General features: G+C 71.2%; 51 protein-coding genes and 1 pseudogene (1 of these 52 only partly in view). 24 read left to right on the top strand and 28 right to left on the bottom strand.

Going from position 1 to position 57,198, the window contains the following annotated elements; all coding sequences use genetic code 11:
• The 13 genes from UW392_RS40280 to UW392_RS40220 form a co-directional block, all read right to left on the bottom strand.
• A protein-coding gene (locus UW392_RS40280) for a type I restriction endonuclease subunit R (RefSeq protein WP_320780217.1) crosses the window boundary here: on the bottom strand, window positions 1-1,376 show its beginning. Its footprint begins 1,768 nt before the window's first position; only the first 1,376 of its 3,144 coding nucleotides appear in the window; its start codon is at window positions 1,374-1,376; its stop codon lies off the left edge, out of view.
• Window positions 1,376-2,404, bottom strand: a complete 1,029-nt coding sequence (locus UW392_RS40275; RefSeq protein ID WP_320780251.1) for a restriction endonuclease subunit S — start codon at window positions 2,402-2,404, stop codon at window positions 1,376-1,378. The genes UW392_RS40280 and UW392_RS40275 overlap by 1 nt, the downstream gene beginning before the upstream one ends.
• 161 nt (window positions 2,405-2,565) lie before the next feature.
• Window positions 2,566-4,311 (bottom strand): class I SAM-dependent DNA methyltransferase, encoded by a 1,746-nt coding sequence (locus tag UW392_RS40270; protein WP_320780216.1) that lies wholly within the window; start codon window positions 4,309-4,311, stop codon window positions 2,566-2,568.
• A gap of 465 nt (window positions 4,312-4,776) precedes the next feature.
• A complete protein-coding gene (locus tag UW392_RS40265; RefSeq protein WP_320780215.1) occupies window positions 4,777-5,100 on the bottom strand; it encodes a helix-turn-helix transcriptional regulator in 324 nt (107 codons plus the stop codon).
• A complete protein-coding gene (locus UW392_RS40260) occupies window positions 5,100-5,468 on the bottom strand; it encodes a type II toxin-antitoxin system RelE/ParE family toxin (protein WP_320780214.1) in 369 nt (122 codons plus the stop codon). Before UW392_RS40260 ends, UW392_RS40265 begins: the two co-directional genes overlap by 1 nt.
• 294 nt (window positions 5,469-5,762) lie before the next feature.
• A complete protein-coding gene (locus tag UW392_RS40255) occupies window positions 5,763-6,086 on the bottom strand; it encodes a helix-turn-helix transcriptional regulator (protein ID WP_320780213.1) in 324 nt (107 codons plus the stop codon).
• 311 nt (window positions 6,087-6,397) lie between these two features.
• Window positions 6,398-7,591, bottom strand: coding sequence for a hypothetical protein (locus UW392_RS40250; protein ID WP_320780212.1), 1,194 nt, complete (start codon window positions 7,589-7,591; stop codon window positions 6,398-6,400).
• An 89-nt stretch (window positions 7,592-7,680) separates the two neighbouring features.
• Entirely contained in the window at window positions 7,681-9,762 is a 2,082-nt protein-coding gene (gene fxlM, locus UW392_RS40245; RefSeq protein ID WP_320780211.1) for a methyltransferase, FxLD system, read from the bottom strand.
• A gap of 21 nt (window positions 9,763-9,783) precedes the next feature.
• The gene (locus tag UW392_RS40240; RefSeq protein WP_320780210.1) at window positions 9,784-11,058 is read right to left on the bottom strand and encodes a lanthionine synthetase C family protein; all 1,275 of its coding nucleotides are present in this window, start codon (window positions 11,056-11,058) and stop codon (window positions 9,784-9,786) included.
• A complete protein-coding gene (locus UW392_RS40235; RefSeq protein ID WP_320780250.1) occupies window positions 11,055-14,009 on the bottom strand; it encodes a lantibiotic dehydratase in 2,955 nt (984 codons plus the stop codon). The genes UW392_RS40240 and UW392_RS40235 overlap by 4 nt, the downstream gene beginning before the upstream one ends.
• Window positions 14,010-14,225: 216 nt before the next feature.
• Window positions 14,226-14,405: an FxLD family lanthipeptide gene (locus UW392_RS40230; RefSeq protein WP_320780209.1), complete on the bottom strand. Its 180-nt coding sequence runs from the start codon at window positions 14,403-14,405 to the stop codon at window positions 14,226-14,228.
• Window positions 14,406-14,591: 186 nt separating this feature from the next.
• Window positions 14,592-14,780, bottom strand: a complete 189-nt coding sequence (locus tag UW392_RS40225; protein ID WP_320780208.1) for a hypothetical protein — start codon at window positions 14,778-14,780, stop codon at window positions 14,592-14,594.
• 227 nt (window positions 14,781-15,007) lie between these two features.
• A complete protein-coding gene (locus tag UW392_RS40220; RefSeq protein WP_320780207.1) occupies window positions 15,008-15,454 on the bottom strand; it encodes an ATP-binding protein in 447 nt (148 codons plus the stop codon).
• Between the two features lie 241 nt (window positions 15,455-15,695).
• Here UW392_RS40220 and UW392_RS40215 point away from each other — a divergent pair, with 241 nt between their 5' ends.
• A complete protein-coding gene (locus tag UW392_RS40215) occupies window positions 15,696-16,979 on the top strand; it encodes an XRE family transcriptional regulator (protein ID WP_320780206.1) in 1,284 nt (427 codons plus the stop codon).
• Window positions 16,976-17,515, top strand: a complete 540-nt coding sequence (locus UW392_RS40210; protein ID WP_320780205.1) for a GNAT family N-acetyltransferase — start codon at window positions 16,976-16,978, stop codon at window positions 17,513-17,515. The genes UW392_RS40215 and UW392_RS40210 overlap by 4 nt, the downstream gene beginning before the upstream one ends.
• A gap of 456 nt (window positions 17,516-17,971) precedes the next feature.
• Here UW392_RS40210 and UW392_RS40205 read toward each other — a convergent pair whose 3' ends face one another.
• The gene (locus UW392_RS40205) at window positions 17,972-18,235 is read right to left on the bottom strand and encodes a winged helix-turn-helix domain-containing protein (protein WP_320780204.1); all 264 of its coding nucleotides are present in this window, start codon (window positions 18,233-18,235) and stop codon (window positions 17,972-17,974) included.
• 148 nt (window positions 18,236-18,383) lie between these two features.
• Here UW392_RS40205 and UW392_RS40200 point away from each other — a divergent pair, with 148 nt between their 5' ends.
• From UW392_RS40200 to UW392_RS40185, 4 genes and pseudogenes are all read left to right on the top strand, one after another.
• Window positions 18,384-18,692, top strand: coding sequence for a hypothetical protein (locus tag UW392_RS40200; RefSeq protein WP_320780203.1), 309 nt, complete (start codon window positions 18,384-18,386; stop codon window positions 18,690-18,692).
• Window positions 18,689-18,952: a hypothetical protein gene (locus UW392_RS40195; protein WP_320780202.1), complete on the top strand. Its 264-nt coding sequence runs from the start codon at window positions 18,689-18,691 to the stop codon at window positions 18,950-18,952. The genes UW392_RS40200 and UW392_RS40195 overlap by 4 nt, the downstream gene beginning before the upstream one ends.
• A 179-nt stretch (window positions 18,953-19,131) precedes the next feature.
• Window positions 19,132-19,260, top strand: a pseudogene (locus UW392_RS40190) (deoxyxylulose-5-phosphate synthase); the annotation flags it as partial.
• Between the two features lie 440 nt (window positions 19,261-19,700).
• Complete coding sequence (locus UW392_RS40185) at window positions 19,701-20,309, top strand: hypothetical protein (protein ID WP_320780201.1); 609 nt, start codon at window positions 19,701-19,703, stop codon at window positions 20,307-20,309.
• A gap of 182 nt (window positions 20,310-20,491) precedes the next feature.
• Here the strand turns inward: UW392_RS40185 and UW392_RS40180 are convergent, their stop codons facing one another.
• Window positions 20,492-21,070, bottom strand: coding sequence for a hypothetical protein (locus tag UW392_RS40180; protein ID WP_320780249.1), 579 nt, complete (start codon window positions 21,068-21,070; stop codon window positions 20,492-20,494).
• A gap of 151 nt (window positions 21,071-21,221) precedes the next feature.
• Here UW392_RS40180 and UW392_RS40175 point away from each other — a divergent pair, with 151 nt between their 5' ends.
• The 6 genes from UW392_RS40175 (at window position 21,222) to UW392_RS40150 (ending at window position 27,655) form a co-directional block, all read left to right on the top strand.
• Window positions 21,222-21,830: a TetR/AcrR family transcriptional regulator gene (locus tag UW392_RS40175; protein ID WP_320780200.1), complete on the top strand. Its 609-nt coding sequence runs from the start codon at window positions 21,222-21,224 to the stop codon at window positions 21,828-21,830.
• A gap of 276 nt (window positions 21,831-22,106) precedes the next feature.
• The gene (locus UW392_RS40170; RefSeq protein ID WP_414497076.1) at window positions 22,107-23,114 is read left to right on the top strand and encodes a glycoside hydrolase family 11 protein; all 1,008 of its coding nucleotides are present in this window, start codon (window positions 22,107-22,109) and stop codon (window positions 23,112-23,114) included.
• Between the two features lie 15 nt (window positions 23,115-23,129).
• Complete coding sequence (locus UW392_RS40165; RefSeq protein ID WP_320780199.1) at window positions 23,130-24,116, top strand: polysaccharide deacetylase family protein; 987 nt, start codon at window positions 23,130-23,132, stop codon at window positions 24,114-24,116.
• Between the two features lie 168 nt (window positions 24,117-24,284).
• Window positions 24,285-25,118, top strand: a complete 834-nt coding sequence (locus UW392_RS40160; protein ID WP_320780198.1) for an SAM-dependent methyltransferase — start codon at window positions 24,285-24,287, stop codon at window positions 25,116-25,118.
• Window positions 25,119-25,248: 130 nt separating this feature from the next.
• On the top strand, window positions 25,249-27,162 hold the full coding sequence (locus UW392_RS40155; RefSeq protein ID WP_320780197.1) for a helix-turn-helix domain-containing protein: 1,914 nt from the start codon (window positions 25,249-25,251) through the stop codon (window positions 27,160-27,162).
• Window positions 27,152-27,655 (top strand): glutathione peroxidase, encoded by a 504-nt coding sequence (locus UW392_RS40150; RefSeq protein WP_320780196.1) that lies wholly within the window; start codon window positions 27,152-27,154, stop codon window positions 27,653-27,655. The genes UW392_RS40155 and UW392_RS40150 overlap by 11 nt, the downstream gene beginning before the upstream one ends.
• 112 nt (window positions 27,656-27,767) lie before the next feature.
• On the opposite strand, the gene UW392_RS40145 is transcribed toward UW392_RS40150, so the two are convergent.
• From UW392_RS40145 to UW392_RS40135, 3 genes are all read right to left on the bottom strand, one after another.
• Window positions 27,768-27,959, bottom strand: a complete 192-nt coding sequence (locus UW392_RS40145) for a DUF397 domain-containing protein (protein ID WP_320780195.1) — start codon at window positions 27,957-27,959, stop codon at window positions 27,768-27,770.
• Window positions 27,960-28,200: 241 nt separating this feature from the next.
• Window positions 28,201-29,058: a helix-turn-helix transcriptional regulator gene (locus UW392_RS40140; protein ID WP_320780194.1), complete on the bottom strand. Its 858-nt coding sequence runs from the start codon at window positions 29,056-29,058 to the stop codon at window positions 28,201-28,203.
• 388 nt (window positions 29,059-29,446) lie between these two features.
• The gene (locus UW392_RS40135) at window positions 29,447-30,199 is read right to left on the bottom strand and encodes a GOLPH3/VPS74 family protein (protein ID WP_320780193.1); all 753 of its coding nucleotides are present in this window, start codon (window positions 30,197-30,199) and stop codon (window positions 29,447-29,449) included.
• Window positions 30,200-30,424: 225 nt separating this feature from the next.
• Here UW392_RS40135 and UW392_RS40130 point away from each other — a divergent pair, with 225 nt between their 5' ends.
• From UW392_RS40130 to UW392_RS40115, 3 genes are all read left to right on the top strand, one after another.
• Window positions 30,425-32,959 carry a D-alanyl-D-alanine carboxypeptidase gene (locus UW392_RS40130; protein ID WP_320780192.1) on the top strand — a complete coding sequence of 845 codons (2,535 nt, stop codon included), beginning with the start codon at window positions 30,425-30,427 and terminating at the stop codon, window positions 32,957-32,959.
• A gap of 209 nt (window positions 32,960-33,168) precedes the next feature.
• Window positions 33,169-35,112 (top strand): MFS transporter, encoded by a 1,944-nt coding sequence (locus UW392_RS40120; RefSeq protein ID WP_414497072.1) that lies wholly within the window; start codon window positions 33,169-33,171, stop codon window positions 35,110-35,112.
• 189 nt (window positions 35,113-35,301) lie between these two features.
• The gene (locus UW392_RS40115) at window positions 35,302-36,879 is read left to right on the top strand and encodes a sodium:solute symporter family protein (protein WP_320780191.1); all 1,578 of its coding nucleotides are present in this window, start codon (window positions 35,302-35,304) and stop codon (window positions 36,877-36,879) included.
• Between the two features lie 104 nt (window positions 36,880-36,983).
• On the opposite strand, the gene UW392_RS40110 is transcribed toward UW392_RS40115, so the two are convergent.
• From UW392_RS40110 to UW392_RS40095, 4 genes are all read right to left on the bottom strand, one after another.
• Entirely contained in the window at window positions 36,984-37,247 is a 264-nt protein-coding gene (locus UW392_RS40110) for a TM2 domain-containing protein (protein WP_320780190.1), read from the bottom strand.
• 305 nt (window positions 37,248-37,552) lie between these two features.
• Window positions 37,553-37,912, bottom strand: a complete 360-nt coding sequence (locus UW392_RS40105; RefSeq protein ID WP_320780246.1) for a DUF2752 domain-containing protein — start codon at window positions 37,910-37,912, stop codon at window positions 37,553-37,555.
• A 76-nt stretch (window positions 37,913-37,988) separates the two neighbouring features.
• Window positions 37,989-38,483 carry a TM2 domain-containing protein gene (locus UW392_RS40100; protein ID WP_320780189.1) on the bottom strand — a complete coding sequence of 165 codons (495 nt, stop codon included), beginning with the start codon at window positions 38,481-38,483 and terminating at the stop codon, window positions 37,989-37,991.
• Window positions 38,484-38,596: 113 nt separating this feature from the next.
• Window positions 38,597-39,712, bottom strand: a complete 1,116-nt coding sequence (locus UW392_RS40095; RefSeq protein ID WP_320780188.1) for an ADP-ribosylglycohydrolase family protein — start codon at window positions 39,710-39,712, stop codon at window positions 38,597-38,599.
• Between the two features lie 225 nt (window positions 39,713-39,937).
• Between UW392_RS40095 and UW392_RS40090 the strand changes: the two genes are divergently transcribed.
• The 3 genes from UW392_RS40090 (at window position 39,938) to UW392_RS40080 (ending at window position 42,607) form a co-directional block, all read left to right on the top strand.
• Window positions 39,938-40,621: an ANTAR domain-containing protein gene (locus tag UW392_RS40090; RefSeq protein WP_320780187.1), complete on the top strand. Its 684-nt coding sequence runs from the start codon at window positions 39,938-39,940 to the stop codon at window positions 40,619-40,621.
• Between the two features lie 53 nt (window positions 40,622-40,674).
• On the top strand, window positions 40,675-41,415 hold the full coding sequence (locus UW392_RS40085; protein WP_320780186.1) for an ANTAR domain-containing protein: 741 nt from the start codon (window positions 40,675-40,677) through the stop codon (window positions 41,413-41,415).
• 97 nt (window positions 41,416-41,512) lie between these two features.
• Window positions 41,513-42,607, top strand: coding sequence for a tyrosine-protein phosphatase (locus UW392_RS40080; protein ID WP_320780185.1), 1,095 nt, complete (start codon window positions 41,513-41,515; stop codon window positions 42,605-42,607).
• A 41-nt stretch (window positions 42,608-42,648) separates the two neighbouring features.
• Here the strand turns inward: UW392_RS40080 and UW392_RS40075 are convergent, their stop codons facing one another.
• Both UW392_RS40075 and UW392_RS40070 read right to left on the bottom strand, forming a co-directional pair.
• Window positions 42,649-43,215 carry a hypothetical protein gene (locus UW392_RS40075; protein WP_320780184.1) on the bottom strand — a complete coding sequence of 189 codons (567 nt, stop codon included), beginning with the start codon at window positions 43,213-43,215 and terminating at the stop codon, window positions 42,649-42,651.
• Window positions 43,216-43,312: 97 nt separating this feature from the next.
• Window positions 43,313-44,041 carry a GAF domain-containing protein gene (locus UW392_RS40070; RefSeq protein ID WP_320780183.1) on the bottom strand — a complete coding sequence of 243 codons (729 nt, stop codon included), beginning with the start codon at window positions 44,039-44,041 and terminating at the stop codon, window positions 43,313-43,315.
• 364 nt (window positions 44,042-44,405) lie between these two features.
• Between UW392_RS40070 and UW392_RS40065 the strand changes: the two genes are divergently transcribed.
• From UW392_RS40065 to UW392_RS40055, 3 genes are read left to right on the top strand one after another with little or no spacing between them, the layout of a single operon-like run.
• A complete protein-coding gene (locus UW392_RS40065) occupies window positions 44,406-45,137 on the top strand; it encodes an ANTAR domain-containing protein (RefSeq protein WP_320780182.1) in 732 nt (243 codons plus the stop codon).
• Between the two features lie 5 nt (window positions 45,138-45,142).
• The gene (locus UW392_RS40060) at window positions 45,143-45,874 is read left to right on the top strand and encodes a GAF and ANTAR domain-containing protein (protein ID WP_320780181.1); all 732 of its coding nucleotides are present in this window, start codon (window positions 45,143-45,145) and stop codon (window positions 45,872-45,874) included.
• A gap of 17 nt (window positions 45,875-45,891) precedes the next feature.
• Window positions 45,892-46,581 (top strand): GAF domain-containing protein, encoded by a 690-nt coding sequence (locus UW392_RS40055; RefSeq protein ID WP_320780180.1) that lies wholly within the window; start codon window positions 45,892-45,894, stop codon window positions 46,579-46,581.
• Window positions 46,582-46,612: 31 nt separating this feature from the next.
• Here UW392_RS40055 and UW392_RS40050 read toward each other — a convergent pair whose 3' ends face one another.
• Window positions 46,613-49,198, bottom strand: coding sequence for a bifunctional FO biosynthesis protein CofGH (locus tag UW392_RS40050; RefSeq protein WP_320780179.1), 2,586 nt, complete (start codon window positions 49,196-49,198; stop codon window positions 46,613-46,615).
• Between the two features lie 121 nt (window positions 49,199-49,319).
• On the opposite strand from UW392_RS40050, the gene UW392_RS40045 reads away from it, so the two are divergent.
• Window positions 49,320-50,831: a CehA/McbA family metallohydrolase gene (locus tag UW392_RS40045; protein WP_320780178.1), complete on the top strand. Its 1,512-nt coding sequence runs from the start codon at window positions 49,320-49,322 to the stop codon at window positions 50,829-50,831.
• A gap of 4 nt (window positions 50,832-50,835) precedes the next feature.
• Here the strand turns inward: UW392_RS40045 and UW392_RS40040 are convergent, their stop codons facing one another.
• Window positions 50,836-51,624 (bottom strand): endonuclease/exonuclease/phosphatase family protein, encoded by a 789-nt coding sequence (locus tag UW392_RS40040; RefSeq protein WP_320780177.1) that lies wholly within the window; start codon window positions 51,622-51,624, stop codon window positions 50,836-50,838.
• 209 nt (window positions 51,625-51,833) lie between these two features.
• On the opposite strand from UW392_RS40040, the gene UW392_RS40035 reads away from it, so the two are divergent.
• Complete coding sequence (locus tag UW392_RS40035) at window positions 51,834-54,797, top strand: AfsR/SARP family transcriptional regulator (protein ID WP_320780176.1); 2,964 nt, start codon at window positions 51,834-51,836, stop codon at window positions 54,795-54,797.
• A 227-nt stretch (window positions 54,798-55,024) separates the two neighbouring features.
• Window positions 55,025-55,213 carry a hypothetical protein gene (locus UW392_RS40030; protein WP_320780175.1) on the top strand — a complete coding sequence of 63 codons (189 nt, stop codon included), beginning with the start codon at window positions 55,025-55,027 and terminating at the stop codon, window positions 55,211-55,213.
• A gap of 99 nt (window positions 55,214-55,312) precedes the next feature.
• Here UW392_RS40030 and UW392_RS40025 read toward each other — a convergent pair whose 3' ends face one another.
• Together UW392_RS40025 and UW392_RS40020 are read right to left on the bottom strand one after the other, a co-directional pair.
• The gene (locus UW392_RS40025) at window positions 55,313-55,849 is read right to left on the bottom strand and encodes a hypothetical protein (protein ID WP_320780174.1); all 537 of its coding nucleotides are present in this window, start codon (window positions 55,847-55,849) and stop codon (window positions 55,313-55,315) included.
• A gap of 65 nt (window positions 55,850-55,914) precedes the next feature.
• A partial coding sequence (locus tag UW392_RS40020; protein WP_320780173.1) for a PQQ-binding-like beta-propeller repeat protein occupies window positions 55,915-57,198 on the bottom strand: 1,284 nt, incomplete at its 5' end.

Below are 57,198 nucleotides of genomic sequence, written 5' to 3'. Positions count from 1 at the left end.
ATCTCCTCAGCAGTCAGCACCTGCTTCAGCTTCGAGGAGATCTGACCCGACTGGGAGGAGTGCGCCTCATCGGCGATGACGGCGAACCGCTTGCCCTTCAGGCCAGCGTCGGACCGGATCTCGTCCAGCGCATGCGGGAAGGTCTGCACCGTCACCGCGATGATTAGCTCACCGTTCTTCAACGCTTGCGCCAGCAGACCCGACTTCGACTTCACGCCGGCCTTGCGGACGTCCTCGGGGCTGATAGTCGCGACGATCTTGCCGGTGCCGTCGATCTGCCGGATCGCATCCTGCAGCTGGGAGTCGAGCACGGTGCGGTCCACGACCACAATGACCGAGTCGAAGACCTTCCGATCATCGACGTGCAACCTCGCCAGTCGGTGGGCCGTCCAGGCGATGGTGTTCGTCTTCCCCGACCCGGCCGAATGCTCAATCAGGTACCGCTGCCCGACACCCTCCTCTTTCACCGCCTCGACGATGCTCGTGACGGCCTCCCACTGGTGGAACCGCGGGAAGAGCATGCTCGTACGCCGCACCGACGTGCCGGTGGTGACGTCCCACTCTTCCTTGGTCTGCACGATCATCAGCCGCCCGATGATGTCCAGCCAGGCGTGTTTCTCCCAGACGCGTTCCCACAGGTACGCCGTCGACGACCGTCCGTCCGCGCCGGGCGGGTTGCCAGCACCGCTGTCGAAGCCGATGTTGAACGGCAGGAAGTGGGTCGTCTCCCCTTCCAGTCTGGTGGTCATCGCCGCCAGGTCGTTCGAGACCGCGAAGTGGACCACAGCGCGGTGTCCGAAGGTCAGCAGCGGCTCGGGCCGCCCCTTAGTCAGTGGGTTGCGGTCCTGCTTGTACTGGTTGATCGCCTCATCCAGCGACTCGGTGAAGTCGGTCTTCAACTCCACCGTGGCCACCGGAAGACCGTTGACGAAGAAGACCAGATCGAGGAGGCGCTGGTCGGCGGTCGAGAAGTGCACCTGTCGCACCACCCGCACCCGCATCGCCTCGTAGTGAGCCGTGGTGGTCGCATTGAACGAGGTCTCGGGGCGGAACTGCGCCATCTTCAACCGGCCGCCACCGATGTACTGCACCCCGTTGCGCAGGATATTCAGCGTGCCCCCGCCGTGCTCCAGCGGCTTGTCCAGCGCCGCAGTCAGCACGTCGAGGAACTTCGCCTGCGAGCCCGCCGCCTTCAACGCCTTCTCGTACGCCGGCTTCTGTGTCTTCTCCAGCCACGCGTACAGGTCGCTCGGGAACAGTGCTCGCTCCCTGTCGTACTCCCCGCCATCACGGTCGTTCTCCGAGTACAGCCAACCGTGAGCCTCTAGGTACTCGCAGATCTCCGTCTCGAAGACCACCTCGTTGTGATCAGCCATCACACCCCCTCGCGTACGTCAATCTGCCCCGTCACCGCCGCTGTGATAAGCGCTGCACGTCGCTCCTGAGCAATCTCGACGAACCGCTCTGACTCGGCGATCAGCGTGTCAGTCTTCGCGTCCTGGTCGTCGAGGTAGGCAGCAATGCGACGCTGCTCTTCGACCGGCGGCAGAGCAAGAGGCAATCGACCAAACATTGCCCAGTTTCGGAAGTCGACGCTGCGTTCACGCACGTTCGGAGCCTGCGTGGCGAGAAATCCGTTACGCCCTAGATATCGCAGCAAGCGAGCGACGTATGCCAGGTCGTCTCCAGCGGTTGCTTCGCACACGTGGTAAACCGGCGTAGCGTTCCCGTGGCTATCGGACACTCCCACAGCGCCCGCAAAGCCGTCGAGGGCATGAAACACCAGGTCTCCTGGACGGATCTCTTGATACCCATGCTCGGTGTTCGAGAAGGTATAACCGTCCTCCCGGCGTTTACTTCGAAGGGTTACGACGCCGTCGCGAAAAGCAGTAACAACACCAAGACCTGCGACTGCGGGGCGCGAGAGAGGTCGGAGTACCCGCTTGACCGTGGTATTACGAGCCCGAGTCGGCGCCCCCAAGAGGACATCGGCTTCTGCATCGCGCCGCTCGCGGAGCATCTCGATCAGTTGCTTCTGCTCCTCGATGAGCGTGTCGATGCGCGCGGTCTCGCGGTCAAGAAAGCCAGCGATGGCACGCTGTTCTGGCAGCTCTGGGAGTGGGATCTGAACTCGTCCAAGCCGTTTCCGCGGGATCCGCTGGCGTGTGGCCCCATCCTGAAGGCTTTCCATGAAACTGCGGCTCGGCGCAGCGTTGATCGCATAGGTGACATAGCGTCTGTCTGCTTTGGTGTCGTCGCAGCGGAGAACGGCGACATCGACGACGGTCACAGCGCGCCCGATCCCTTGGGGAACAATGCAGGCACGTCCCAACGGATCGGGCATCCTCGCGATAAGGACGTCGCCAGCCCGTACAGGCGAGCAGTTGAGTCGCCCGAAAGTCACTTCGTTGATACGCCGGTCTGACCGGTCACGAAAGAAACCGTCTCCGACATCCGCCAATTGAAGGAGTCGAATCTCGCCGTCTGGATCTTGATCCTTACTCTCTACCCAGTCACCATCATGAAATCCGCCAGAAACAGCGAGCGAAGCAAGAGATACCTGCCTCACTTCTCCACCTCCCTCAGCAGGTCGAGGATCTTGGCAACCTGTTTCTCAAGGTCGGCATCGATCTCGGCGAGAGGGCGGGGCGGGACGTACTTGTAGAAGTGCCGAGCGAAGGGGATCTCATAGCCCGTCTTGGTCTTCGCCCAGTCGATCCAGGCGTCGGGGACGTGAGGCTTCACCTCGACATCGAAGTACCGCTGGATAACCTCACGTTCCCCCGCCGCACCGACGAGGGAACCGCCGTAGGTGAAGGGAATGTTCTCGGTGTCGCGCTTCTTCGAGTCAGGCTTCGGGTTGCCCTTGCGGTCGACAACCGGGTTGTCATTCTCGTCGAGCAGGGGTCGCTCCACTGTGACGGTCCAGTAGCCGAACTCATCGTTGTGCAGGACCTTAGAGAGTTCGGGGTCAGCGTCCTCGAAGTCGGCGTACAAATGCACGATCTTGGCGCGGTCAGCATCGCTGATTTCGCGCCCCTTGGCTCCGAGACCCTTGCGCATCTTGGTCCAGAACGATGTGCCGTTGATGAGCTGGACCTTGCCCTTGCGGTCAGGATGCTTCGTGTTGTCGAGGATCCAGATATAGGTTGCGATGCCGGTGTTGAAGAACATGTTGGTCGGCAGCGCGACGATCGCCTCGACCAGGTCATTTTCCAGTAGCCACCTGCGGATTTCGGAGGGGCCGGATTCGGCGCCGCCGTTAAAGAGCGGCGAGCCGTTCATAATGATGCCGACGCGGCCACCGCCGTCCTCGGGGGCGCGCATCTTGTGGGCCAAGTGGAGCAGGAAGAGCATCTGCCCGTCCGAGGTCGCGGGGAGCCCCGGCGCGAAGCGACCGAAGGGACCGGCGGAGTCGCGCTCCTCCTTGATCGCCTTGGCGTACTGCTTCCAGTCCACCCCGTAGGGCGGGTTGGACATGCAGAAATCAAACTGGCGGCCCTTGAACGCGTCGTCGGTGAGGGTGTTGCCGAAGGCGATGTTGGTCGCGTAGTGGCCCTTGGCGAGCAGGTCGGACTTGCAGATGGCGTACGACTGCGGGTTGTACTCCTGGCCGTACAGGCTCAGCTTCGCCCCGGAGTTCTGAGCGAGCAGGTGCTCCTCCGCCAAGGAGAGCATGCCGCCGGTGCCGGCGGTTGGGTCGTACAGCGACCGGATGATGTCGCCCTCGGAGAGGTCGACATCCTTCTCCGCGAAGAGTAGGTCGACCAGCAGCCGGATCGCGTCGCGCGGCGTGTAATGGTCTCCGGAGGTCTCGTTCGCGGCCTCGTTGAATTTGCGGATGATGTACTCAAACGCATCCCCCATGTCTGCGTTGGACACCACGTCGGGATGCAGGTCGACCGCGCCGAAGGACTTGACGATCTCGCGCAGGAGTCCGGCCTTCTCCAGGGCCAGGATCTCCTTCTTGAAGTCAAAATACTCGAACACGTCCACATCAGCCGAGAACCGGTCAATGTAGTCAGCGAGGTTGTCCGCCAGCCCGTCCGCATCGGTCAGCAGGTTCGCGAACTCGTAGTGGGAGGTGTTGTAGAATGTCCGCCCCGTGACCTTCTTGACCTCGACCTTGAGCCGGTTCGGGTTCTCGTACCTCACAGCCAGCTCTCGTACCGCCGCACGGTCCGGCTCAAGTACACAGTCGAGCCGTCTCAGGATCGTGAACGGAAGAATCACAGTCCCGTACTGGTTGGGGCGATAGGGCCCCCGAAGCTGGTCAGCGATCGACCAGATGAAGCTACCGAGCGTACTCACAAGGTTCCTCACGAGAATCGTCTAGCAGTGACGACACTTTGCCAAAGGGAGCAGCCAGCATCCCATGGTTCAGGTAACGGGACCCCCTCGACGTGGTCTTGCCGATCATCCGAGTGCTTGCACGTGTTGCCGGAGCGGCAACTCCGCAAGGCGTTGGAGATGGCGCGAACGAACCGGGCGCGGCAGACTCCACTACACGAGATGGAGATGCGCCGGCACGACACCGAGGTACCTCAGGTGCGTGAGCGATGCGTGAGCGGACTGCCCGATACAGGGCGGCATGAGCCGGATCAAGTGGCTCGCCGTACGGTCCTGACCAGGGGAAACAGCACGGCGCGGCAGCGCCAGGCACCCCCCGGCAAGGATTCGATCCCACTTCTAAAGCGGATGCCGCAGGTTCGAATCCTGCCGGGGGCACCAGTCCAGAAGGGCACCTACGGATATTCGTAGGTGCCCTTCGCCGACTCAGGCGGCGTGCGGCGTGAACGTGACGTGCGAGTCACCCTCGTCGATGGTCAGGTGCAGCGTGCCGTCCAGCGCCTTGGCCAAGCGCCGCAGCAGCGGGAGCGTCGGCACGGTGTCGCCGCCCTCCATCCGGGAGACCTGGGGCTGGGTCATCCCGGCCCGCTCCGCAAGCTGCGTCTGGGAAAGGCCCAGCTCGGTCCGACGGTCGTAGACCGCCTGGCCGAGGTCGCCGGCCAGGCGGGCGTCGAGGTACTCCTGGTCGTACTCCACCGCCTCACCCGCAAGCTGCCGAGTCCGGCGCGTCCTCCATGTGCTGTGGTTCATCAGCTCTCCTTGCGCCGCTCGTAAGTGTGCTGGGCGTGAACGTGTTCGGCCTCGCAGAGCTTCTGGGCCTGGTGCGCACGCTCTACTTCCGCCGCTTCGCGCATCCTCGTCTTGCGGAAGACCGTCAGCAGCACGATCCGTTGTCCGGGCGCGAGCCAGTACGGGATGCGTACGGCCTCACCGTCCAACTCGAAGCGGGGCTCACGCAGCTTGCCGCCCAGGTGGCGCGAGTACGGCTCACCGAGGGTCGTCGGCTCGTCCAGCAGCCGGTCCGTCTTGTCCTCGACCTGCCGGTACAGGCGGAACGGAAGCAGCTCCAGCCAGTCCCGCACCTCGGGCTCGATCTCGATCTGCCACTCCTCGGCCATGCAAACAACGGTATATACCGCTGAATGCATGGCGCAAGCCACAGCAGCACTCCAGCCCGCGCCACCACTGGCCCAGCCAGCACGGATACGGCACACATGAGGACGGGAAGCCCTGCGAAGACGTGAGAACTACCGAGGACAGTTCTCCAGGTCAGACAGCTACCAGCGCGCGTTCCCGCAGGTCACCGACTCGCCCGAGAAGATCTCCTAAAGCGGGTGTCGCAGGTTCGAATCCTGCCGGGGGCACCAGTCCAGAAGGGCACCTACGGATTTTCGTAGGTGCCCTTCGGCGGCTCAGGCGGCGTGCGGCGTGAACGTGACGTGCGAGTCACCCTCGTCGATGGTCAGGTGCAGCGTGCCCTCCAGCGCCTTGGCCAAGCGCCGCAGCAGCGGGAGCGTCGGCACGGTGTCGCCGCCCTCCATCCGGGAGACCTGCGGCTGGGTCATCCCGGCCCGCTCCGCAAGCTGCGTCTGGGAAAGGCCCAGCTCGGTCCGACGGTCGTAGACCGCCTGGCCGAGGTCGCCTGCCAGGCGGGCGTCGACGTACTCCTGGTCGTACTCCACCGCCTCCCCCGCGATCTGGCGGCTCCGGCGCGTCCTCCATCTGCTGTGATTCATCAGCTCTCCTTGCGCCGCTCGTCGGTGTGCCGGGGGTGACCGTGCTCCGCCTCACAGACCTTCTGGGCCTGGTGCGCACGCTCTACCCCCGCTGCTTCACACATCCGCGATCCGTTGTTCCGGCGCGAGCCAGTACGGGATGCGCACCGCTTCACCGTCCAAGTCGGAGCGGAACTCTACGCAGCTTGCCACCCAGGTGCCGCGAGTACGGCTCGCCGAGGATTGTCGGCTCGTCCAGCAGTCGGTCCGTCTTGTCCTCGACCCGCCGGTACTTACGAAACGGATACGGCACACATGCCCAGGGACGCGCTCTACTCGGCTTCGGACTCCTCGGCCGGGGTTCCTTGCGTAAGCGGTGCGACCAACGGAACAGCAACATCCGACACTGGCTCCAGGCCTGGTTCGGAGGAACGCAGGACGCTTTCCCGGATCACGCTATCGCTGGCGCGCAGAGCCGCCGTCAGTTCTCCTCGCAGCTCGTCCGGGAGGATCCCGGTACCGAGGGCGCAGGCGCGCACCAGCGCGCGACAGTCCTGCACTTGCCGGTCCGTGGCGATCTCGGTGAACAGAGGGTGAGCCAAGTTCTCGCGGGCAGCGTAGCCGTCCTGGGCGTCCGTCGTCCTGCGGTGGAGGTCCTCGACGATGCGGCGAGCGGCGAGCGCCCCGGCGGAACCGGTCGCGTCGAGGACTGTAAGGCCAAGCCGGGTATCGAAGACGGTCATCCCGGGTTCGGTCTTCCGTCCGAGGTAGGCAGTCACCAGGTCCGCCAGGTGGCCGTCGATCGGCTGCCCGGCGTCGCGGCGACATAAAACGGTCAGGCATGCCGTGACGGCTTGCTCCCACGCATCGCCGGGCATCGTGTCGACAAGGAGGGCAGCTGCCCACGCCGTGTCACCCGCAGCGAGGGCGGCGAGTACGGCGACCTGTCTACCGTCGAGCATCCGCTTTCCGATGCCATGGTGGGCCTCGATGTGCGCCAGCGCCTCGGCCCATCGCCCCGCGGTGGTGAGGGTGCGCGAGCCGTCGGCGAGCAGGACGCGCCACAGCCACGCGCGAACCTCCTGGCGGTCTTCACCGGTCGCGGTCAGGTTCGCGGGTACGTTGACGCCCTCGAAGCGGGCAGCTGTGCCCGCCTCTACGGCCCTGTACAGGTTGAGGAGTCGCTGACGGCCCTCATCGGCGTGGCCGGCGCGGATCTGGAGGCGAGCAAGATTGACGACCGGTTCCAGCCCTCGGATCGCGCTCATGCCAGGGAGGGGGCAGGCGTGGAGGTAGGCGGCGGAGTGCTGGTGGCACATCGCGCGGGCGAGGTCGGGAAGGTCGAGGTCGGAGGCGATGAGCGCAGCCTGGTTGTAGACGGCCGATGCGAGCCCCTGGTCGGTCTCTTCCACCGCGGTGTCGGCCAGATCGACGAGTGCCCTTACGCGTGCAGGCAGGGGCAGGCAGGCGGGGCGGAATCGGGCGACGAGCGGGAAGCGCTGGGCTATGGGGCCGTACGGGTCCATGAATTTCCCGGGGTCGAGAGTGAGGACTGCTGAAGCGACGGTGCCCGCCAGCCGCGTGTTGACGGGCGCCGTGTGCTACGGGTGGGGCGTCACCGCCAGTCGACGACGATGCGGTTCAGCGGCGTGTCGAGGGCGAAGAGACCCGGGTGCCGCTCGATCTGGGGGGCGTCGAGGGGCTGGATCTCGAACGTGGCCTCACGTCCTCGGTACTCCCTGTCCCAGGTGCGGATGGCGTCGACGACCCTCGCGGCCAGCTCATCGCTGCCGGGGCCGTGGCCGATGACACCGAATTCCCAGAGCTTGTCGCCCTCGGGGGACTTCTCCTTCGAAAGGCGCCGGGCGAGGTAGGTGACGGCACCCTTGTCGACGACCGCGGTCGACGAGGGGTAGGGGTCCTCGGTGAGCAGAGTGCCCTTGGCGCTCTGGGGGAACAGCATCCGGATCAGACCGGAGGGCAGGGAGCAGGTGACGAACAGTTCCATCCACTCCGGCGACTCCATGGCGCGGACCGTCATGCCGGTCCACTCCTCGGTACGCGGCTGGTCAAGTACGCCCGCGAGGGCATCGGCGTCGATGCTGAGCCCGGCGGGGGCCTGGAGTCGTACGGCGCCGTCCGCGCTGAGAGGGATCACTTGGCGGTCATCGTCAGCGATGCCCCGCCGAAGCGGCATGAAGGTGTTCATCTCGCTGCCGAGGGACACCCACCGGCCGTCGCGCTGCTTGTAGGCGATGGAGCGGGAGACGGTGCCCTTGAGGCGCTGGGGGACGAGGAGCCGGCCGCCGGGTGCGAGCTGCTGCAGCCAGGCGTGGGGTACGCCGTGCGCGCCGACGGTGGCGATGATCCGGTCGTACGGCGCTGCTTCGGCGTAGCCGAGGGCCCCGTCGCGGGTCACGGCCTCGACATTGGTGATTCCGGCGGCGGCGAGGTGCGTGCGGGCACCCTCCACAAGGTCGTCGTCGACGTCGAGGGTGGTCACGTGTCCGTTCTCGCCGACCAGGTGGGCGAGGAGACCGGCGTTGTAGCCGGTGCCTGCGCCGAGTTCGAGGATGCGCTCCCCGGGCTGGGCTTCGAGCTGGTCCAGCATGAGGGCGACGACGCCGGGCTGGGAAGCGCAGGAGATGGACGTTCCGTCGGTGTCGTACTTGATGTGCACTGGTGCGTTGGCGTAGGCGTCTTCGAGTGACGCGTCGGGCACGAACACGTGGCGGGGCACGGTCCGCAACGCGGTCTCGACGGCGGGCGTGCGGGCGTGTCCGTCCGCGCGGAGCTGGTCGACCAGGGCGTTGCGGAGGCGCTCGGCGTCCGCCGTGGGGGTGGTGATCGTGTCGGCGTTCACCGCGCTGACGCTATCGATGTCGGCCGTTGCCTCGGTGGGCGACTCGGTGTGGTCACTCGTTCCCATGACTACCTCTCGTGCGAAGTGGGACAGGGCGCTCTGGTCGTCCCGGAGGAGACCTGCGCGGTTGGCGTGGAAGATCACGTGGTGGGCGATGACGGCTCGCAGGCCGCGGGTGAGGGCGCCGCGGGTTGCTAGGTCGGCGAGCATGGCTCCGGCCCGTTCGAAGGCGGTCACCCATTCCTCGTGAGCGTGGAGTGGACCGTCCGGGCGGCAGAGGCTGTGGGCGTCGGCGGTCATGAGCATCCGCATGGCCGGATCCAGTTCGGCGGCTCGTTCGGGTGGTGGCGGATTGGTGACCGGTCGAAGAGCTGCCACCTTCGCCCATACGTCGCCCTGTTCGAACCAGTCGAGTCCAGCACCGCGCATCATGACGCTCGCCAGCAGGACGGCGGTCTCCCGGCGTCCCAGGTGCACCGGGCTCGGCTGGTAGGTGAGCAGATGGCGGGAGTCGCTGTGGAACAGTTCGTGGGCTGCGTCCATGGCCTCGGGTCCACCGAACGTGTCGGTCTCGGGCTCGTAGATGCCGGGCAGGCACGACACGGCCACGCCGTCGCCGATGAGATCGCTCAGGAGCGACTCGATGGCTGGTGAGGGCTTGTCGGCGAGGTAGCGCAGCGGCCAGGGCTGCTTGTTCATGAACCACCAGCCGGTGAGCTGCCCGTCAGTCTCGGCCCCGATCAGGGCGGGGCCGAGGCGTTCGGCGATGGCGCGCCGGGCGTTCTCCCGGTCGGCGATGGTGATGTTGTGCTGCTGCCAGCGGTCGGGAGGCATAGAGGTCCTTCGGTCGGTGAATCAAGCGATGAGGAGGCATGCGTCCCAGGCGGACCGGGGTGGTGCCGCGGTACCGGTAGGGAGGAGGGCCAGGGCTATGCCGGCGGCGCCGTCGAGGAGGCCGGGGCCGCCCTTCTCGTCCTGAATGAGCGCCGTGGCCATGAGTTCGGGATCGGTGCCCGGTGGGATGACAGCAGCCAGGAGGGCCGAAATCACGGCACGGAGTTGGCCCGCGGTCGAGGGGTGGGCGTCGTCTGCTGTACGCGTGACAGCGTGGGCGAGGCTGGCGAAGCCGTGGCAGAGGCCACTGTCCGTCGTGGCCTTCAGCTGCTCGGGATCGGTGAGGGCGGCCACGAGCGCGTACTCCGCCTCGATCTGGCGGCTGGCATCGCCGAGGGCAAGCGCGGCAAGTTGCTGGGCGCGCGCAAGGCCAGCGGTGCCGTAGCACCAAGAAGGCCGCTGGGGCGCGGACGGAGCGAGACGCCCCCTGCGCAGCTCGCCTCGAGTGACCCAGTACGGCCAGACCGGTCCGCCGCCAGCCCTCTGCTTCCAGCGGTCCAGCCAGGTCAGGATGGTGCGCAGTGCCGCGTGGTGTTCATCGGTGACGGAGCCGTTCCGCGCGGCGAGGGCCAGGAGCGCGAGCACGCCGCCGATGCCGTGTGCCATGCCGGTGTTGGCGTGCCCGCCGGGGAATCGGCCGTCCGGGCTGCCCGAGGGCCCGGTCTCCGCCCACCAGCCCGGCAGGGTCTCGCCATGGTGGGTGATCGGTTCGGTGAGGCGCACGCAGTAGTCGAAGACGGCGCGCATCGTGGAGCTGCCGGGGTTTCGGCGCAGTAGGTAGGCGCCGTATCCGGTGAGGCCCCGGACGGCGTCGAACTCGGCGAGCTGCGGAAGGCGTCCGGCGTCGATGCGGCGGTGCGCGGCGTCGAGACGGCGTCCGACGTCGACTGCGATCTGTCCGTCCATCGCGTCGAGGGCGCGCTGGTAGGAGCCGGGAAGGTGGTCGGCGGCGCAGCTCAGGGCGTGGGCGAAGGCGGGCACTCCGTAGAACGGGTGGCTGTCCGGGCCGCTGGTGAGTGGTTGCTGTGAGGCGGTGGCGAGCCAGTTGTGGGCGCGGTGCCATGGGCCGAGGCCGTTCGCGGCCAGCTCGATGTGCAGGAGCGCGAGTCCGGGCGGGCCGTAGGCGAGGTGCTGCCGGTCCGAGGACAGCGTCCTGGAGCCGAGGGGCACGGTGTCGGGGTCGGCGAGCTGAGTGGCGATGGCGTCGACCAGGCCGAGCGCGGGGTGGGGGGTCACGACGCCGTCCTCTTGGTGCGGGCGGTCCAGGCAAGGGCAGCGGCGCGTGCCAGGTAGAGGCACACCTCTTCCTCCGGGAAGTTCACGGCGACGTGGCGCACGAAGTGAACGTGCAGCAGGGAGGTCAGGACGTCGTCGACGGTGATGCCCTGGGTGTCCGGGCCGGGCAGGTGAGGCCGGTACGCGGCGAGTGCCGCTTCCCGGTCGGCCCATCCGGACACGATGGCGTCTCCGCCCGGGACGCTACGCAGGGCTGACCAGTCGTCACTCGGGTCGGCGAGCCGTACGGCCTCGGTGAACTGCGGGCGTGGAACAGGCACGGGGGCTGTCGGCGGGACGTGGTCGATCAGCCACTTCATTCCGGCCTCGATGGTGCCTAGGAACGCGGAGGTGATGGCGACGGTGTGGGCCGCTACCAGCGTGCGCGGTCCGGGACGCTGTGGCTGCGTGAGCTGGGCCAGGATGGCGCGCGAGTCCGCCCGGAACACGTTCTCGGCTGCCTCCCATGCGGCACCGGAGCCCCAGCGGCCCATCTCCCGGTAGGAGGTGGGATAGCGCAGGTCGGCCAGCAGGCCGATGCTTCGTAGCTCGTCGGCCCAGGCGCTCACCGTTCGGGCCGTGTCGGCGAAGGCTTCCGGGTCGGGGAGGGCGATGCGTACGCGGAGATGCTGGTCCGGGTCGCGGAAGCGGATGAACCACCACGGCGGGTTCCCGAGCTGTTTGAAGAGGCCGGGCAGGTGCCGGGAGAGCAAGACGTCTTGGCGGCGGGGGTCACCGTAGAGGGCGGCCAGAAGGACTGAGGAAGAGGCAGGCGTCTGCATCTGGTCCGCAGACAGGGCACGGGCCCGGCTGGGGCCTGGCAGCGGCGGCCATGTCGACGGCCTGGTCGCTTTGAGGGGCACCACGACCTCGTGGGCTCGCCCGCCGCACCAGCCATACGCATCTGGTTCCGGGGCCTCGACAAGTACGGCCAGGTGCGTCCGGTCGAGGTGTCTGCGCAGGAGCGCACGGTGGCCGGCCTCGTCGAGGTCGAGGAAGAGGCGCCGGTCGTCCTCTATGAGATGGACGCGGCGCGGCAGCCTCCGCCGGGCACGCCAGTCGCCGAGCGCGGCGTCCCACTCGGCCCGAGGGCGAGCAGGGCCGGGCAGTTCGGACCCTTCCAGCTGCCAGCGTGCCGGGGCCAGCACGGTCCGGCCGTACCGCAGACGTGGAAGGAACGGCATCGCCACTGCGGCGCCCCAGTCGAAGACGGTGACCTGCGCGCACTGCGCGCGGGACAGCTCGGTGAGGAACCGCACCAGAGGCGGGGTGTGGGTGCGCAGGTTCAGCGCGTGCATCCCGACGGCCTCCACGCGGTGCCCGCGCTCAGGGACGGCGAGGTACATGCGGCGGCCGTCGCACCCCACAGCCAAGTCCTCGGGGGTGAGGACGGTGTCCTGCGGGGCACGGTGCTCCTGAAGGCTGATCACGGTGGGTAGCACCTGTGGGGAGCGGGTGACGTGGGCGCTCTCGGGGAGCAGGGCCGGGAAAGAGAGCTGCGCGGGCATGGTGTCGCCGTCTGCGGCTGGGAGGTCTGCAAGCTCTGTGACCAGGGCATTCCGGTCGGCAGCGGACAGCACGCTGAGGAACCGGCCCGTGGAGACGCCGACACCACGGGACACGCTCACAACCTCCAGCCGAAACCGCCCGCGCTGCAACTCCTCCAGGCTGGCCGAGTGCACCCGCACCCCGATCTCCAAGTGCGGCGGCAGCCGCGGCTCGCCGGGACCCACGTCCAGGGCCTCAATCTCTTCGTCCGTGAGGATTGCTTCGTCACGACCGTCGAGGGCGGCGGCCTGAGCCAGTCGTACGAGGGCGTCATCCCGAGCGGAGACGCGGGGCCTGCGTGCACCGGCCGGAGCGCCTGGGTAGCCGTCGGGATAGCCGGTGCCGCTGTCTGCGACCGCCTCCGCGAGCGGCACCATCGTGCCGATGCCGTACCGCTCGTAGAACCGCTGGTGGTACTCGTTCCAGACGGCGGTCCCGTACGGGCGGATGCTCAATCGGGTCAGGACGAGAGCGGCCCGCTCGATCTCTCGGGCGACCACTTCCGGCAGAACGATCCGCGCATCCAGGCGGAGATCGAGCGCGACGGGGTGGCGACGCAGGCCAGGGACGAGGTCTCGCATCCGCGCCGCGACGCTGTTCCGGCCGCCCTGCGTGGCGCACTCCTCCAGGCCCGCCCGGATGGCGTGGAGTTCGCGTACGGTCCTCGCGACCGGGGCGAGGCTTCCGGCGTCGATCGCGTCGAGTTGGCTCACCAGATACCCGAGGGCATCGGTCTCGGTGCTCGGAGCGTGCAGGCCCGTGATCAGCACCCGCCGCCGGATCAACGCCGCCAGCAGTTGACGCGCCTTCTCGGGACCGGCCTCGGGGAACTCCACCTGGAGCTTGTCCACGAGGGTGCCGAACCGGATCGGCAGTCGGGTCGCGGCAAGGACCGCGTGCACCGGTCCGGTCAGGGCCAAAGATGCTTCGACCGCGCGAGTCCGGTCGTCCTGCGCGTCGGGCTGGAACGGCACGATGAGCCGATCCCCCCGGTACGTCACGGTGTTGTTGATGACGACGGGCAGCCGTTCGAGGAGGTCCGGGCATGACTCCAACCGTGCGACCAGGGCCGCCAGCCACTCTGCCCCCGCGCGGCCGACGGCCACGTGCTCCCCGCCCCAGTCGGCCCGCGCCTGCGGGCCGAACTTCGCGGTGGCCACGCCGGCGAACAGGCCGAAGGGTGTCGCCCGATGCTGGGCCCGCAGCAGGTAGCGGGCCACGGACAGCGCAGCGCGCTGCACATCCCGGAGGGCGGGATGCTCGGCCGTACACAGGGCGTGTACCTGCGCGGCCAAGACCGAGCTGGAGTGCTGGAGTGCCTCGGCGACGTCCTTGTCCGTCCAGATCGTCCGTAGCCATGCCACACGGGCAGACGAGCCACTGGGCGAGCAGTCATCGAGGTCAGGGCAGGGAGGAAACGGCAGGGCGGGCCGGGCCACGGCGCGCACGAGAGCAGTGGAGCCGGTGCGGAACGCTGCGGGCGGAGCAACCACCAAGTACCTCCGTAGGTGGGGGCGGGCGGCTGGTGCCGCCGCGCGGAGACGCGGCGGCACCAGACCGGGGTGATCTCGGGGGCTGGGTCAGGCGACGTTGGTGGTGCAGGCGCCGCAGGTGGACCCGCAGTTGTCGTCGGTCAGGTTGACCAGGCCGGCCGGGTCGGCGATCTCGACGAGAGAGACGTCCAGGTCGAAGCCGTCCGACGCCCCCGGGATCTGCGGGCGTACTTCGGTGCGGCTGGGAACTACGTTGCTACGCGTCATGCTTCAACTCCTCGTAATCGTTGTGCTGTTGCTGGGCTGGAGCGCCCACCAGGTGCCCACGGGAGCGGTGCCGGATGGCTGCTCCTCGACGGCTCCTGGCCGCCCGGCGCGAGGGGACGTGCTCCGCGCAGGGAGTCCTCGCGGGCTGCCTGCATCACGCCGGGAAGTCGTGTGCCGGGAATCTGATCAAGCGGACGCCAGCCGCCGCTCCATGAAGTAGGTGAGCGCCTGGGCCTGGAGGCGATCGGGGCACGGCTCGCACACGTAGAAGGGTGCGTGCTGCCCGTCCCACTGCACCGGTCCGAGCCAGATCACCAGAACTCCGGTACGCCCGCAGCCGAGCCAGCAATCACCGGCGATCCACGGCCACTCCATGGAAAGACGTCCCCCTTCTCAGCTGGTGGGGATGGTCGATCTGGCGGCCTGGCAGCTGGGAGCGCAGGCCCAAAGCTGGAACGGCAGGCCCCAGTGGCGTATCTCGCCCAGTCGTCGCCCACTCGCTCCCAGCCGGCGGGCGCAGAGGCCGCAGTCCATGGCCATCTGCTGGCGGGGCCGGAGTCGGGCGAGATCCGGAAGGGGCGAGGGTGCCGTGGCCGGGATACTCACTCGCCACCCCCGATGCGGAGTTCCGCCCAGACCTCTTTACCCCAGGGGAGTCTGTCCGAGCCATGCAAGTCGTAGCCCCAGCGGTCGGCGACAGCACCGACGAGGAGCAGCCCACGCCCCGACTCGTCGTCGTCACCCGCCTGGCCGAGTATGGGCAGACGCATCGGTTCCCGGTCCACGACCCCAACACGCACTCGTGTCGCGCTCGGCCGCCCGACCGTGAGGCGGATCTCGGGACACGGAGTGTGCCGGGCGGCGTTCGCAATCAGCTCCGTGACGATCAACGCGGCACGGTCGGCGAGGCCGTCGATGTGCCACACACCGAGGACGGCTCGGACTAGGTCGCGGCCGATCTCGGCCGTGGACGCCTCGCACGGGAAGGTCTGGCTGTACGTGGGGTGGCCGACGGATGGAACCTCAACTGGTGTTCTCAGAGTCGTCATTGGGTGGAGCCTTCGTGTCGTCTCGGCGCCCGGTCCGCCCCCGCGGGGGAACCTCGGGGGGCGGGCCGGGCCGTCAACAGTCGCCCGCACAGTGGGGCGCGGCGGGCGACCAGCACCCAGACAACTCTCTGTGCCAGCAGGTTGGTTAGGACGTATAGGTGCTCATCCGACGGGCCGACCTAGGGCGTTTTGACTTCCCCTTTACCTGGCGGGCGGGGATCGTGCGGGCTACCGTGCCCGCATGGACACCACCCGCAACACCGTTCTTGAGGCGTGGATGACCGAACACGGCTACAGCTCCAACAGCCTCGCCGAGGCCGTGAACAGGACCATTGAACGGTTGACCGGGCGCCCTGGAGGACTCGACGGCTCATCGATCCGGGCATGGAAAGCGGGCCGGGTCACCTGGCCGAAGTCGGCTGCCCGTACGGCACTTGAGGACGTCACCGGACTACCCGCCGTCGCTTTAGGGTTCGTGCCACGGGGTCGGCCTTCGTCCACCCCGGCCCCACCGCAGCAGGAGGACCCCGACATGAAGCGCCGTACCCTCGTCGGCGGCATCGCGGCGGCTGCCGCAGCAGCAGCCGCACCCGGCACCGCATCGCCGCGCCGTATCGGCATGAGCGACGTCAACCGCCTCAACAAGCGCTTCGCCGAGATCGTCGCCAGCGACCACCGCCACGGCGGACAACTCGGCATCGAGCAGCGGGCCGCCGCCCTTGCCGACGAGGCGCTCAACCTCCAGAACGCAGGCAGCGCCACCCAGCGGGTACGCAGCAACCTCTACGCCTCCGCAGCCGCCTTCCGCTCCTCCGCGATGTGGGCCGCCATCGACGGTCGGCGCTACGACGTCGCCAAGGCGCACATGCGCGAGGCCCAAGCCCTCGCCGAGATGTCCGGCGACCAGACGATCAAGTTCCGTATCTGGAGCCACGCGGGCACGATGTACCGCCACATGGGCCGACCAGCGGACGCGTTCGCCGCCAACGACGTCGCCCGCAACCTGCACCTCACACGCCGGGATCCCCTGTTCGCGTCCCTCGGTCTGGCCCGCCAGGGAGCCATCCACGGCGCAGCACAGGACCGCACCGGCACCCACCGAGCCTTCGAGCAGGCACAGGACGCCATGCTGCGTGCCGACCCCGCCGACCACCGGCCGGTGTGGATGCTCGCCTTCTACGACCAGGCCGAACTGGACTCCCTGGCGCTCTCCGCGCACTTGGCGCTCGGCGACTACTCGACGGCCGAGTACCACGCCCACCGCTGCATGTCCGCGCTCCGGCCCCACATGATCCGTTCCCGGGCCATCACCACCACCCGGCTCGCCCACGCCCAGCTCGCACAGGGCGCACCCGACGCCGCCACAGCCACCGCGATGAAGGTCCCCGCCGAAGCAGCCACTCAGCACGCCCGGGTCACGCGCATGCTGCAGGAGTTCGGGGCCGCGCTGCGCGCCACCGCGCCGGGCAGCTCCACCGCACAGACCTGGACCGAGCACACCGCCGCCTGGAGGATGGCCGCATGACCACGGCTCCCGCCATCGAACTACGCACCTTCACCACCCTCGACACCGCCCGCGGCGACCTCCTCGACGTGTACGCCGACGTGCGCGCCCCGCTCCTCCACCTGCCGAACTACGCCGTCACCGCGTTCGGCGAACGCCTGGACCGGCACGGCACCGAGCCGGGGTTCACAGCCGTCCTCGCGTACGCAGACGGACATCCAGTCGGCTACGCCTACGGCAACACCATCGAGCACGGCGATCGCTACTGGCAGCGCACCAGCCCGACGCCGGACGAGAAGTACACCGAGCGCCCGGCGGTGGCCCTGAAGGAGATCGGCGTCCGGTCGGCCTGGCGGAAGACCGGCACCGCCCGCCGTATCCACGACGCCCTCCTCGCCACGCGCAACGAACCGTATGTGACGCTCATGGTCAACCCGGCCGCCGGGGACGGAAAGGTCCACGCGCTCTACAAGTCGTGGGGATACGAGGACATCGGGCGGAGTCAACCGTCACCGGCTTCGCCAATCCTCACCGTCATGATCCACGCCATCGGCTGATCTCACTGAGCCTGTTCCAGCCAGCACGGATACAGCACACATGAGGACGGGAAGCCCTGCGAAGACATGAGAACTACCGAGGACAGTTTCCCAGGCCAGACAGCTACCAGCGCGCGTTTCCGCAGGTCACAGGCCCACCCGAGAAGATCTCCTAAAGCGGGTGTCGCAGGTTCGAATCCTGCCGGGGCACCAGTCCAGAAGGGCACCTACGGATTCTCGTAGGTGCCCTTCGTCGACTCAGGCGGCGTGCGGCGTGAAGGTGACGTGGGAGTCGCCCTCGCCGATGGTCTGGTGCAGCGTGCCGTCCAGCGCCTTGGCCATGCGCCGCAGCAGAGGGATGTGCTGGGCGTGGACGTGCTCGGTCTTGTCTCGCGTAAAACCGTCAGCAGCACGATCCGTTGTCCGGGCGCGAGCCAGGAGAGGATGCGTACGGCCTTGTTGCAGACCTCCGAAGCGCTATGCGGGGAGGTCGGGAGTTTCGGGGGAGGGCGGCAGGGGGTCGGCGACGAAAGTGCCCAGCCCTACCTCGCCCCGCGTCCATCCCTGCTCCCGTACATGCCGCATCGCCTTCGCCGCTGTCGCGTTCACCACTCCGAACTCCTGGGCGATTTCCAGGGTGGAGGGCACGCGGCTTCCCGGCGGATACGTGCCGCCCTTGATGCGCTGGATGATCTCCGCTGCGATCTGGCGCCACAGGGGGCGTGTGCGGTCAAGCTCCATGACATCAGCGTGGGTGACCACAGCATTCCGTGCATCCGTGGTTATCTGCGGTTATCCACGCTATTGTAGGTTCGCAACGTAAAGCGGCCCCGACGGGAAGCGGCTACTTCCCTACCGGGGCCTCAGCCGACTGACCAGGAGTCGACCTATGCGCAGCCTACTGGCCGCGATCCTGACCCTCTTCCTACCCGCCCGCGGTACCCACCGCGCCGCAGCACCACCACCCCCCATCTCCTGTCTGACCTCTCCGGAACCCCCGCCCGGGATCACGAGTCCGCACCCCGCGGACGTGATCGTCGCCGACCGCATGCCCCTGGTCCGGCCCTACCTCGCCGCGTGGGAACGCGACCGGGACGAACGTGACCGGCGGCGCCTTCAGCGCGAGCGGCGCCGGGCGGCCGTCCTGGCGACGCTGGGGCAGGACTACGTTCCGGTTCCGTGGGAGGTCGCCGCGTGAGCACGAGTACGCCGCGTCTGCGCAGCCTCGGCTTCGATCCGGCCACCGGCAAGGAGGCCCTGGCGGTCACGCACCCCGGCGGCCTTCTTGAGGCGCTGGCCGACGCGCACGCGCTGAAGGCCGCCGCTCTCCTGGTGACGGTCGTCGGCGCGGTACTGGAGATGGGGAAGGCGCCGGACGCCGAACTCGCCGCCTTCGTGAGGCCGTTGCACGCCGCGCTCGAAGAATGCGTGGGCATCATGGCGGCGGACAGGGAGTGACGGCGTAGAGGTATCGCCTCCTGTGGCCGGTGACACCCGAAGGGTTCGCCTCGGGCGCCACCGGCCCACATCCGCCGCTGCTCCTGACCTCAGGGCCGTATCCGGTGGCCACCCCTCTCGCACGCGGGGCGCTCGGCTGCCCGCCTCAGTCCTGGACGAGTGCGATGCACCGACATCGTCACAAAGGCTGCTGCGGCGGCCCCGGATACCGTCCACGCACCTTGCGGGAAGTACGCGAGCGGATGGCCTGCGCCCGGACCGCCGGAGAACCGTTCGCCCGTGCTTTGATCCACCACAACCTGCCGTAGCCGCAATCCGAGGGCAGCGACGCCTTGGTCGATTGCACCTGAACCGGCATGCGCGTCCCGCAGCAGCCCGGCGGCCGGCTCGGGTGAAGCGGGCGCGGTAGTGCGCGGCTTTCGGTTCGTGCTCCGTCCAGAGGTCGTCGGCGGATATCCGTCGCGTTCTTCGAGGTGCACGATGAATGGGTCGACTTACCTCGTCGACGCCCCCACCCAAGGCGATATGGGTGATATCTATCTTGCGATATATTTTGACATCCAGTGCTATCCATCGCACCGAAATGCAACCGAAAGTTGAATCAGATCACGGTCGGGTGACATCCTCTTCGGTACCCTCTCACGGAGGTCTTCGGCGGTCATTTACCCGGAACTTACAAGGCAGTTGACCTCCTGGTTTCGTGGTAGCGTTGCTGTTCGGAGGGACAGTGCGAACCGAAAGGGAAATCGTGAACACGGAGAAGATCGCCGCTCGCCGCCTCTCGCTGGAAGAGGTGACGAAGCTCGGCGTGAAGGACAGGATCTTCGTTTCCGCCGGCACGGGAGAACTCAAGCTTCCCGACTGCTATGTCCCCGCTTTTCTGACCGCACCCGGTGAGTCTTTCGAGGGCGGCTCGGTCACGGCGAGAACGGTATTCCAGGAAGAGGTCTCCTTCCTTCCCGGCGACGAGAACGAACCCGGAATATACTCGGCCGACGAGAACGGCCCGGTGACCATCGAGGTCCTCCAGTCCGCCGGTGTCGTACTGGACCTGGCGCTCTTCGTTCCCGGCGGGGACAAGGGCTCCCTCTCGGCCCTCTACGCCGCGGCCCGGCAGGCGTTCGGCGCCGACCTCGTGCAGATCTGGCGCCAGGGCCTCAAGGAGGTCCCCGACGTGAAGGTCGACATCTTCGAGGAGCAGATCCCCCGGGGGCGCAAGGCGAGCGACAGCCCCAAGCGCGACCGCCGCGCGATCGACACCTACCCCACCCGTGCGGACTTCATCGAGTTCTCCGCGGGATGGAAGCCGGTCGTCGAGATCCACAAGCCGGCCGTCGACGACACCCCCACCATCTGACCCACCCACAAACTCGCTACGCCGCAGGCCCGCACACCGTCACGGTGTGCGGGCCTGCGGCGTAGGGCCGGTCCGTCGACGGGGGTGCCGGCGGGAGCAGTGGCGGGAGTACCGGCACTCAAGCGGTACTTCGTTCTGGCGGGCGTGCGTGGGCCAGTGGCCCGTCTGGCCCGTCTGGCCCGTCAGGAGTCCCCGCGCGCCGAGCCGTTCAGCCGCAGCGCCGAGACCAGGAAGAACACCCCGCCCAGGAACGCGTACCCCGCCAGATTCGACAGCGTCGGCTCCCCCGTGCCGGCCTGGGCCGCGAACGACGCGCCCGCGAGAGTGGAGATGCCGCCGCTCAGGATCATCGCCCACTGACCGCCCATCTTCCGGCGCGTGACGGCCGTGATCAGCTGGACCAGGCCCGAGGCGATCGCCCACGCTCCCCAGACGCGGAGGACGGCGGGAATGCCGGACGTGGCAGCGACCGCCAGGCCCAGGACCGCCACGGAACTGATCACGACGTTGATGTACAGCGACGCCGTGGTGGAGCCGGCCGCCTTCGCCGAGCGGATGTCGACCACCGCCGACGCCACGTCGAACAAGGGGTAGATCAGAAGCAGCGTCACGCCCAGCGGGCCCAGGTCGGTCGCCGTGGCGAACAGCAGGCCCGCCCACACTGCGGCGAACCCGAAGCGCAGGAAGTACAGCTTCCGGAGGGAGGCGGGGGCGCCCCCGGCGCGAGCGTGCGCGACGGGAGTCTGGGCGGCGGTGTGCACGGGAGATGTCACGAGAGTGCCTTTCGGTCAGCCGAGCCGTCATGAAGGAGGGAGAACGTTCGGTCTCTCTCACCACACCCCGCATTCAACGGGGCTCTCCCGCCCCTGTCAAGACCGAACGTTCTACCTCACCCTTTGCTAACCTGATCGCATGAGTCGCAGTCCACGCAGCCGCAGTACCTCCGAACCGCGAGCCCGGTTGCTCGACACAGCGACCCGGATCTTCTACGCCGAAGGCATCCACTCCGTCGGCATCGACCGGCTCGTCGCCGAGGCGCAGGTCACCCGCGCCACGCTGTACCGACACTTCACCGGCAAGGACGAACTCGTCCTCGCCTACCTCGACCAGGCCGACCAGGGCATCCGGAGCCAGGTCGCCGCCGCCGTGGCGAGCACCCCCGTAGCGGCCGACCGGGTCCGCGCCGTCGGCCGGTCCCTCGCCGACGGCATCCGCTCCCCCGGCTTCCGCGGCTGCGCGTTCCTCAACGCCGTCGCCGAATACCCCGACCCGGAGCACCCGATCCACCGGGCCGTCCTCGCCCACCGGCAGTGGTTCCTCGACACCGTCACGGAACTGCTCGCCGCCGTCGGCGACACACCCGCCGACGGTGACGGCCGGCACCTCGTCATGCTGCGCGACGGCGCCATGGCGGCCGGGTGCCTTTTCGATCCCGACCTGGTCTCCGGGACCCTGCTCCACGGCATCGAGGGCATCCTGCGAGAGCGCACCGCCGGCAGTGAGCAGTCGGACGGTAAGTAGCCAGCCGATCGACAGCGGTTCTTGGTCGTAAAGAGGTTCGAAACATTCGGCGTTGACGGGTAGCAGCCATTCGGATCATGTCGCGGAGATCATCGCGCTGGCTGAGATGCGCCCGCCATGCGGCCTACTGACGTCGGGTGACGGGCGTCTGCCCGGTCATCGGATCTCCGAATGTTTCGTAACAGGCGACGAAACTATTGACAGTTGACGCGGGCACTCCAACACTGACGCTTCCATCGGTCCTCAGTCCTCAACGGCGAGGAGGGAGCAACCCCCATGCGACCCATGCAACCGAACCCGCGAACGCACCCGACCCCCCACCCGGTCCGCAGACCGCTCCACCGCTTACGTCTCTTCCTCATCGGTGTCTGCGCCGCGCTGCTGGCCGTCGTAGCCGTGCCCGGTGCCGCGCACGCCGACACCGTCGTCACCACCAACCAGACCGGCACCGACAACGGGTACTACTACTCGTTCTGGACGGACGCCCAGGGCACCGTCTCCATGAACCTCGGTTCCGGCGGCAACTACAGCACCACCTGGAGCAACACCGGCAACTTCGTCGCCGGCAAGGGATGGGCCAACGGCGGGCGCCGGAGCGTGACCTACTCCGGGACCTTCAACCCCTCCGGCAACGCCTACCTCGCGCTCTACGGCTGGACGTCCAACCCGCTCGTCGAGTACTACATCGTCGACAACTGGGGCACCTACCGGCCCACCGGCACCTTCATGGGCACGGTCAGCAGTGACGGCGGTACGTACGACATCTACAAGACCACGCGGTACAACGCGCCGTCCGTCGAGGGAACGAAGACCTTCGACCAGTACTGGAGCGTCCGGCAGTCCAAGCGGACGGGCGGGACCATCACCACCGGCAACCACTTCGACGCGTGGGCGCGGGCCGGGATGACCCTCGGCAGCTTCAACTACTACATGATCATGGCGACCGAGGGTTACCAGAGCAGCGGCAACTCCAACATCACCGTCGGCGGGACGGACTCGGGAGGCGGCGGCAACACCGGCGGGTGCTCCGCCACGCTCTCCGCCGGGCAGTCCTGGAGCGACCGGTACAACCTCAACGTCGCCGTCTCCGGGTCCAGCGCCTGGACGGTGACCATGAACGTGCCCTCACCGGCCAAGATTCTCTCCACCTGGAACATCAACGCCAGTTACCCCAGCGCCCAGATCCTGACCGCCAAGCCCAACGGCAGCGGCAACACCTTCGGCGTCACCGTCCAGCACAACGGCAACTGGAACTGGCCCACCGTCTCCTGCACGACGAGCTGAGAGGGGAGCACACAGATGCGCCTCTCACCGCGTTCCCTCCTCTCGCGGCTGGCCGTCCTCGTCCTGGTCGCCGTCGGGTCCCTCACCGTGCCGGGCGCGACGACCGCGTCAGCCGCCGCCTGCAACGGATACGTCGGGCTCACCTTCGACGACGGTCCCTCCGGCAGCACCCCGGCCCTGCTCAACGCGTTGAAGCAGAACGGGCTGCGGGCCACCATGTTCAACCAGGGCCAGTACGCAGCGGCCATCCCCGCGCAGGTCAAGGCACAAGTCGACGCCGGGATGTGGGTCGGCAACCACAGCTACACCCACCCGCACCTCACCCAGCTCGGCCAGGCGCAGATCGACTCCGAGATCGCCCGCACCCAGCAGGCGATCGCCGCGGCGGGCGGCGGCACCCCCGTCCTGTTCCGGCCGCCGTACGGCGAGACCAACGCGACCGTGCGGTCCGTCGAGGCCAAGTACGGCCTGACGGAGGTCATCTGGGACGTCGACTCGCAGGACTGGAACGGTGCGAGCACCGACGCCATCGTGCAGGCCGCCGCGCGGCTCACCGCCGGGCAGGTCATCCTCATGCACGACTGGTCCGCCAACACGCTCGCCGCGATCCCCCGGATCGCCCAGGGCCTGGCCGCTCGCGGGCTGTGCTCCGGCATGATCTCCGCCCAGACCGGCCGGGCGGTGGCACCGTCCGACAGCGGTGGCGGAGGCGGTGGCGGTGGCGGCGGCAACACCGGTGGGTGCTCCGCCACGCTCTCAGCCGGGCAGTCCTGGAGCGACCGGTACAACCTCAACGTCACCGTCTCCGGGTCCAGCGCCTGGACCGTGACCATGAACGTGCCCTCACCGGCCAAGATTCTCTCCACCTGGAACATCAACGCCAGTTACCCCAGCGCCCAGGTCCTGACCGCCACACCCAACGGCAGCGGCAACACCTTCGGCGTCACCGTCCAGCACAACGGCAACTGGACCTGGCCCACCGTCTCCTGCGCCACGGGTTAGGAGAGAGAGGTCCTTCTCCGGAGGCCGGGCGGGTGGTCCCGTCCGGCCTCTGGCCGGAACTGCGCACTCTCCTCGTCCCCTTCACCCCGACCGCCCCCTCCGCACGCCCCGCTTCACCTACCGTTTCCCCGGTCAGCGATGACTCCCGTATCCACAGGAGGCCAGACCGTGCCGGACGCTCCGGACCACTCCGCCCGCTTCTCCGCCGGTGCCCGGACGCGGGCCCGGATCGACACGACCACGCCGCACTCCGCACGGTTCTGGAACTACTTCGTCGGCGGCAAGGACAACTACCCCGTCGACCGCGAGATCGGGGACCAGATCATGCGGATCTTCCCCGGGCTGGCCGATGTGGCGGTCACCAGCCGGCGGTTCCTCGGGCGAGCCGTCCGGTACCTCGCCGTGGAGCAGGGCATCCGCCAGTTCCTCGACGTCGGTACGGGGCTGCCGACCGCCGACAACACCCACGAGGTCGCCCAGCGGGTCGCTCCGGACGCGCGGGTCGTGTACGTCGACAACGACCCCGTCGTCCTCGCGCACGCCAACGCGCTGCTGGCCGGCACCGCGCAGGGCGCGACCGCCTACCTCGACGCCGACCTCCACGAGCCCGAGGCCGTGCTGCGGGCCGCGTCCGCCACGCTCGACCTCTCCCGGCCCGTCGCGCTGACCGTCCTCAACACCCTCGGGCACGTCGCCGAGCACGCGCGGGCACGGGACCTCGTCACCCGGTACATGGCGGGCCTCGCCCCCGGCAGCCACCTGGTGATCAGCGACAGCACCGCCACCAGCGAGGGCATGATCGCCGCCGCCGAGGCGTACCGGAGCAGTGGGGCCGTGCCGTATCACGTGCGGCCGGTGGCCGAGATCACCGCGCTCTTCGACGGCCTTGAGCTGGTGGAGCCGGGGGTCGTGCGGGTGACCGAATGGCGGCCCGAGGCCGGGGAACCGGGCGGCACCGCCGGTCCCGTGGACGCCTACGGCGGGGTGGCCCGCAAGGGCTAGGGCAGGGCTGGCGCGCAGGGCCGATGCGCAGGGCTGGGGCACAGGGCTGGGGCGCAGGGCCTCCCAGGTGTCGCGTACGGCACTGCCTTCGCCCTCCCCTCCGGTCCGCTCGCCCCTCTACGCTGCTCCGGTGGACGACACCGCCCTCACCGAAGTTTCCCCCGCCTCCGTCCCCGGCCGGCGCGGGGGCACGCCGATCGACGTCGTCGTCGGGCGGCTCGCCGACCTGCTCGACCCCCGGCTGTCCCTGCACGGCCCGGCCGCCGAGGTGCACGACGTGGTCATCGCCGAACCCGGCGAGCCGCTCGTCGACGGCTCCGGCGCCCTGGTCCTCGCCGTCGGCGCACGCGGGGCCGGGGCCCTGGCGCTGATCGCGGCGGCCGAGAAGGCGGGCGCGGCGGCCGTCGCCGTACGGACGGACCCGGCGACGGCGCCCGTGGCGGCGGACGACGTGGCGGCGAATCCCGTGGCGGCGGACGACGTGGCGGTGAACCCCGTGGTGGCGGACGGCGTTCCGGCCGCCACCGGTGACGGCCTCCTGGCCGTCGCCGAGCGGGCCGGTCTCGCGGTGGTCGGGGTGCCGGCCGGGGTGCGCTGGGACCGGGTCGCGGCCGAGGCGCAGGCGGTGCTGGCGCAGGCGCGGGGCACGGCGGCGCTCGGGGCCGAGGGCGGCGGCGATCTGTTCTCGCTGGCGGGGACCGTGGCGACGCTCACCCAGGGCGTGGTCAGCATCGAGGACGCGGCGCACCGCGTGGTGGCGTACGCCGGGAGCGGCGACGAGGCCGACGAGCTGCGGCGGCTGTCGGTACTGGGGCGCAGCTGCCCGGAGCCGTACCTCGCGCTGCTGCGGCGGCTCGGCGTGTACCGGCGGGTCCGGGAGGGCGACGAGGTGGTCACCGTCGCGGAACACCCCGAGCTGGGGGCCCGGCGGCGGCTGGTGATCGGCATCAACTCCGGGCGGCGTCCGCTGGGCACGATCTGGGTGCAGGAGGGGTCGCGGCCGTTCGCCGAGCGGGCCCCGGAGATGCTGCGCGGGGCCGCCCGGCTGGCCGCGGCCCAACTGGTCGACCACTACTTCCAGGGGGACGCGCGGGCCCGGCTGGCCTCCCGTGAGGAGCTGAGCCACGGGCTGCTGACCGGCCGTTTCGACGCCGGGGCGCTCGCCGCGCACCTGGGGATCGACCCGGCCGCCGGGGCGGACGTCCTGGCGGTGGACCTGCGGGAGGCCGCCGACGGGAGCCCGGCGGGGCGGGCCGACGCCCGGCGCGCGGAGGCCGCCGGGGTGATGTCCGTGCACGCCGCCGCGCACCGGGAGAACGCCCTCGTCGTCCAGGCCTGCGGGCAGCTCTACGCCATCCTGCCCGCGCCCGCCGTGTCCGTGACGTCCGCCGCCGCGGCCGACCGCGGCCGCAGGGCCGCGCCGTCCACCGCCGAGGTCCCGGCCCCCGGCGGGCCCGGCGACGACTCCGACGGGCCGCTCGTCCGCTGGGCCGGTGAGCTGGTCACCGCGTTGCGGCGGCTGACCGGGACCGGGGTGCAGGCGGTCGTCGCGGGGCGGGCGCGGCGCCTGACCGACATACCGGCGGTGAAGCTGCGCGGCCACCGGGCCCTGCAACTGCTGGAGCGCTCCCCCGAGGTGTCCGTCACCACCCATACCCGGCTCACCCCGGCGCTGCTCGTGCGCGACGCCCTGGAACTGCTCGACGGGGCGCCGCACGTCCGCTTCCCCGCGGTGGCCGCCCTCGTCGTCAGGGACCGCGAGCACGGCACCGACCTGGCCCGCTCGCTCCTGCTCTACCTGGACGCGTTCGGCGACGTCGCCGCCGTGGCCCAGCGGCTCAACGTGCACCCCAACACGCTGCGGTACCGGGTGCGCCGGGCGGTGGCGCTGACCGGCCTCGACCTCGACGACCCCGAGCACCGGCTGGCCGCCACGCTCCAGCTCCGGCTGGATCTGAGGGCCCCGGCGCACGCGGACACGGCGTTCCCGGCCGTCCCGCCGCCCGCCGTGCCGGGGCGTCTAGCATCCGGGCATGACATCTGACACGCACACTTCCCCCCTCGCCGTCGACATCGACGCCCTCCAGGGCGGGCCGGCCGACCTCCAGCAGTACGCCGGGCAGGTCGTCCTCGTGGTGAACGTCGCGTCCAAGTGCGGGCTGACCCCGCAGTACGCGGGTCTGGAGCGGCTGCAGGAGCGGTACGCGGAGCGGGGCTTCACCGTGCTCGGCGTGCCGTGCAACCAGTTCATGGGCCAGGAGCCCGGGAGCGCCGGGGAGATCGCCGAGTTCTGCTCGGCGACGTACGGCGTGACCTTCCCGATGACGGAGAAGGTCGAGGTGAACGGGGAGGGCCGGCATCCGCTGTACCGGCGGCTGACCGGTTTCGCCGACGCCGAGGGGCACAGCGGGGACATCCGCTGGAACTTCGAGAAGTTCCTCATCGGGCGGGACGGGGAGGTCGTCGCCCGGTTCTCTCCGCAGACCGAGCCGGAGGCCGCGGAGGTCGTGGCCGCGGTGGAGGAGCGGCTCGTCTGACGGACGGGGCCCGGACGGTTCCGGGCACAAGCCGAGCCCCCTCGGCAAGGTCGGCGAGCTGGTCGAGAGGGCTCCGCGTGTGGTGCCTGTCCGCTGGGTTACGACGTGCGGGCTACGACCTGACCGACGTCACGAAGGATGCCCACGCGCCGGTGGGGAAGGCCAGGGTCGGGCCCGCGGGGACCTTGGAGTCGCGCACCAGCAGTGCCGCCGCGACGGGGGACTTGACCTCCACGCACGCGCCGTTGCCTCCGGAATAGGAGGACTTCGTCCATGTGTCCGTGGCGCCCTGAAGAATTGCCATTGTCTGCTCCGGTAGCGAGTAGCCGAGTGGGTTGTCGACACCGCACCGCGGGTCCTGTTGGAGCCGCGGTGCGGTCCGTGCCGATCTGTTCTGATTGTTCGCGTGATCGACGCTACTCGCTGGATTTCTCACCCGGAGCAACCGTTCACCCGGTCGGATGGCATATTCCAGGTGACTCTTCCAGTTCAACGTGCGTGGGGTGTACGATCCCCGGCTTCCTGACGGGCGGGCGGGCCCGAACTCAGTGGGCGTACTCCTTCGCGACGTCCTCGATGCGCTGGCGGGACTGCTCCACGTTCAGCGCCTGCGCCCGCAGGTGCTCGTACATCACCGTGTACTTCTGCACATCGTGCGCCTTCTCCAGGTACAGGTCGCTCGTCACGCCCTCGATGTACACCACGCTGGAGTCGGCCGCGTCGGCGAACTCCAGGATCGAGTACTGGCCGTTGACCCCCGGGTGCGCGCCGACGTCGAACGGCAGTACCTGCACGGTGATGTGCGGCAGCTGCGACATCTCCGCCACGTGCTCCAGCTGCTCACGCATCACCTGGCGGCCGCCGACGACGCGCCGCAGGCACGACTCGTCCAGGACCACCCACAACCGCAGCGGATTGGTGTCGGAGGAGATCCGCTCCTGCCGCCGTATCCGCACCTGCACCCGCTTCTCGATGTCACTGGTGGAGGTCTCCGGCAACGCGCCCTGGATGAGCGCCTCCGCGTACGGACGGGTCTGCAACAGGCCGGTGATGATCTGCGGCTCGTACGTGCGCAACGACTCGGCGTCGGTCTCCAGACCGATGTAGACGCTGTACGGGATGTCCCCGAAGGCGTGCCACCAGCCTTGCTGACGGGAGTCCTTGGCCATCTGCATCAGCGAATCGACGATGCGCTGGTCCGCCACCTCGTAGACGCCGCAGAGATCACGGACGTCGCGCTGGCTGATGCTGCGCCGGCCGTTCTCCAGGCGGCTGATCTTCGACTGCGAGACCAGCAGCCGCTCCGCCACCTCCTCGGCCGTCATGCCCTTCAGCTCGCGGAGCCGACGCAGCTCCTGCCCCAGCCGGCGCCGCCGGACGGTGGGATTCACATTGGACGCCACGGGACGTGCACCTCCGGCTGCGTGCCTCGTTCTTGCCACTTTGCGTATCTGCTGTTGAGCAGACTGCCACCAAGGGGCTTTCTACCGCTGGGAAATGGTCGATATGCGCCGCGTACACGCCAGTTCGGGCGCCCACCCACCCGGGCGGACGGCCCGCCCGCTCCGTCCGTACATGCGGCCGCGCGGGGCGACAGGACCGAGTCGTCGTCCGGACGTCCGGTCTGTCGCCCCGCGCGGCCTGCGGCTCCCGGACCGGTCTGGGGACTGTCCTGCGGCGGCTCGGGCTTGCTGTGTTGCTGCGGTGCTGAGTAGCTGCGGTGCTGGGTTGCCGTCGTGCTGTGTTGCTGTGGTGAAACGGTTGTGCGGTGGTGCGATGAGCGGTCGTGGCTCAGTGGGCCACGGCCCGCGCCATGGAGCTGCGGTGCGGTTGCGCCGGAACGCCGCGCGCGGGTTCCGGTGCGGGCCTGCCTCCGGCGCCCTGCCGGCCCGCCGGGGCCGGAGCGCGGCGCGGCTGCGCGGCCGCCCCGTTCTGGACGTCCATCACGGCGTGCGCCACGAGGCCGCCCATCGGGTCGTGCCGGATCAGATCCCGGAGGCGGGAGCGGGAGGACCGCCCCTCGTTCCCCGGGTAGAGGTGCTTGCCGAGGCCGACCGCGTGGGCCAGCGCGGCGAGCGCCGCGGTCCGCGGGTCCGGCGGGACGCCGGTGCGGATCGCGGAATCCAGCCGGGACCTGATCTCCCGGCTGATCGCCGTGTCCGTCGCCTGGTAGCGCGTCGTCGGCAGCACCCCGCACATCTGGCCGGCCACGGCGTGCACCATGCCGCACCGCTCCAGATGCGAGAGATACGTCTGACGCAGCCCCAGTCGCGGCCCGCCGATCCAATGGACGGCCCGCACCGGAGCGCCGCGCCTTCGCAACAGCTCCAACGCGCAGTCCAGTGTCGGATCTCCTGTCGGCCGTGGTGCCACCACGGCGATACGATCCCCGTCTGGGGCTATCCGTCCGGCCAGCGCCAGCTCCACCAGCTGCGCTCCGGCCAGACCCAGGTCGAGCGACTGCGGCTGTGCAGTGGTACCCGTGGCCGGGTCCAGTGCCAGCAGCAGAAGCTCCTCCGGAAGTGTTCTGCGGCTCCTGCCCATCCATGCCTCCCCGCGTGGATGAAAGACAGGGTGACCCCTCTCACATTGGTCTGTCGAGAGTGCGTGACCGCTTCGTGAGGGAACCGGCAGGTATGTCGTTCTCGTCTACCGCAGCGGTCGAGTCCGCACACAGGACACTGGTACATGGTTCGGACAGCACCGGGGAGCGGTGTCCCGGGCGGCGGCGGTTCACGGTTCGGTACGCGCACGCAGGACGTGCGGCGCATGGAGGAGGCATCGGTGGCGGGCGAGTCCCCCGACAGGTCGAAGCAGCGCGAGTCGTCGGCATCACGGACGTCGGGAACCGTGGGTTCGGTTCCCGAGGCCCGGACGGAGGCCGCGTCCGACGAGAAGCGGGCGGCACGACCGACGGCGACCGGGGAGACCGGGGAGCGGCGCTCCTCGGCGGACGGTGGCGTGGACACGGCGACGCGGGTGCTGTCGGTCCGGGAGACCGACGAGACGACCGACGCCGAAGTCACAGCCGACGCCGGCTCCGGCTCTGACTCCGGCTCCGGCTCCGGCTCCGGCTCCGGGCGGGAGTCCGAGTCGAAGGCTGAGCCGAAGGCCGGAACCGGACCCGAGGCGAAGACCGAACCGAAGGCCGGGTCCGAACCCGAAGCGGAGACCGAGCCCGAGGCGGAGACCGAGCCCGGGGGCGAGGCGGAGTCCACGGGCGAGTCGAACTCCAAGGGCGGGACCGAGACCGAGCCCGACGCCGAGCCCGAGCCCTCGGCCGAGACAGAGTCCGGCTCCGAGGCGGAGTCCGGCGCCGGCGGTGACGGGCGGCTGCGGCAAGCCGTGGCCGCGTGGGTGCGCACCGCGGACACCGATGACAAAGCCGCCGACACTGTCGGTCCCGACGGCGACGACGCCTCCCCGAAGGCCGAGAAGGCCGAGGAGGCCGAGAAGGCCGACGAGGACGCACAGGAGGCTCTCAGCGAGCCCACGGGTGCCGGAGCAGGCTCCGGCGCGCGAAAGGGCGCACAGCAGCCCGCCAAGCGCCCCGCCCCGGACCCGACCCCTGTCGCCGACGAGACCCACGACAAGGCCGACGACAAGGCCGACGACGAGGCTGACGCCGAGAGTGACGCCGAGGCCGACGACGAACCCCCCCTCGACCAGCCCACCGCCGTCTTCAAGGCGCCCAAGGCACCCAAGGCACCCGCAGAGCCCCGCCCCACCGCTCCCCCGGTCGACCAGCCGACCACCATGCTCAAGCTCGGCGACGTCGCCCCCGCCCCCGCCAAGGAGGCCGACAAGGGCGCGAAGGAGGCCCCTGCCGAGCGGACCAGCAAGTTCGTCGCGCTGAAGCCGCTGGACGGACCGGAGACCCGCAAGCCCGCCGCCAAGGACACCGAGACCCCCGGCACCCCCGGCACCCCCGGTGCCACCGGTGCCACCCCCACCCCCGGCGCCGCCGAAGGTTTCGAGCGCACCCGGCAGCAGCCCCTGCCGCCCAAGCCGCCGCTGGACCTGCTGGCCGAGCTGACCAACACCCCGCCGCCGCCGGAGACGCCGCTGCGCACCGCGTGGCGCCGGGTCAAGATCTGGACGCCGCTCGTCCTGCTGCTGGTGGTCGTGTTCGCGGTCGTACAGGCCGTACGTCCGCTGCCCACCCCCACGCTGCAGCTCACCGCCGAGGAGAGCGTGACGTTCGAGGGCGGCAAGCCCTCCGTGCCGTGGCCCACGCAGGGACAGGCGGCGATGGACGTCAACGGCATCGGCACCTTCGGCACGTCCGGTGACCAGAAGCCCGTACCGATCGCCAGCATCGCCAAGGTCATGACCGTGTACCTGATCCTGCGCGACCACCCGCTGGAGTCGGGCGAGAAGGGGCCGAAGATCCCCGTCGACGCCGCCGCGGAGAAGCACTACGAGACCGGCAAGGCCGAGAACGAGTCGGTGGTGAAGGTCTCCGAGGGCCAGCAGATCACCGAGTACGAGGCGTTGCAGGCGGTCATGCTGCCGTCCGCCAACAACATCGCCAAGCTGCTGGCCCGCTGGGACACCGGCAGCGACTCCGAGGACGCGTTCGTCGAGAAGATGAACAAGACCGCGAAGGGGCTGGGGATGAAGAACACCACGTACACCGACCCCAGCGGCCTCGACAAGACGACCGTCTCCACCGCCGACGACCTGGTGAAGCTGGGCCGCGCCGCGATGGAGGACCCGGTCTTCAAGGAGATCTCCCGGCAGCCCAGCTACGTCGACCTCAACGGCGAGAAGCAGAACAACTTCTTCGGGCTGGTCCCGACGGTCGCCATCGGCATCAAGACCGGCACCACCACCGCGGCGGGCGGCAACATCCTCTTCGCCGCGGAGAAGGAGGTCGACGGCAAGACCGAGACCATCATCGGCGCGGCCCTCGGCCAGTTCGGGCAGAACGGCACCGCCAACATCGACGAGGTCACCGGCGTCGTACGGAAGCTGATCGAGGCGGGGCAGTCGGCCCTCACCTCGAAGACCATCGTGAAGAAGGGCGAGGTCGTCGGGCAGGTCGACGACGGTCTGGGCGGCACCACGCCGGTCGTCGCCACCAAGGACGTCTCCGCCGTCGGCTGGTCGGGGCTGACCGTCAAGCTGAAGCTCGACGAGCCGAGCGACGGGTCGTTGCCGCACACCGCGGCGGCCGGCACGAAGGTGGGCACGCTCGTCGTGGGCGACAGCACCGGCAGCGGCGCCGTGAAGGTGCCCGTCGCGCTCCAGGACGACCTCGCGGAGCCCGGGTTCGCGGCCAAGCTGACCCGCGTCGGCTGACCCGCGTCGGCTGACCCGCGCCCGCGCCCGCGCGGGTTCCTCCCGCGCACCGCGCACTCCTTCACGCACCCCGCCCGGCAGCCGCCGGGCGGGGTGCGTGCTAGCGTCACGAAACGGGCAAGGTGGCCGGTCGGGACGGCGCGGTCGTGAACCGCACGGGAACGGGATGCGGCCGCGAGCAGAAGACGGGACACGGGGAGTGCCTTCAGGTGGCCACTGCGGAGCCGACACGCGCCGACGACGCCGAACCGGGCCCGGGAAGCGGCCCGCGAATACACACGTCCACGCCTTCCGCGCCGGACATACTGAGCACGCCTTCCGCGCCGGACGACCGGCGCACGCCTCGCGCCCGGGAGGAACAGGGCTCACCGGGCGGCCCCGCCGCCGGACCTGAGCCCCGCCCCCAGCACCGCTCCCGCCTCGGCGGCGTCCCCGCGGCGCTCCGCGACCGGCTGCTGCGGCATCCCGTCCTCTCCGTCACCGCCCTGTCGGGCGTCCTGCACGTCGTCTGGTTCTTCACGTTCGCGAACAGCGGGGGCGATCTCGCGGCGCAGGACGCCTGGGCGGAGTTCGTCGGACGGCACCCGGACTCGGCGTACAACCTCGCCTGGTACGGCGGGATGCACCCGGTGTCGTACAGCGTGGTGTCGCCCTACCTGATGTCCCTGTTCGGCGTGCGGACCACGATGATGATCGCGGGGACCGTCTCGGCCGGGCTGCTGACGATGGTGCTGATCCGCAGCCGCGTGGTCCGGAACCCGCTGTGGGCGGCGCTGGCCGGGGTGTACGCGCTGCTGTGCAACGCGGCGTCGGGGCGGGTGACGTTCGGGCTGGGGACGCTGTTCGGGCTCGGCGCGGTCGCCGTCGTCTTCTGCTGGCCCTACCGGTGGCGGTACAAGCGCTGGGCGAAGGCGCTGTGCGCCGCTCCGCTGGCGGCGCTGGCGACGATGGCCTCGCCCGTCGCGGGCCTGTTCGTCGGTCTGATCGCGGTGGCGCTGTTCCTTCAGAAGCGCCGGCCGGGCGCCTGGGCGCTGGGCCTGGCCCCGAGCGCGGTGGTGGCGCTGTCGGCGTGGCTGTTCCCGTTCTCGGGGACGCAGCCGATGTCGTTCGGCTCGGCGGTGCTGCCGATGGTGTACTCGGCCTTCGTCTTCCTGCTGGTGCCGAAGACGTGGACGACGGTGCGGATCACGTCGGCGGTCTACGGGCTGTCGGTGCTCCTCGTCTGGCTGATCAGCTCGCAGATCGGGTCCAACATCACGCGGCTGCCGATGCTGTTCGCGGGGGTCGCGCTGGTGGCCGCGCTGCCGTTCACGCGGCCGCGCACCCGCAAGTGGTACGCCGTGGTGATCACCTTCCTCGGGTTCACCGTGTGGATCGGCTACAAGTCGGTGGACGACGTGGTGCACACGACGCCGACCGCCTCCTGGGCGCGGGAGCTGGCGCCGCTGGTCAACGAGTTGCAGGAGGTCGGCGCCTACCGGGGCCGGGTGGAGGTCGTACCGGCCCGTTCGCACCGCGAGGCGTCCGCGCTCGCGCCGTACGTGAACCTGGCGCGCGGCTGGAACCGGCAGGCCGACATGGAGCGCAACCCCCTCTTCTACGACGACACGCTGAACTCGGCCAACTACCACGAGTGGCTGAAGCGGTGGGCCGTGCACTTCGTGGTGCTGCCGAAGGACGAGCCGGACGGCGACGGCGGCGAGCGGGAGCGGGAGCTGGTGCAGCGGGGGCTGCCGTACCTGAAGCAGGTCTGGGGCGACGCGAACTGGCAGCTGTTCGAGGTGGCCGAGCCCGCGCCGCTGGCCGAGCCGTACGCCGAGGTCCAGCGGGCCGAACAGGACGAGTGGACGATCCAGGTGAAGGAGGCGGGCCGGATCCTGGTCCGCATCCCGTACTCGCCGTGGCTGAGCCTCGTCGACGCCGAGGGCCGCAGTCTCGCGGCGCCGCAGGAGACGGAGGCGTCGAAGGAGCGTCCGGACGGCGAGGAGAAGACGTACGACAACGTCAACGGCTGTCTGATGCAGACCGCCGAGGACGCCGACGGAGACCGGTGGACGGTCCTCCTCGCGCCGGCCCCGGGCACCTACCGGCTGGCGGCGCCGTACCAGTTCCGGCGGGGTACGCAGTGCCCGGAGGAGTGGCGCGAGGAGTAGGTCCGCAGGGCTTCGCCGGACGGTCGGCGACGTCCGGATGGCGTTCAGTCACGCGTTCAGCCACGTGAACGCCGCTCAGCGCACCGAACTTTTTTACTCCCTCTTGACGTTCATGTCGCTTGTCGTGTCCCAGTCACCGCACTCAGGATGAGCGGGCCGTTCACAAGGCTGACCCCGGAAAGGGGGCACATGAACAGTCTCGACTGGGCCGTGCTCATCGGCTACTTCGCCGTGATGGTCGCCATCGGCGTCTGGTCGCACAAGCGCGTGGACAGCGTCAGCGACTTCTTCACAGCCGGCGGCAAGATGCCCTGGTGGCTGTCCGGCATCTCCCACCACATGTCGGGCTACAGCGCGGTGATGTTCACCGGCTACGCGGGCATCGCCTACACCTACGGGGTCACCTCCTTCGTGACCTGGTCCTTCCCCATCGCGCTCGGCATCGCCATCGGGTCGAAGCTGTTCGCGCCCCGCATCAACCGGCTCCGCTCCCGGCTCCATGTGGCCTCCCCGCTGGAGTACCTGAAGAACCGGTACAACCTGCAGACGCAGCAGGCCCTGGCCTGGTCCGGCATGCTGCTGAAGATCGTGGACGTCGGCGCCAAGTGGGCCGCCATCGCCACCCTGCTCTCGGTGTTCACCGGCATCAGCCTCAACCAGGGCATCCTCATCACCGGTGTCATCACCGGCATCTACTGCACGATCGGCGGCCTCTGGGCGGACGCGCTGACCGAACTCGGCCAGTTCGTCATCCAGCTGCTGGCCGGCATCGCGATGTTCGTGGCCGTCGTCGCGGAACTCGGCGACCACGGCGGCTTCTTCGGCGTCTGGGACGAGCCCGAGCTCCAGGGACACGGCGAGCCGCTGGTCGGGCCGTACGGCACGGTGTTCCTGCTGGCGTTCCTCTTCATCAAGCTCTTCGAGTACAACGGCGGCATGCTCAACCAGGCCCAGCGGTACATGGCGACCCGCAACGCCCGCGAGGCCGAGCGGTCGGCGCGGCTGTCCGCTGTCCTGTGGCTGGTCTGGCCGGTCGTGCTGTTCTTCCCGATGTGGATGTCGCCGCTGCTGGTCGAGGCGCAGAAGCCGGACGGCTCCGACTCCTACGGCCTGATGACCGAGCAGCTCCTCCCGCACGGCCTGCTCGGCCTGGTCATCGTCGGCTTCTTCTCGCACACCATGGCCATGTGCTCCTCCGACGCCAACGCGATCGCGGCGGTCTTCACCCGGGACGTGGCGCCGGTGCTGTCGTCGCGGGCGCGGGCCTGGGGCCAGCGGTCCGGGCTGGTCGCGGCGCGGGTGACGACCGTGGTCTTCCTGGCCCTGTCGATGGCGGTGGCGACGCAGGTCAACTCGCCGACGTTCAAGGACATCATCACCGTCGTGATCAAGTGGGTGGCCGGGCTCATGGGTCCGATCGCCATCCCGATGATGCTGGGTCTGCTGCGGCCGTTCCGCCGCTCGGGCCCGACGGCGGCGCTCACCAGCTGGGCGGCGGGTCTGCTCGCCTTCTGGCTGGTCAACTACCCGATCAACTGGGCGGTGGAGGGCGGCGTACCGCTCCAGTACCAGGTCTCGATCCCGCTCGCCGTCTCCCTGGTGCTCTACATCGTGATCGGCTTCATCAAGCCGGAGGACACCCCGGAGCGGCTCGCGGTCATCGAGCGGGTGAACACGGACGGGGACGGTTCCGCCGGAGCGGCGGCGGCCGTGCCCGCCCCGGCCGGCGCGGCCGACGACCCGCTCGACGCCCGGGTCAAGGACTGAGCGCCGCACGGCCGCTCGGTCCGGCGAGCGCCCGCTGACCGTCCAGCGGGCGAGGGCCCCGCTTCCGGTGGGAAGCGGGGCCCTCGCCGTCGGGTGCGCCGGGGTCAGCCGCGCAGGACGCGGCCCGCCTTGTCGGTGCGGTCGTTGCTCGTCAGGAAGAGAATCCCGTCGATCAGCGCCCAGATGCCGAGGCCGCCGCAGGTGAAGAGCTGGGCTATGCCCACGCCGACGGAGCCGACGTAGAAGCGTCCGATGCCGAGGCTGCCGAGGAAGATCTGGAGGATACCCGCCACGATCTTGGACTTGTCCGAGTACGGGCGTCCGAGCGGGTCGACGCCGTAGGGAGCCTCGGGGGTGGGGACGGTCATGAGTTGCTGCGCTCCTGGGTATTGCGAGATGGGTTTCGCGTGATGGGTTCTGCGTGAGACACCGGAACGGGGTGTTCCGGCGCCCAGGAGGTCCGCCGGTGAACGAGCAGGTCGTCGCACCCGTAGCCATGTGAAAACACGCCCGTGCGCGCTTTACGGCCGCACCGGCTCCCCCCTGATGTCGGCTGAGCATAAGGAGGCCGGTGAGACGGTAGGGAGTGCAGTCGGCGTTTCGTTCCTGTTCCGTGATGAAATCCGGACACGCGGCCACCGGTTCGCCGTCGCCCACGCCGTCGCCCGCGCCGCTACCCGAGGTTGCGGACCACCGTCCACAGCACCGCGACCGAGAGGATCGCGGCCTGGGTGACCCGGCCGGGCCGCGGCTGCCAGCGCCTGCCGCGCACGCCCTCCCAGCCCCAGCGGGCGAGCAGCGCGAGGGCGTACGGCGCGGCGAGCAGCAGCACCCTGTTGTCCGCCCAGGCGGCGGCGAGGTGACCGTGCATCAGGTCGTACACCATGCGGGTGCCGCCGCAGGCGGGGCAGAGCAGCCCGGTGACGAGGCGGAACGGGCAGCGCGGCAGGACGTGGCCCGGCTCGTGCGGGTCGGTGGTGTACAGGTAGGCGGCGCCGGCCGCCCCCGCCGCGAGCACGGCGAGGGGCGCCACCGCGGGGTGGAGCGGCGGGAACCGGCGCCCCGGGCGGGAGCCGGCTCCCGCCCGGGGGCCGGTCCGGGGCGCCGTCTCAGCCACGCAGCACGCGGCCGTTGGAGTCGGTGGTGTTGCTGCTGGTCAGCATGATGATGCCGTCGATCAGCGCCCAGATGCCGAAGCCGCCGCAGGTGAAGAGCTGGGCGAGGCCGAGACCGACGTGGCCGATGTAGAACCGGCCGACGCCGAGGGTGCCCAGGGCGAGCTGGAGCACGCCGGCCACGATCTTGGACTTGTCGGAGTAGGGACGGCCGAACGGGTCGTAGCCGTAAGGGGCGTGGGGATCGCCGGTGAACGTGCCGGGCGGGGGCGGGTAGCCGCCCTGCGGGTAGCCCTGCTGGGCGTACTGGTAACCGGCCTGCTGGTACCCGGCCTGCTGGTAGCCGCCGGGACCCGGGGCCTGGTGACCGCCGGGCTGCTGGTAGCCCCCGGGCTGGCCGTCGTACGGGCCCGGACCCGGGTAGCCGTAGCCGGGCTGGGGCGGCTGCTGCGGAGGCTGGGGCGGCTGCTGCGGCGGCTGTTCTGACATGGTGCTTCTCCCCCGGACGTTCCGTGAGCGTTGGATGCGGTCGTATGGGATGACCGCAGGTCATCTTGCAGGAGGGCACCGCCCCCTGGAAAGCCGGAGAGCCGAGAAGCCGGTCAGGCGCGTGGATAGCGCGCGAGCCAGCCCTGGGACGAGCCCGCGGGGCCGTGCAGGGCCGGACCCTGGGTCATCTCCATGGCGAAGTCGTCGGCGAGTTCGAGGATGGTGGGCCGTCCCTCCAGCTCGGCGAGCCAGCCCGGCGGCAGGGCCGTCTCCCCGTGCAGGGCGCCCAGCAGACCGCCGGTGAGGGCGCCCGTCGCGGCCGACGGACCGCCGTGGTTGACGGCGAGCCGCAGCCCGTGCCGGATGTCCTCGCCGACCAGCGCGCAGTACACGGCGGCGGCCAGCAGCCCCTCCGCCGTGCCGTCGCCGGTGAGTTCGGTGACCCGCGCCGGGGTGGGCAGTCCCTGTCGTACGGCGCCGAGCGCGTGCTGAAGCGCGTCGGCGACCGGCGGGTGGCCCGGCCGCGCGGCGAGCAGCGCCAGCGCCTTCTGCACGGCACCGTCCAGGCTGTCGCGGCGGGCCAGCGCGTGCACGATCGCGGCGTACGCGCCCGCCGCGAGGCTGCCGGTGGGGTGGCCGTGGGTCTGCGCGGCGCACTCCACGGCGAGCTGCACGACGAGCTGCGGCTCCCAGCCGACGAGCAGCCCGAACGGCGCCGACCGGGCGGCGGCCTCGGCGCCCCGCTCGGCGGGGTTCTTCGGCGCCTCCGGCGTGCCCATCAACTCGTCGCCGAGCCCGAGCAGCAGGGACCGGGGCGGGTCGCGCCGGGCGTACAGCCACTCCTCGTGGGCCAGCCAGCCGTCGTCCTTGCGGCGCAGGTCGGGTCCCCAGTCCCGCTGGGTGGAGAGCCAGCGCCGGTAGGCGCGGTGCAGGTCGGTCGGCGGGTGCCAGGCGCCGGTGTCCCGGCGGACCTGGGCGCGGATCAGCCCGTCGACGGAGAAGAGCGTGAGCTGGGTGAGGTGGGTGACCGCGCCGCGCCGGCCGTAGGCGGGGGCGAGGTCGGTGAGGCCCTCGGCGCCGTACGTCCGGGAGATCTCGTCGGGTCCGAGCCCGTCGACGGGGGCGCCGAGCGCGTCCCCCAGGGCTCCGCCGAGCAGCGCCCCGCGCACCCGGCCGCGGAAGTCCTGCTGCTCGGCACGCCCCCAGACGGCACCGGTCGTCGCGCCCACCCAGGCCTCCCCCGGAACAACGTCTGTACGTACGACGCCCAGCACTGTAATCGAACGGAGACGGTGGGTTCAGGGTGGAAAGCGTGCAGGCTTGTTCACGAACGGTCACCCGCCCGAAGTCCGGCCGCGCGGCTGTCACGGAGCGCGGCCGCTTACTAGGCTGGAGGGGTGCGGTCGGCGGCCGCCGCGCCGTACGGCAGGAATCGACGGAAGCGGTATGCGGCGATGGGCTCCACAGTGCGGGAACTCCTGGGCACCCTGCCCTTGGAGGTCGACGAGGAGCGGCGCAGGGAGTGGGCGGTCGCCTGCGCGTTCGCTCTCGGGCTGGGCGGGATAGCCGTCACCGTCCGGCAGGAACTGGTGTGGTTCAGCGACGAGACCAGTGAGCGGCTGGAGGACCTGCAGTTCATCCTCGGCGAGGGTCCGGGGCTGTCGTCGCAGGACCCCGCCGAGGTGCGGGAGATCCCTGATCTGAGCCGGCTGCTGTCCGAGCGGTGGCCGCAGTTCACGCGGGAGGCCGAAGTGCTCGGCATCGGCGCGCTGTTCGTCTGGCCCGTGCACATCGGCGTTGTACCGGTGGGGACGCTGACCGGCTACCGGCGCAGCCCCGGCCCGCTCACGCCGCGGCAGCGGGCGGAGGGGTGGCTGGTCGCCGATGCCCTCGCCGAGCACGTACTGGCCCGCTGGCCGGCCAACTCCGCCGACGCCGACGGCCCAGGCCACGCGGGGACGGTGGACCTGCACCGCGCCGAGGTGCACCAGGCCACCGGAGTACTCAGCGGCCGGCTGGGCGTCTCCCTGCCCGAGGCCCTGGACCGGCTGCGCGCCCGCGCCTACGCCTCCGGCCGGTCCCTGACGGACACCGCCCACGACGTCCTCCGGCGGGAACTGCCGGAGGACTACCAGTAACCCGGTCGACCGCGCCCGCCAGGGGCGCGCGCGGGAGATCAAGGAGTACGCCCATGAGCAGGGAACAGCACATCGCCCGCACCTTCGTGGAACTGGCCGACACCCTCGTCGAGGACTTCGACGTCATCGACTTCCTCCAGCAGATGACCGTCCGCTGCCGGGAGCTGCTCGACATCACCGACGCCGCGGTCTTCCTCGCCCACCCACCGCCCCACCTGCACAGCCCCGCGCCCTGCGATCCCAGCCCGGCCCTGCAGGAGGTACTGAACACCGCCTGCCGCCAGGGCCCGGCCCTGGACGCCCACCGGGCCCGGCGACCGGTCACCTGGTCCGACCCGGCCGAAGCGGACGCCCGCTGGCCCGAGTTCACCGCGCGACTGCGGCAGGCCGGATACGTCCGCGCCACCGCCGTCCCCATGCGACTGCGCGAGGACAACCTCGGCAGCCTGCTGCTGCTGCGCGCCGGCGACCGGCCGCTGAACGCCGACGACCTCGCCCTCGCCCAGGCCCTCGCCGACGCCGCCACCATCGGTCTGCTCCAGGCCCGCACCATCCACGAACAGCACGCCGTCAACGAGCAGCTGCACGCCGCCCTGCAGAATCGCATCGTCATCGAGCAGGCCAAGGGGCTGCTCGCCGCGCGCAGCAACATCTCCCTCAACCACGCCTTCGACGCCCTGCGCCGGCACGCCCGGCACCACCAGATCCTGCTGAGCAAGGTCGCCCGGGACGTCATCGACACCGAGTTCACCCCGGCCATCCCGCCGGACCGGCCGCGGACGAAGCCGGACTGAGCAGCCCTTTTCCCGGCACTCCCCCGTCCCCGTACCGCCTCGTCGGGTTCACGGTCCGTTGGCCCGGCGACCGTCCGGGCACAGAACGATTCCGGCCATGACCCACAAGACACTCGTCAGGGCCGCCCACGCCCTGACGGCCACCGCCGTCCTCACCTCGCTCGCCGCGCCCGCCGCCTCGGCGGCGCCCACCGCGCGCGAGACGCGGCACACGGGAACGCAGCACACGGGAACGCAGCGGATACCCTTCACCGCCGCCGAGGTGACGGCCCGGGACGACGGCTCGTACCTGGTCACGTGGAAGGCTCCGGGCGTCCGCGAGGTCACCGTGCGGGCGGGTGGCCGTACCGTCGCCTCCGGTGGCTCCACCGGCTCGGCCGTCGTGCGGGGGCTGCGCGCCGCCGACCGGCAGTGGTTCGACCTGGTCCCCGAGCGCGGCGGCAGCCTGCGCCTGGCCGACCGGCTGATCGAACTCGACGGGAGCGTCAACTTCCGGGACGCGGGCGGCTACCGCACCAAGGACGGCCACTGGGTGAGGATGGGTGTCGTCTACCGCTCCGACGCGCTCGACAAGCTCACCGACGCCGACGTGGCGAAGCTGGAACGGCTCGGCGTCGAGGTCGACTACGACCTGCGGATGACGTCGGAGCGGACCGCGGCGCCGGACCGCGTGCCCGACGGCGTGCGGTACGTCGTCGCCAACGTCAGCGGCGACTCCTCCGGCGGCTACGAGCTGCCCACCACGGCCGAGGGCGCCGTGCGGATGATGGTCGACGGCGAGAAGACGATGGTGAGCGGCGCGACCGCGAAGGCCGCCTACTCGTCCGTCTTCGGCGGGCTGGTGAAGGACGCCGACGGCTCCTTCTACCACTGCACCGCGGGCAAGGACCGCACCGGCTGGGCGAGCGCCACGCTGCTCACCGCGCTCGGCGTGCCGCGCGCCACGGTGATGGCGGACTACCTCGCCTCCAACGACTACCGCGCGGAGGCCAACGCCGCCGCCCTCGCGGCCATGCCCGCCGCGCAGGCCGCGGTCTACAAGCCGATGCTGGACGTGCGGCCCGAGTACCTGAACTCCGGGTTCGACGAGGTCGAGGAGGAGTACGGCTCCTTCACCTCGTACACGCGCGAGGCGCTCGGCATCGACGCGCGCGAGCTGCGCGCGCTGAAGTCCCAGCTGCTGGTGGGCTGAACACCGGTCCTGCTCGACGCCGGTACTGCTCGACGCCGGTCCTACTCGACGACGGTGACCGTCGTGCCGGCCGTGCCGAACTCCCACAGCGCGTCGCCGTCCGCCTTGTGCAGCCGCACGCCGCCGGTCTTGGTGCCGGAGGCGGCGGGCGGGGGCGAGGAGCCGTCGACGGCGTTGGAGAAGCCGACCGAGATGCCGTCGGCGAGGGCGAAGTAGACGATGTTCTCCACCTCGACCCCGTCGGAGCCGGTCGTCGCCTCGGTGCGGCTGCCGATGGTGTAGTCGCCGGGGTCGGGGCTGACCGACCCGGGCCAGACGGTGAACGTACGGCGGGTGGCGTCGCTGGCGTCGACCAGCCAGACCCGTTTCTGGCCGAGGGAGTAGACGATGCGCCGTCCCGTGCCGGAGCCGTCCGGCACGGCGGGCGGCGCGGACTTCTCGGGCTTCTCGGAAGGGCCGGCGTCCGCCGGGGCCGAGGCGCTGGGGCGGACCGTCGCGGCGGTGGGCTTCGGCCCGTCGTCCGCCTGCAGGGCGAGGGCGGACACCGCCACTATCGCGCCCGCGGTCAGTCCGGTGACCCAGGCCCACGAAGGCAGTCGGGCAGGCACGGGCACGCATCTCCTCAGCTACACGATCCCCCCGTACGTCAGGGTCGGATCATCGTACTGTGAGCGGCCTGTCGGCCGGACCGGGTGCCCCGGGGTCTCAGGGCCGCAGTTCGTCGAAGCCGGTGAGGCGGCGGCCCTCGTGGACGACGGCGTGGGAGAGGGCCGTGAGGGCGACGCCCTCCAGGTCGGCGTGGGAGCGCAGCAGGAGCAGGGCCCGGTCGGTGGAGAGGGCGTGGCGGCAGCTGATGACGCCGACGGCCTGGTGGACCACCGCGGCGTACGGCAGCAGCCAGGTGTCGGCGAGGGTGTCCTCGGCGGGCCGGCCGACGGAGAGCAGCAGCAGGTCCGCGGCGTGGGCGTGGACGCCCGCGGTCCACAGGTCGGCGTCGCTGACCGGGCCGGTCCGGTCGCCGTACAGGGACAGGACGACGCCGGTCGGGCGGACGGTGCCGCGGTCGTGCACGGCGGGGAAGGCGAAGGCCGCCCGGATGCCCTCCGCGACGGCGCGGCGGGCGAAGAGGGGCCAGGCGCGGGCGGTGCGCCGGTCGTCGAGGTCGCCGGCGAGCACGGGTCGCTCCCGCGCCAGCGCCTGGACGCAGGGGCCCTGTCCGAGGTGCACCTGGAGGTGTTCGCCGGGGCCGGCCAGCCGGCCGTCGGCGGCGAGGGAGACCCGCTGGGCGAGGCCGGCGTCGGCCGCGAGGGTCAGGCCCACCGCGTAGGACGTGCCCAGCGCGGCCCGGCAGGACTCGGAGAGGGAGCGGGCCGGGTGGGGGTGGCCGATGTGGTGGGAGGCGAGGACGAGCGCCTCCGTCAGCAGCGCGTTCATGCGGGTGATACCGATCCTGGCCGCGACGGCGGGTCCGCCCGTCGCAAGCGGCGGCCTGACCCCACCAGGCTACGCGCCCACCCCGCCCGACCTCACCCCGAGCACTCCGGACACCCCACGCGCCCTGAACGGCGTATCCCGCCCGCAGCACCTCGTTCGCCCCGGACGGCGTACCCGGCCGGTCCAGAGGGCGCTATGGCACAGCCGTGGAGCGGGCGGCGGTGCGGTCCCGGCGGTGCGGGGCGGCGGGCGGTCCTGGGCCGGCCCTGCCGCATCTCCGCGGTGTCGCGACGCCGCGGAGACGCGGCGGGGACGGCCTAGACTCGGGGCGTGGCGCCGACCGGCCGCGCGGGAGGTGACGGACGTGGGTTCCAGAGGCGACCTGGCGGCCGTGCTGGACACACTGCGGATCGCACCCGACGGCGAGGGGCTGATCGGCGCCGACCCGGTGGAGTGCGCGCGGGTCCTCGGCGTCGACGGCGTCGCCGTCTCCGCGCTGATCGGCGACGGGACCGGGGAGCTGCTGTGGTCCACGCCCGGGGTCAGCACCGAGCTGGAGGACTTGCAGTGGACGCTCGGCGAGGGGCCGGGACCCGAGGTGGCCCGCGCCGGCGCCGTCTCCCTGGAGCCCGATCTGACCCGGATTCCGGCCGAGCGCTGGCCGGTGCTGCTGCCCCGTGCGCTGGCGGCGGGCGTCCGGGCGGTCTTCTGCTTCCCGCTGCTCCTGGGCAGCGCCTGCGTGGGCACGCTGACCCTGCAGCGGGCGGCGCCGGGGCCGCCGGCGCCGGACACGGTGCCGGATGTGTGGATCGTCGCGCACGCCCTGACCGGTGTCCTCGTGCAGAACACCGGCAGACTGCGGGCGTTCGCGGCCGGGGAGGGCGCGGACCTGTACCGGGCGGCGGTGCACCAGGCGGCCGGGATGATCAGTGTGCAGGCCGGCATCGGCCTCCCCGAGGCGCTGGTCGTGCTGCGCGCGTACGCCTTCTCGCACGACAGGGCGGTGATGGAGGTCGCCGAGGACGTGCTGGCCCGGCGGGTGCACTTTCGTCAAGATGAGGACGGGCCGGACCAGTCCGGCCGGCGGAGGGACTGAGGCCCATGACTCGTGAGCAACGCCTGCTGACGGCCGTGCTCGACGCGGTCGGCACCCTGGTCGACGACTACGACCTGATCGACTTCCTGCACGCGCTGTGCGACCGCTGCACGGAGCTGCTCGGGGTGTCGGGGGCCGGGGTGATGCTGGCGGACCGGGGCGGCCGTCTCCATCTGATCGCCGCCTCGGACGAGCACGCCCGCCTCACCCATCTCTTCGATCGCCAGTTCGACGAGGGGCCCGCGGTGGACGCCTACCGGGAGGGCCGGGACCGGCTCGGCCTCCGTCTCGGCTCCCCCGCCGTGGCCGCCGCCCACCCGCTGCTCGCCGCCGACGCCCGCCGGGCCGGTTTCGCCGTCACCCACGCCCTGCCGCTGCGCCTGCGCGACCGGGCCGTCGGGGCGCTGAGCCTCTTCGACGCCCGTGATCAGGACATCGCGCCGGACGACGCGCGGGCGGCACGGGCCCTGGCGGACGTCACCACCCTCGCCGTCCTCCAGCAGCGCTCCCTGCTGCACGGCAACCGGGAGAGCGCCCAGCTGCAGGCCGCCCTGGCCGGCCGTGTCGTCATCGAGCAGGCCAAGGGCGTCCTCGCCGAGCACTGGCACGTGGGCGTCGACGAGGCGTTCGACGGACTGCGCGCCTACGCCCGGTCCCGGCGGCTCGGACTGTCGGCGGTGTGCCGGCAGCTCGTCGAGCGGAAGATCGACGCCGCCGATCTGCAGCGCCTGAACTGAACCCGGGACGGATCCCTGTGCACAAGGACGACCACAGCACCCTCTGGCGGCGCCTCGCCGAGACCGGAGACGTCTCCCTGCGCTCCGCCTGCGCGGTCTGCGCGGCCGACCTGTCCTCCGACGGCCTCGGCGTCATCCTGATCACCGACGGGGAGCTGCGCACGATCGGCCACGCCACCGACCCCCGCGCCCGGCACCTGGAGAACGCCCAGCTCGTCAGCGGGGAGGGACCCTGCACCGAGGCGTACGTGACCGACCGCCTCGTCGAGGCACCCGACCTGCGCGCCGTACGCGAGCGGTGGCCCGTCTTCACCCGGGCCGCCGACGAGCAGGGGCTGCGGGCGGTGACGGCGCTGCCGCTGGCCACCGGGCGGCTGCGGGTCGGCGCCATGGACCTCTACCGCGCCGCACCGGGTCCGCTCACCGACGGGGAGCGGACCCGGGTCCGCGGCTGGGCCCGGATCGTCGCCATGCTCGCGCTCGACGCCCACCCCGGAATGGTCACCGACGAGTACCGGCGGGTGCGCCCCGGACCGCAGGGCTACCCGCCGCGTGTGCATGCCGCCGCCGGGGTGCTGGCCGAGGCGGACGGGCTGACCCCGTTCGACGCCCTGGCCCGGATGCGCGCCCACGCCTTCAGCCACGACCGGTCCCTGCTGGAGACCGCGGACCGGGTGATCAGCGAGCGGTCCCTGGACGGGGACTGAGCACCCGGCCGGCCGAGCACCCGGTCCCGGCTCAGTCGAGCACCGGCAGCAGCTCCGGCAGGTGGCCGTCGGACGCGGTCGCCGCCCGCCGCCGTTCCTCGGGGACCTCGCCGTAGAGGGTGGTACGCGGCTTCGCCGGGCGCCCGGCCGCGTCGGCGACCGCGATCAGGTCCCGTACGGACTTGTACGAGCCGTAGGACGAGCCCGCCATCCGGGAGATCGTCTCCTCCATCAGCGTGCCGCCCAGGTCGTTGGCGCCGGAGCGGAGCATCTCCGCGGCGCCCTCCGTGCCGAGCTTGACCCAGCTGGTCTGGATGTTGGGGATGTGCGGGTGCAGCAGGAGCCGGGCCATCGCGGTGACGGCGCGGTTGTCCCGCATCGACGGGCCGGGGCGGGAGATCCCCGCCAGGTAGACGGGCGCGTTGGTGTGGATGAAGGGGAGCGTCACGAACTCCGTGAAGCCGCCCGTGCGTTCCTGGATGGAGGCGAGGGTGCGCAGGTGGCCGAGCCAGTGCCGGGGCTGGTCGACGTGGCCGTACATCATCGTGGAGCTGGAGCGGATGCCCAGTTCGTGCGCGGTGGTGATCACCTCGATCCAGGTGGCGGCGGGCAGCTTGCCCTTGGTGAGGATCCAGCGGACCTCGTCGTCGAGGATCTCGGCGGCGGTGCCGGGGACCGAGTCCAGGCCCGCCTCCTTCGCCGCGGTCAGCCACTCGCGGACCGACATCCCCGTACGGGTCGCGCCGTTGACGACCTCCATCGGGGAGAAGGCGTGGACGTGCATGCCGGGGACGCGTTCCTTCACGGCGCGCGCGATGTCGAAGTACGCGGTGCCGGGCAGGTCCGGGTGGATGCCGCCCTGCATGCAGACCTCGACCGCGCCGACGTCCCACGCCTGCGCCGCGCGGTCGGCGACCTGGTCCAGGGAGAGGGTGTAGGCGTCGGCGTCGGTGCGGCGCTGGGCGAAGGCGCAGAAACGGCAGCCGGTGTAGCAGACGTTGGTGAAGTTGATGTTGCGGGTGACGATGTACGTCACGTCGTCGCCCACGGCGCTTCTGCGGACGTCGTCCGCGACGCGGCACAGCGCGTCGAGGGCCGGGCCGTCGGCGTGCAGCAGGGCGAGGGCCTCGTCGTCGGTGAGCTTCGTGGGGTCGTCGGCGGCGGTGGTGAGGGCGGCGCGTACGTCGGTGTCGATCCGCTCGGGGGCCATGCCGGGGGCGGCGGCCTCGCGCAGGGCGCCCCAGTCGCCGTAGACCTCGTCGAAGTCGTCGCGGCGGTCGGCGGTGCGGCCGTCGGTGTCGATGGTGCGGTGCAGGTCGGTGCGGCCGGACGCCTCGAAGACCTCCTCGGGCTCCTGCCACGGCCGGCCCTCGACCACCGCGTCCGGGCGGGCGAGGCCCGTCTCGGGGTCGGCGAGCGCGCGGACGTGCGGGAGCAGCCTCGGGTCCAGCCAGGGTTCGCCGCGGCGGACGAACTCCGGGTACGCGCAGAGCCGTTCGCGCAGTTCGAACCCGGCGGCGCGGGAGCGCTCGGCCAGTTCCTCGATCTGCGGCCAGGGGCGCTCGGGGTTGACGTGGTCGATGGTGAGCGGGGAGACGCCGCCCCAGTCGTCGATGCCGGCGGCGATCAGCCGCTCGTACTCGCTGTCGACGAGGTTGGGCGGGGCCTGGATGTTGGCGGCGGGGCCCATGACGACGCGGGCGACGGCCACCGCGGCGACCAGTTCGTCCAGTTCCGCGTCGGGCATGGAGCGCATCGCGGTGTCCGGCTTGGCGCGGAAGTTCTGGATGATCAGCTCCTGGACGCCGTGGTAGGCGCGGGCGACCTTCCGGAGCGCGAAGAGGGACTCGGCGCGCTCCTCGTGGTTCTCGCCGATGCCCAGCAGGATGCCGGAGGTGAAGGGGACGGAGGAGCGGCCCGCGTCCTCCAGGACACGGAGCCGGACGGCGGGTTCCTTGTCCGGGGAGCCGTGGTGGGGGCCGCCGGGCTCGGACCACAGACGGGTCGCGGTGGTCTCCAGCATCATGCCCATGCTGGGCGCGACGGGCTTGAGCCGCTGGAAGTCCGTCCAGGTCAGCACCCCGGGGTTGAGGTGCGGGAGGAGTCCGGTCTCCTCCAGGATGCGGATGGAGATCGCGCGGACGTAGGCGATGGTGTCGTCGTAGCCGTGCGCGTCGAGCCACTCGCGCGCCTCCGGCCAGCGGTCCTCCGGCTTGTCGCCGAGGGTGATGAGGGCTTCCTTGCAGCCGAGGGCGGCGCCCTTGCGGGCGACGTCCAGCACCTCGTCCGGAGACATGAACATGCCGTGGCCGTCCCGGCGGAGCTTCCCGGGGACGGTGACGAAGGTGCAGTAGTGGCACTTGTCCCGGCACAGCCGGGTGAGGGGGATGAAGACGCTCTTGGAGTACGTGATGACGCCGGGGCGCCCGGCCGCCTCCAGACCGGCGTCCCGCACCCGGGCGGCGGACGCGGCGAGGTCGTCCAGGTGTTCGCCGCGGGCCTGGAGGAGCACGGCCGCCTCGCCGACGTCGAGGGAGACGCCGGTACGGGCGCGTTTGAGGGCGCGACGCATGGAGTTCTCGGTGGGGCCGGTTCCGGAGGTCGCGGGAGTCGTCATCCTTCGAGGATACGTAGAGCGCCGTCAGGGGTTTGGGAGGTGTGGTGCGGTTATGGGCGCGGGTGGGATGTGGCTGGTCGCGCCGTTCCCCGCGCGTCCCACGGGGCGCTGTAGTTGCGGCATGGGCGAAGACGAGTACGGCATCGGGCGGCGGGCTCTGTTCGTGACGGGCGGCGCCGCCGCGCTTACGTTGGGGAGTGTGAGCTTCGCGGCGGCGGCGGACCGGGACGGCCCGGAGAGCAGGACGATCGAGGGGACCCTGCCCACGGGGTCGCCGGACTTCGTGTACGTGCCCGTCGAGGTGCCGGACGGCGTGCGGGAGTTCCGGGTCTCCTACACCTACGACAGACCCGCGGTACCGGCCGGCACCGCGGGCAACGCCCTCGACATCGGCCTCTTCGACGAGCGCGGCACCGGCCTGGGCGGCCGGGGCTTCCGCGGCTGGTCGGGCGGGGCGCGCACGGAGTTCTTCGTCCGGGCGGACGAGGCGACGCCGGGGTATCTCCCCGGTCCGGTGCGGGCGGGCACGTGGCACATCGCGCTCGGCCCGTACACGGTCGCCCCGCAGGGACTGTCGTACGAGATCACCGTGGTGCTGTCCTACGGCGAGCAGGGCGAGGCCGTGCGCCCGGTGTACCCGCCGGAGCGGGCGGCGGGGCGCGGCCGGGACTGGTACCGGGGCGACTGCCACCTGCACTCCTGGTACTCCGACGGGCGCCGCACCCCGGAGGAGATCGCGGCGCTGGCGCGGGCCGCGGGGCTGGACTTCATCAACTCCTCGGAGCACAACACCCACTCGGCGCACGCCCACTGGGCGGCGGCGGCCGGGGACGACCTGCTGGTCATGGTCGGTGAGGAGGTGACGACGCGGAACGGGCACGTCGTCGCGGTCGGCACCGACCCGGGCACCTTCGTCGACTGGCGCTACCGGGCCCGCGACAACCGCTTCGGCCGGTTCGCGCGGCAGATCCGGCGGGCCGGGGGGCTGGTCGTGCCCGCCCATCCGCACGCCACCTGCATCGGCTGCACCTGGAAGTTCGGCTTCGACGAGGCGGACGCGGTCGAGGTGTGGAACGGGCCGTACACCGCCGACGACGAGGTCGCGCTGGCCGACTGGGACGGCATGCTCGTGGCGTCCGTCCGGGACGGCGCCCGGGGCTGGCTCCCGGCGATGGGCAGCAGCGACGCGCACCGCGACCCCGACCCGGTCGGGACGCCGCAGACCGTCGTGCTCGCCGACGACCTGACCCGCACGGCGATCCAGGAGGGCATCCGGGCGGGCCGGTCCTACGTCGCGGAGTCGGCGCGGATCTCGCTCGCCTTCACCGCGTCCGGCGGGCGCGGGGAGCACGCCGGGATCGGCGAGCGGCTCGACGTGGCCGACGACACCCCGGTCACCGTCCGCCTGGCGGTGACCGGCGCCCCGCGCTGCACGGTCCGCCTCGTCACCGACCAGGGGGTGCTGCACACCGCCGGTCCGCTGCCGGTGTCCGGCGAAGGGACCGTGGAGTGGCGGACGACGGCGTCCTACGCGTCGTACGTACGGGCGGAGGTCCGGCACGAGGCGGCGGCCGGTCCGCTGCCGGGGGCGCTGGCCGCGTTCACCAACCCGGTCTTCCTCGGGCGGCGCTGACCGGTCAGGGGCCGTCCAGGTCGGCGACGACGGCGTAGTGGTCGGAGGGCCACACGCCGTCCACCGGGGCGTCGCCCGCGCGGTGCGCCGAGCGGACGCGGACGGGCGTGTCCGGGCCGAGGCGGATGTGGTCGATGCGCTCCGCCGGGCCGGCGCCGGTGACGTAGGGGTTGGCGGGGTCCCAGGTCGCGGCCGGGGCGTCCGGGGCGGCCCCGTCCCAGGCGTCCGTCCAGCCGCGGGCGGCGAGGCGGCGCAGCTCGGCGGAGGCGGGCCCGGCGTTGAAGTCCCCTGTGAGCACCGGCGGGTACGCCGTGCCGTGCCGGTGCCGGTGCCGGGCGGCGAAGCCGGCGAGCGCGTCGGTCTGCGCGCACCGCACCGCCGACGCGGTGGAGGCGGAGGTCAGGTGGGCGGTGACGAAGTCCAGCCGCCCGCCCGGCGCGTCCAGGCCCGCGTACAGGGCCACGCGTCCGTCGTCCAGCGCGGCGGGCGCGGGCAGCCGCAGCACCGCCCGTCCGGCCACCGGCCAGCGGCTGAGGACGGCGGCGCCGATGGTGACGCGCCGGTCGTCGATCCGCCGCTGCCAGCGCTCGGGGGCGCGGTACGCCGCCCAGGTCCAGTGCAGGCCCAGCTCCCCGGCGAGCCACTCGGCGAGGTTCCCGCCGTCGTCGGCCGCCCACACCTCCTGGAGCCCCACCACGTCGGGCCGCAGCTCGCCCAGGACCGCGAGCACCGCCTTCTGCCGTTCCGCCCAGGGCCCGAACCGCCACCACAGATTCCAGGTCACGACCCGCACGACCGCACCACCCGTCCCTCGTACGTCCTCGCTTTCCCCATGAGGCTGTCCGGTGAACCCGCGGACCCGGGCGACGCCACCGGGAAGAGGAGTTGAAGGATCCGTGTCCGTGTCGCGCAGGCCCCTGTGATCGGTGTCTCCCGAGGCTGACGGGGCCGGTGCGGACAAGGCAGACTGACAGGGTTGCTCGGGATGCTGAGGGGGACCAGATGGACGGTGTGCCGCGAGTGCCGGAGCAGCGGCGGTCCGGCGCCCCGGTGGAGCCGGCGGCCGCCCTGCGGTTCGGTGTGCTCGGTCCGGTGCGCGCGTGGCGCGGAGACGAACCGCTGCCCACCGGTTCACCGCAGCAACGCGCGTTGCTCGCCGCCCTGTTGCTGCGCGAGGGCCGCACGGCCACGGCCGCGGAGCTGATCGACGCCCTGTGGGGCGAGGAACCGCCGTCGCAGGCGCTGGCCGCGCTGCGCACCTACGCGTCCCGGCTGCGCAAGGTCCTCGGCCCCCAGGTGCTGGTCAGCGAGTCCGGCGGGTACGCGGTGCGCGGCCTGGCCGACGGCGCCCTGGACCTGACCGCCGCGCAGGACCTGGCCGCCGAGGCGGAGAAGGGCCGCGCCGCCGGGGACCTGTGCCACGCCCGGGACGTGCTGCGCCGCGCCCTGGCGCGGTGGGACGGCGAGGCACTGGCCGCCGTACCGGGCCCGTACGCGCAGGCGCAGCGGGTACGCCTTGAGGAGTGGCGGCTGCAACTCCTGGAGACGTGCCTCGAGATGGACCTGGAGCAGGGCTGTCACGCCGAGGCGGTCTCGGAGCTGACCGCGCTCACCGCCGCCCACCCACTGCGCGAGCGGCCGCGGGAACTGCTGATGCTGGCGCTGTACCGCAGCGGCCGGCAGGCGGAGGCCCTCGCGGTGTACGCCGACACCCGGCGGCTGCTGGCCGAGGAGCTGGGCGTGGACCCGCGCCCCGGCCTCCAGGAACTGCAACGGCGGGTGCTGCGTGCCGACCCGGCGCTGGCGGAGCCCTCGGGCCCGGCCGCGCAGCCGGCCTCCGTACCGGTCCGTCCCGCGCAACTACCGGCGACCGTACCGGACTTCACCGGCCGGTCCGCCTTCGTACGCCAGCTGAGCGACGTCCTGGTCTCGGCGTCGGGCAACGACGGCCGGGTGATGGCGGTGTCCGCGGTCGCGGGCATCGGCGGCGTCGGCAAGACCACCCTCGCCGTCCATGTCGCCCACGGGGCCCGGTCGGCCTTCCCCGACGGGCAGCTCTACGTCGATCTCCAGGGTGCCGGCGCGCGGCCGGCCGACCCGGAGACGGTGCTCGGCTCGTTCCTGCGGGCGCTCGGCACGGCGGACTCCGCGATCCCCGACTCGCTGGCGGAACGGGCGGCGCTGTACCGCTCGGTGCTGGACGGCCGCCGGGTGCTGGTGCTGCTGGACAACGCCCGGGACGCGGCGCAGGTCCGGCCGCTGCTGCCGGGCACGGAGGGCTGCGCGGCGCTGGTGACGTCCCGGTCCCGGATGGTGGGCCTGGCGGGCGCGCACCTGGTCGACCTGGACGTGATGTCGCCGGACGAGGCGCTGACGCTGTTCACCCGGATCGTCGGCGAGGAGCGGGTGGCCGCCGAGCGGGAGGCCGCCCTGGACGTGGTCGCCGCCTGCGGTTTCCTGCCGCTGGCGATCCGGGTCGCGGCGTCCCGGCTGGCGGCCCGCCGTACCTGGACGGTGTCGGTGCTGGCCGCGAAGCTCGCCGACGAGCGCCGCCGCCTCGACGAACTCCAGGCCGGCGACCTGGCGGTGGCGGCCACCTTCGAGCTGGGCTACGGGCAGCTGGAGCCCGCGCAGGCCCGCGCGTTCCGGCTGCTGGGCCTGGCCGACGGCCCGGACATCTCCCTGGCGGCGGCCGCCGCGATGCTCGACCTCCCGGCGGACGAGACGGAGGACCTGCTGGAGTCCGTGGTCGACACGTCCCTGCTGGAGTCGGCGGCGCCGGGCCGCTACCGCTTCCACGACCTGGTCCGGCTCTACGCGCGTGCATGCGCCGAACGCGACGAGCGGCCGTCCGCCGGACGGCGGGCCGCGCTCTCCCGGCTGCTCGACTTCTACCTGGCCACGGTGGCGGGCGTGTACGCCGTCGAGCGGCCCGGCGACCGGCTGACGGACCACCTGGCGCCCACCGCGCACCCGGGCCTGGTCCTCACCGACCGGCACCGGGCGCAGGACTGGCTGTACGCGGAGGCGGTGTCCCTGCTGGCGTGCGTACGGCAGTCGACGGCGCCGGAGCTGATCGGGCGGGCCGTGGACGTGCTGTGGGCGGCGGTGGACCTGGCCGAGTCCGGCACCAACTCCAAGGCGTACGAGCAGGTGGCGTCGGCGCTGCGGGAGGCGGCGCGGCAGGCCGGCGACCCGCGGGCCGAGGCCCGTGCCCTGATCACCCTGGCCTACGCGCACAACGTCACCGGGCGCTTCGCCCAGGCCGACGAGGAGGCCGCGCGGGCCCGGGAGCTGGCGACGGAGGCGGACGATCCGCCGGCCGTCTGCTGGTCGTCGAACATCCTCGGGGTGATCGCCCTCTACCAGCACCGGCACGAGGACGGCGAGGCCCACCTGAGCCACGCGATCGAGTCGTTCCGGGCCTGCGACGACCGGCCCGGCGTGGCGAGCGCCCTGTGCAACCTCTCCCGCATCCACCTGGCCACCGGCCGCACCGGCAGCGCCGTCGACCTCGCCCGGCAGGGCACTCGCATGTACGACGCGATGGGGCATGCCCTGAAGGGCGCCAACGGGCGGTACGCGCTGGGTCTCGCCCTCACCCAGCAGGGCAGTCTCGCCGAGGCGGCCGCCCGGCTCGGCGAGGCGCTGACCGTCTTCAGGGACAGCCGTCAGCGGCTGTGGGAGGGCATGTCCCTGTTCCGGCTCGCGGAGGTCGACCTCGCCGCGGGGCGTACGGCGCAGGCCGCGTCCCACGCCGAGCACGCCCTCACCGTGCTGCGCGGCATCGGCGGCGACTGGCGCCGGGCCAACGTGCTGGTCGTCCTCGGCCGGGCGCTGAGCGGCATCGGGCAGACCGGGCGGGCCCGGGTCTGCTGGCACGAGGCGCTGGAGTCGTTCGAGGCGCTCGGCGCTCCGGAGGCCGACACGGTCCGCGCCCTGCTCACACCGCTCGCCGTGGCGTGAGGCGGAGAGGGCGGGGGCCGGGCGTCCGGGTGCCGGCAGGGCCGTTCATCGTTCGTTTATCGCGGCCCGGCATGCTCGTTCACGTTGTTCCGTCGCGCTGGGGGGCGGGCGGGGCGACCTGGGCCGTTGCACTACGGTGAGCGGTCATCACACCTGTCCGGCGGGCTCGCGGGGGAGCCGCCGGACAGGTCTCATTCCAGGGATTCGCACTTCAGGGGAGCGTCTTCATGAGCGCCGACGACAACAGCACGAGCACCGAGAACATCCACGCCACGGGCGGCACGGACGAAACGCCCGTCACGACGCTGGGCAACATCCACGCGACGAGCGAGCCGGTCGCCGCGGAGACGAAGGCGGCCGACGAGACCGCCGAGACCGGCACGGAGAACATCCACGCCACGGACGAGCCCGCCTGAGGCGGCTGCCCGTCCACGGGGGAGAGCACGGCCGCGGTGGCTCGGAGGGGGAGCCGCCGCGGCCGTGCCGTGCGTTCAGGCGCTCAGACGTTCAGACGTTCAGACCGAGGGCGCGGTGGGGTCCGGCTCGCAGTGGCCGACGTCGTCGCGGACGCTCGCGTCCACCCACACCTCCGCCGTGTCGGAGGCGTTCCCGGCGACCGTGACCTCCACGACGTCGCGGTCGAGATAGGTGCCGTCGGCGTCCTGGAAGGTGACGGCCGCCTCGAAGGTGCCGGCCTGAGAGTCCCGGTTGGTCACCTTGACGGTGGCGTAGGGCCGGTCCGGCCCGACGCAGCTCACCACCTCCACGGTGGCGTCCAGGAGGACGGTCGTGTTCGTGCTGCCGTTCGAGCCGCCGCTGCCGGTGCTGTCGTCGTCGTAGCTGCCGTCGCTGTCGTCCTTGTACACGCCGCTGCCGCCGGTGGACGACGAGCTGTCGTGGTCCTGGGAGGAACTGCTGCACCCTCCCCCGCCGTCGGAGTCACCGGTGCCGTGTCCGTGGCCGCGCCCCGTGGAGAAGCCGGTCAGGGTGAGGACCACCAGTGCCGAGACCGCCGTGTACCTGAGTGTGCGTGTTCGCCCCCGTGTGTGCATGGGACCACGCTAACGATCACATGTCACGGCCATGTCACCGTCCGTCCACGAACGCCCCAGGTCTCTCAGCTCGTCCGGGCGGTCCCCGTGCCCTTCTCCGCGTCCAGCGCGTACACGCAGCGGTCCTTGCTGCACGCGTAGACGATGCCGTCCCGCACCACCGGGGTGCCGGTGATCTCGCCGCCGGTCGCCAGCTTCCAGCGGAGCCGGCCGTCGTCGGCCTTCAGGGTGTAGAGCAGGTGGTCGGTGGAGCCGAAGTGGATCCGGCCCTCGGCCACGGCGGGGGCGCCCACGATGTCGCCGCCCGCCTGGAAGCGCCACTTGGGCGTGCCCGTGACGGCGTCCAGGGTGTAGAGGCCCTTGCCGCTGCCGACGTGCACGTGGCCCGCGGCGACCAGCACCGGCTCGGTGGCGGTGCGGGCCTCGGTGGCGATGCGCCAGCGGTCGCGGCCGTCGGTGGCGTCGAGGGCGTACACCGTGCCGAGGTAGTCGGCCAGGTAGAGGCCGCCGCCGGTGACGGCCGGTCCCGGCACGAAGGCCGGCGGGCTGAGGAAGACCGCCGGGGCCTCGAAGTGCCAGCGGACGTGTCCGGCGGCCGCGTCCAGCGCCAGGACGCGCGTACCGGCGCAGACGTACACGTAACCGTCCGGTGCCTGGCTGATCCGGACCGGTACGCCGCCGCAGGAGGCCGCGTCGCCGATCGGGTACGACCAGCGCTCCTCGCCGCCGCGGGCGTCCAGGGCGCGCAGCCGGGCGTCCTGCCAGACGTAGACCGTGCCGTCGAAGAGGGCCGGGCCCGCCTCCGGCGACTCGAAGTCGGTCTGGCAGCCGGTGGCCTCCCACAGCTTCTGTCCGGTGACGGCGTCGTACGCCTGGACGCCGCCGCCGCGGGTGCCGGTGACCACGACGCCCCGGTCGGCCTTGAGCGCGTACACCCAGGCGTCGGTGCCCAGCCGCCACAGGTCGGCGCCGGTGCGGGCGTCGAGGGCGTACAGCGTGGGCCCGTCGGAGGCGTGGACGCGGCCGTCCGCGACCGCCTTCGACCAGGCCACGTCGCGGGTCTTGAAGCGGCGCCGCCCGGTCGCGACGTCCAGGGCGTGCACCTCGAAGGAGGTGACGTAGACCAGGTCGCCGGCGACGGAGGGGGTCCCCCAGACGTCGTTGGACATCCGGAACCGCCAGGGCCGCCAGCCGGCCGCCTGGTCCGGGGGCGCGGCCGGCGCGGGCGGTACGACGGCGTCGGCGCCGTTGACCCCGGGGCGGGGCTTGGCCCAGGAGACGGAGAGGGCGGCCTCCGGGGGCGGTGCCTTGACCACGGCGGCGCGGGTGTCGGCGACCCGGGGGCCGGG

The sequence above is a fragment of the Streptomyces sp. CRN 30 genome (genome assembly GCF_034105845.1).
Note: the sequence above shows the minus strand (reverse complement) of the source record. Positions and strands in the feature narration are given on the sequence as shown.

Coding starts and splice junctions, on each gene's coding strand:
- UW392_RS40165 (WP_320780199.1), top strand. CDS start 23,130: ATGCGCCTCTCACCGCGTTCCCTCCTCTCGCGGCTGGCCGTCCTCGTC.
- UW392_RS40230 (WP_320780209.1), bottom strand. CDS start 14,405: ATGACGCGTAGCAACGTAGTTCCCAGCCGCACCGAAGTACGCCCGCAG.
- UW392_RS40080 (WP_320780185.1), top strand. CDS start 41,513: ATGACCCACAAGACACTCGTCAGGGCCGCCCACGCCCTGACGGCCACC.
- UW392_RS40085 (WP_320780186.1), top strand. CDS start 40,675: ATGAGCAGGGAACAGCACATCGCCCGCACCTTCGTGGAACTGGCCGAC.
- UW392_RS40150 (WP_320780196.1), top strand. CDS start 27,152: ATGACATCTGACACGCACACTTCCCCCCTCGCCGTCGACATCGACGCC.
- UW392_RS40110 (WP_320780190.1), bottom strand. CDS start 37,247: ATGACCGTCCCCACCCCCGAGGCTCCCTACGGCGTCGACCCGCTCGGA.
- UW392_RS40260 (WP_320780214.1), bottom strand. CDS start 5,468: ATGGCCGAGGAGTGGCAGATCGAGATCGAGCCCGAGGTGCGGGACTGG.
- UW392_RS40265 (WP_320780215.1), bottom strand. CDS start 5,100: ATGAACCACAGCACATGGAGGACGCGCCGGACTCGGCAGCTTGCGGGT.
- UW392_RS40210 (WP_320780205.1), top strand. CDS start 16,976: ATGACCACGGCTCCCGCCATCGAACTACGCACCTTCACCACCCTCGAC.
- UW392_RS40025 (WP_320780174.1), bottom strand. CDS start 55,849: ATGCACACACGGGGGCGAACACGCACACTCAGGTACACGGCGGTCTCG.
- UW392_RS40170 (WP_414497076.1), top strand. CDS start 22,107: ATGCGACCCATGCAACCGAACCCGCGAACGCACCCGACCCCCCACCCG.
- fxlM (WP_320780211.1), bottom strand. CDS start 9,762: ATGCCTCCCGACCGCTGGCAGCAGCACAACATCACCATCGCCGACCGG.
- UW392_RS40200 (WP_320780203.1), top strand. CDS start 18,384: ATGCGCAGCCTACTGGCCGCGATCCTGACCCTCTTCCTACCCGCCCGC.
- UW392_RS40045 (WP_320780178.1), top strand. CDS start 49,320: ATGGGCGAAGACGAGTACGGCATCGGGCGGCGGGCTCTGTTCGTGACG.
- UW392_RS40100 (WP_320780189.1), bottom strand. CDS start 38,483: ATGTCAGAACAGCCGCCGCAGCAGCCGCCCCAGCCTCCGCAGCAGCCG.
- UW392_RS40050 (WP_320780179.1), bottom strand. CDS start 49,198: ATGACGACTCCCGCGACCTCCGGAACCGGCCCCACCGAGAACTCCATG.
- UW392_RS40035 (WP_320780176.1), top strand. CDS start 51,834: ATGGACGGTGTGCCGCGAGTGCCGGAGCAGCGGCGGTCCGGCGCCCCG.
- UW392_RS40250 (WP_320780212.1), bottom strand. CDS start 7,591: ATGGACCCGTACGGCCCCATAGCCCAGCGCTTCCCGCTCGTCGCCCGA.
- UW392_RS40030 (WP_320780175.1), top strand. CDS start 55,025: ATGAGCGCCGACGACAACAGCACGAGCACCGAGAACATCCACGCCACG.
- UW392_RS40205 (WP_320780204.1), bottom strand. CDS start 18,235: ATGGAGCTTGACCGCACACGCCCCCTGTGGCGCCAGATCGCAGCGGAG.
- UW392_RS40090 (WP_320780187.1), top strand. CDS start 39,938: ATGGGCTCCACAGTGCGGGAACTCCTGGGCACCCTGCCCTTGGAGGTC.
- UW392_RS40215 (WP_320780206.1), top strand. CDS start 15,696: ATGGACACCACCCGCAACACCGTTCTTGAGGCGTGGATGACCGAACAC.
- UW392_RS40175 (WP_320780200.1), top strand. CDS start 21,222: ATGAGTCGCAGTCCACGCAGCCGCAGTACCTCCGAACCGCGAGCCCGG.
- UW392_RS40220 (WP_320780207.1), bottom strand. CDS start 15,454: ATGACGACTCTGAGAACACCAGTTGAGGTTCCATCCGTCGGCCACCCC.
- UW392_RS40060 (WP_320780181.1), top strand. CDS start 45,143: ATGACTCGTGAGCAACGCCTGCTGACGGCCGTGCTCGACGCGGTCGGC.
- UW392_RS40255 (WP_320780213.1), bottom strand. CDS start 6,086: ATGAATCACAGCAGATGGAGGACGCGCCGGAGCCGCCAGATCGCGGGG.
- UW392_RS40070 (WP_320780183.1), bottom strand. CDS start 44,041: ATGAACGCGCTGCTGACGGAGGCGCTCGTCCTCGCCTCCCACCACATC.
- UW392_RS40225 (WP_320780208.1), bottom strand. CDS start 14,780: ATGGAGTGGCCGTGGATCGCCGGTGATTGCTGGCTCGGCTGCGGGCGT.
- UW392_RS40145 (WP_320780195.1), bottom strand. CDS start 27,959: ATGGCAATTCTTCAGGGCGCCACGGACACATGGACGAAGTCCTCCTAT.
- UW392_RS40115 (WP_320780191.1), top strand. CDS start 35,302: ATGAACAGTCTCGACTGGGCCGTGCTCATCGGCTACTTCGCCGTGATG.
- UW392_RS40130 (WP_320780192.1), top strand. CDS start 30,425: ATGGAGGAGGCATCGGTGGCGGGCGAGTCCCCCGACAGGTCGAAGCAG.
- UW392_RS40135 (WP_320780193.1), bottom strand. CDS start 30,199: ATGGGCAGGAGCCGCAGAACACTTCCGGAGGAGCTTCTGCTGCTGGCA.